At 40.1% G+C, this 41,798-nt stretch carries 36 protein-coding genes; 21 read left to right on the top strand and 15 right to left on the bottom strand.

Going from position 1 to position 41,798, the window contains the following annotated elements; translation table 11 throughout:
* Window positions 1-314 precede the first annotated feature (314 nt).
* The 3 genes from H5087_RS18810 to H5087_RS18800 form a co-directional block, all read right to left on the bottom strand.
* Complete coding sequence (locus tag H5087_RS18810; protein ID WP_182673025.1) at window positions 315-3,242, bottom strand: TonB-dependent receptor; 2,928 nt, start codon at window positions 3,240-3,242, stop codon at window positions 315-317.
* A gap of 413 nt (window positions 3,243-3,655) precedes the next feature.
* Window positions 3,656-4,354, bottom strand: coding sequence for a metallophosphoesterase (locus H5087_RS18805; protein WP_182673024.1), 699 nt, complete (start codon window positions 4,352-4,354; stop codon window positions 3,656-3,658).
* 220 nt (window positions 4,355-4,574) lie between these two features.
* Window positions 4,575-4,817 (bottom strand): YfhL family 4Fe-4S dicluster ferredoxin, encoded by a 243-nt coding sequence (locus tag H5087_RS18800; protein WP_182673023.1) that lies wholly within the window; start codon window positions 4,815-4,817, stop codon window positions 4,575-4,577.
* A gap of 231 nt (window positions 4,818-5,048) precedes the next feature.
* Here H5087_RS18800 and H5087_RS20260 point away from each other — a divergent pair, with 231 nt between their 5' ends.
* Together H5087_RS20260 and H5087_RS20255 are read left to right on the top strand one after the other, a co-directional pair.
* Window positions 5,049-5,495, top strand: coding sequence for a LysR family transcriptional regulator (locus H5087_RS20260; protein WP_259397797.1), 447 nt, complete (start codon window positions 5,049-5,051; stop codon window positions 5,493-5,495).
* Between the two features lie 73 nt (window positions 5,496-5,568).
* On the top strand, window positions 5,569-5,934 hold the full coding sequence (locus tag H5087_RS20255) for a LysR substrate-binding domain-containing protein (RefSeq protein ID WP_259397796.1): 366 nt from the start codon (window positions 5,569-5,571) through the stop codon (window positions 5,932-5,934).
* A 34-nt stretch (window positions 5,935-5,968) separates the two neighbouring features.
* Here the strand turns inward: H5087_RS20255 and H5087_RS18790 are convergent, their stop codons facing one another.
* On the bottom strand, window positions 5,969-6,841 hold the full coding sequence (locus H5087_RS18790; RefSeq protein WP_182673022.1) for an EamA family transporter: 873 nt from the start codon (window positions 6,839-6,841) through the stop codon (window positions 5,969-5,971).
* 224 nt (window positions 6,842-7,065) lie between these two features.
* Window positions 7,066-8,451 (bottom strand): tRNA 5-hydroxyuridine modification protein YegQ, encoded by a 1,386-nt coding sequence (gene yegQ / locus H5087_RS18785; protein WP_182673021.1) that lies wholly within the window; start codon window positions 8,449-8,451, stop codon window positions 7,066-7,068.
* 275 nt (window positions 8,452-8,726) lie between these two features.
* Between yegQ and ndk the strand changes: the two genes are divergently transcribed.
* The 9 genes from ndk (at window position 8,727) to der (ending at window position 19,195) form a co-directional block, all read left to right on the top strand.
* Complete coding sequence (gene ndk, locus H5087_RS18780; protein WP_002961288.1) at window positions 8,727-9,158, top strand: nucleoside-diphosphate kinase; 432 nt, start codon at window positions 8,727-8,729, stop codon at window positions 9,156-9,158.
* 170 nt (window positions 9,159-9,328) lie between these two features.
* On the top strand, window positions 9,329-10,459 hold the full coding sequence (locus H5087_RS18775; protein WP_002961289.1) for a bifunctional tRNA (adenosine(37)-C2)-methyltransferase TrmG/ribosomal RNA large subunit methyltransferase RlmN: 1,131 nt from the start codon (window positions 9,329-9,331) through the stop codon (window positions 10,457-10,459).
* A gap of 126 nt (window positions 10,460-10,585) precedes the next feature.
* Window positions 10,586-12,421: a type IV pilus biogenesis/stability protein PilW gene (pilW, locus tag H5087_RS18770; RefSeq protein ID WP_182673020.1), complete on the top strand. Its 1,836-nt coding sequence runs from the start codon at window positions 10,586-10,588 to the stop codon at window positions 12,419-12,421.
* The gene (locus tag H5087_RS18765) at window positions 12,418-13,284 is read left to right on the top strand and encodes a RodZ domain-containing protein (protein WP_002961292.1); all 867 of its coding nucleotides are present in this window, start codon (window positions 12,418-12,420) and stop codon (window positions 13,282-13,284) included. The genes pilW and H5087_RS18765 overlap by 4 nt, the downstream gene beginning before the upstream one ends.
* A 5-nt stretch (window positions 13,285-13,289) precedes the next feature.
* Window positions 13,290-14,408: a flavodoxin-dependent (E)-4-hydroxy-3-methylbut-2-enyl-diphosphate synthase gene (ispG, locus tag H5087_RS18760; RefSeq protein ID WP_002961295.1), complete on the top strand. Its 1,119-nt coding sequence runs from the start codon at window positions 13,290-13,292 to the stop codon at window positions 14,406-14,408.
* Window positions 14,409-14,544: 136 nt separating this feature from the next.
* Entirely contained in the window at window positions 14,545-15,825 is a 1,281-nt protein-coding gene (hisS, locus tag H5087_RS18755) for a histidine--tRNA ligase (protein WP_182673019.1), read from the top strand.
* 19 nt (window positions 15,826-15,844) lie between these two features.
* Complete coding sequence (locus H5087_RS18750) at window positions 15,845-16,465, top strand: tetratricopeptide repeat protein (protein WP_002961300.1); 621 nt, start codon at window positions 15,845-15,847, stop codon at window positions 16,463-16,465.
* Window positions 16,466-16,475: 10 nt separating this feature from the next.
* Window positions 16,476-17,654 (top strand): outer membrane protein assembly factor BamB, encoded by a 1,179-nt coding sequence (bamB, locus tag H5087_RS18745; protein ID WP_002961301.1) that lies wholly within the window; start codon window positions 16,476-16,478, stop codon window positions 17,652-17,654.
* Between the two features lie 74 nt (window positions 17,655-17,728).
* Window positions 17,729-19,195 (top strand): ribosome biogenesis GTPase Der, encoded by a 1,467-nt coding sequence (gene der / locus H5087_RS18740; protein ID WP_024597862.1) that lies wholly within the window; start codon window positions 17,729-17,731, stop codon window positions 19,193-19,195.
* Between the two features lie 60 nt (window positions 19,196-19,255).
* Here der and H5087_RS18735 read toward each other — a convergent pair whose 3' ends face one another.
* Both H5087_RS18735 and H5087_RS18730 read right to left on the bottom strand, forming a co-directional pair.
* On the bottom strand, window positions 19,256-19,759 hold the full coding sequence (locus tag H5087_RS18735; protein WP_182673018.1) for a zf-TFIIB domain-containing protein: 504 nt from the start codon (window positions 19,757-19,759) through the stop codon (window positions 19,256-19,258).
* Window positions 19,760-19,800: 41 nt separating this feature from the next.
* Window positions 19,801-20,388 (bottom strand): DUF4202 domain-containing protein, encoded by a 588-nt coding sequence (locus H5087_RS18730; protein WP_024595261.1) that lies wholly within the window; start codon window positions 20,386-20,388, stop codon window positions 19,801-19,803.
* A 227-nt stretch (window positions 20,389-20,615) separates the two neighbouring features.
* Between H5087_RS18730 and H5087_RS18725 the strand changes: the two genes are divergently transcribed.
* Window positions 20,616-22,343, top strand: a complete 1,728-nt coding sequence (locus tag H5087_RS18725; protein WP_182673017.1) for a DUF885 family protein — start codon at window positions 20,616-20,618, stop codon at window positions 22,341-22,343.
* Window positions 22,344-22,462: 119 nt separating this feature from the next.
* Entirely contained in the window at window positions 22,463-23,770 is a 1,308-nt protein-coding gene (locus tag H5087_RS18720; protein WP_182673016.1) for a DASH family cryptochrome, read from the top strand.
* A gap of 29 nt (window positions 23,771-23,799) precedes the next feature.
* On the opposite strand, the gene H5087_RS18715 is transcribed toward H5087_RS18720, so the two are convergent.
* A complete protein-coding gene (locus H5087_RS18715) occupies window positions 23,800-24,864 on the bottom strand; it encodes a YeiH family protein (protein ID WP_182673015.1) in 1,065 nt (354 codons plus the stop codon).
* 121 nt (window positions 24,865-24,985) lie between these two features.
* Here H5087_RS18715 and H5087_RS18710 point away from each other — a divergent pair, with 121 nt between their 5' ends.
* Window positions 24,986-25,864: a LysR family transcriptional regulator gene (locus H5087_RS18710; protein WP_182673014.1), complete on the top strand. Its 879-nt coding sequence runs from the start codon at window positions 24,986-24,988 to the stop codon at window positions 25,862-25,864.
* Between the two features lie 123 nt (window positions 25,865-25,987).
* Here H5087_RS18710 and H5087_RS18705 read toward each other — a convergent pair whose 3' ends face one another.
* The 4 genes from H5087_RS18705 to H5087_RS18690 form a co-directional block, all read right to left on the bottom strand.
* On the bottom strand, window positions 25,988-26,425 hold the full coding sequence (locus tag H5087_RS18705; protein ID WP_259397795.1) for a hypothetical protein: 438 nt from the start codon (window positions 26,423-26,425) through the stop codon (window positions 25,988-25,990).
* A gap of 462 nt (window positions 26,426-26,887) precedes the next feature.
* Window positions 26,888-27,346 (bottom strand): thioredoxin family protein, encoded by a 459-nt coding sequence (locus tag H5087_RS18700; protein ID WP_182673012.1) that lies wholly within the window; start codon window positions 27,344-27,346, stop codon window positions 26,888-26,890.
* Window positions 27,347-27,440: 94 nt separating this feature from the next.
* The gene (locus H5087_RS18695; RefSeq protein ID WP_182673011.1) at window positions 27,441-29,408 is read right to left on the bottom strand and encodes a hypothetical protein; all 1,968 of its coding nucleotides are present in this window, start codon (window positions 29,406-29,408) and stop codon (window positions 27,441-27,443) included.
* A 221-nt stretch (window positions 29,409-29,629) separates the two neighbouring features.
* Window positions 29,630-30,556 (bottom strand): LysR family transcriptional regulator, encoded by a 927-nt coding sequence (locus tag H5087_RS18690; protein ID WP_182673010.1) that lies wholly within the window; start codon window positions 30,554-30,556, stop codon window positions 29,630-29,632.
* Between the two features lie 169 nt (window positions 30,557-30,725).
* Between H5087_RS18690 and H5087_RS18685 the strand changes: the two genes are divergently transcribed.
* From H5087_RS18685 to H5087_RS18675, 3 genes are all read left to right on the top strand, one after another.
* Window positions 30,726-31,403: a glutathione S-transferase family protein gene (locus H5087_RS18685; protein ID WP_182673009.1), complete on the top strand. Its 678-nt coding sequence runs from the start codon at window positions 30,726-30,728 to the stop codon at window positions 31,401-31,403.
* 105 nt (window positions 31,404-31,508) lie between these two features.
* Window positions 31,509-32,636 (top strand): zinc-binding dehydrogenase, encoded by a 1,128-nt coding sequence (locus H5087_RS18680; RefSeq protein ID WP_182673008.1) that lies wholly within the window; start codon window positions 31,509-31,511, stop codon window positions 32,634-32,636.
* A 411-nt stretch (window positions 32,637-33,047) separates the two neighbouring features.
* On the top strand, window positions 33,048-33,533 hold the full coding sequence (locus tag H5087_RS18675) for a hypothetical protein (RefSeq protein ID WP_182673007.1): 486 nt from the start codon (window positions 33,048-33,050) through the stop codon (window positions 33,531-33,533).
* A gap of 36 nt (window positions 33,534-33,569) precedes the next feature.
* Here H5087_RS18675 and H5087_RS18670 read toward each other — a convergent pair whose 3' ends face one another.
* The gene (locus tag H5087_RS18670) at window positions 33,570-34,775 is read right to left on the bottom strand and encodes an anhydro-N-acetylmuramic acid kinase (RefSeq protein ID WP_182673006.1); all 1,206 of its coding nucleotides are present in this window, start codon (window positions 34,773-34,775) and stop codon (window positions 33,570-33,572) included.
* A gap of 149 nt (window positions 34,776-34,924) precedes the next feature.
* Between H5087_RS18670 and H5087_RS18665 the strand changes: the two genes are divergently transcribed.
* From H5087_RS18665 to H5087_RS18650, 4 genes are all read left to right on the top strand, one after another.
* Complete coding sequence (locus H5087_RS18665) at window positions 34,925-35,413, top strand: GNAT family N-acetyltransferase (protein ID WP_182673005.1); 489 nt, start codon at window positions 34,925-34,927, stop codon at window positions 35,411-35,413.
* A gap of 173 nt (window positions 35,414-35,586) precedes the next feature.
* Window positions 35,587-36,615, top strand: a complete 1,029-nt coding sequence (locus H5087_RS18660; protein ID WP_182673004.1) for an NADP-dependent oxidoreductase — start codon at window positions 35,587-35,589, stop codon at window positions 36,613-36,615.
* A gap of 50 nt (window positions 36,616-36,665) precedes the next feature.
* Entirely contained in the window at window positions 36,666-37,283 is a 618-nt protein-coding gene (locus H5087_RS18655; protein WP_002962787.1) for a glutathione S-transferase family protein, read from the top strand.
* 223 nt (window positions 37,284-37,506) lie between these two features.
* Window positions 37,507-39,126: a methyl-accepting chemotaxis protein gene (locus H5087_RS18650; RefSeq protein ID WP_182673003.1), complete on the top strand. Its 1,620-nt coding sequence runs from the start codon at window positions 37,507-37,509 to the stop codon at window positions 39,124-39,126.
* Between the two features lie 72 nt (window positions 39,127-39,198).
* On the opposite strand, the gene H5087_RS18645 is transcribed toward H5087_RS18650, so the two are convergent.
* Window positions 39,199-39,507, bottom strand: a complete 309-nt coding sequence (locus H5087_RS18645; protein ID WP_002962790.1) for a YkgJ family cysteine cluster protein — start codon at window positions 39,505-39,507, stop codon at window positions 39,199-39,201.
* Window positions 39,508-39,552: 45 nt separating this feature from the next.
* Window positions 39,553-41,481, bottom strand: a complete 1,929-nt coding sequence (locus H5087_RS18640) for an ATP-dependent DNA helicase RecQ (RefSeq protein WP_182673002.1) — start codon at window positions 41,479-41,481, stop codon at window positions 39,553-39,555.
* Window positions 41,482-41,798 lie beyond the last annotated feature (317 nt).

The following is a 41,798-nucleotide window of genomic DNA, read 5'->3' as shown; positions in this document are numbered from 1 at the left end:
TTGTCAATACTTAAATTTAAACTTTCTAAAAAGATTCAATCTAAGTTTTACTTAACACCCTGAGTTGTTCGTGCCTCGCTATGCGTTGCTGTTTCCCGTCTCAGTGGGGTCGCATTATAGGGAGAACAGATTTTTACGCAAGCGTTTTATTGACAAAACTTTAAATAAAGCACTGTTCGCTGAGAATTTGAGCTAAACGCATTAAAAACACAACATAACTAGCACTTTATTAACATTTAACGCCTATTAAAGTGTTTGTTATGGCCTGCGCTATCAAAAAATACTGTCTACAGACCAGCTATTAAGTCATTTATCTAAAAGCTATAGTTAAAGCCCGCGTAAAAACGACGACCTGAGTAGCTAGTATTGAGTAATCGCGCATCGGTGTCATTTCCTAAACGCGTTACTGATTCAGATTTAGTTAAATTAATAACCGCTGCGGTAAGGCTAAGCCCGTCGTATAAATTTACAGATGCATTTACATCGATTTGTTCGTAAGGGTCTTGGTATACATTTAATCCGCTATTTAAACCGAGTACTGTTTCGCCGCGCTTATTATAAGAAGCACGTACATTAAAATAACCTCCTTCATAATAAACAGAGGTGTTGTACTGATACTTTGCACTACCTATTAAAGCCGACTGACCAAATTCTTCACCATTAATTGTTACATCTGCTTTATTGGTTTTGTTATAAGTGTAATTTGCGTAAAAGCCAAAACCACTATCAAAGGCATGCTGAATAAATACTTCCGCGCCTTTTGATACTGCATCGGTGCCATTACCTACAGTGCTGTAAGGGGCTATATTAATAGTCCCTGCATCCACTATATTATTTTTACCAGCAAAGTTTTGCTCTACGTCGATCACCAGTGGCACAACAAAGTTATCTACTTTTTTATGAAAAAGTGCCAGCCCAACAGCTGAACCTTCGCCATAATAATACTCAATAGATAAATCGGCTTGAATTGATTCAAATGCTTTCAAATTTTTATTTCCGCCACTACCGCTAAAACCAGGAAGCTCGTTAAATGCGGCTCTATCTTCTGCCCATTCATCTGATACAAATGTAATGCGCTGCTGCGCACCTAAATCACTATAGTCAGGACGAGATATTACTTTAGCTATTGCCCCACGAATAACTAAATCGTCAGTTGCATCCCACGCTATATTAAAGCTTGGTAATATTTGAGTGTCTTTATTTTGCTGAGAGACTAATTGATAGTCTTCTACAAAACGAGCGTCACCTGTTACTGGCTCACCTGTTTCATCATTTGTGTGATCTAATTGGTAGGTATATAAGTCAGTAGATGAAGTAAGTGTTTTTGTTTGCACAACACGCACACCCAAATTACCTCTTACTTCACTAAATTCAAAATCACCTTGTATATAAAAAGCCGATATTTTTTCTTCTATATCGTAAACAAAATTATCTTCAATGCGCGTATAAGGTACATAACTAGCAGTGACCATATCGCGGTATTTATTCCAGTCGATACTTGGCATTTGGTTTATATCAAAACCACCTGCAATATTATTCTCACTAGTAAATACATTTTGAGCTAATGGCATTCCACCATTCCATTGGTAGCTATCAAAACGGGTAATACCTTGCTCACTTACTTCCCCTGCAGCAATATCAAAATTTGGATCTAAAAAGAAGGTGTTGCCGGTTTCACGGTGAAGAATTGAGTTGCGGTACTTAACACCGGTTCTAATTGTTTTTAAAAAGCCCCAATCAACATAAAAATCCACATCAGCTTGGTAGTAATCTTCTTCTAGCTTACTGCGTACAAAGCTTGAGTTTGAAGAGCCCGCATCACGACCGCCTCCAACTCCATTTTGTAAATTAACTAATGTATTAGGGTCGATATTAAGTGACACATTATTTTGATTGAGCGACCAGCCAGCCGTTTGAGCTGCGTTTTGAATAGTGGCTGCGTTTTCGCCCGCGTTAGAACTTTTATACGCCGCTTCCCAGCTTTCTTCTGGGCCGCCCTCTGATTGTGTATTACCAATTACAAAGCGCGCTTTAAAATTATCACCTTCATAGGTTAAATTAAAATCAAAGGTATCGGAGGTAGATTCCTCACGTACGTAGCTGCCACGCATCCACGGAAATTGCATATCATTTTCGACGCCACTTGCCATTGCATCGTATTGCATACCAGTAACAATAGTGCCCGACTCATCAAGGTTTACATCCGTTAAAAAATTAGGATTTAAAGACCACTCTGGTATATCAATCACAGATTCTGTTCTGTCTTGCCCAAGTGTAAAACCAAAATAATTAAAGCCAAGCTCTAAACGATTTGTTGGTCGCCACTGTGAACTAAATTGAATCCCTTCGCGCTCACGTTTTTCGTTAAGAACAGAACCTCGAACAACTTGCGGAAACCAAACGCCATCGTAACTGTTACCGTTTGCATCATTAATAGTATCCCAACCGTTATTGTTATCAACTGTATTACCATGTATATCTGTTGCTTGCCCAGTGCCAGTATAGCGCCATACATTAGCATTAGTACCGCCCGAAAGCGTTCTGTTTGTCCGTTCCTGATAGGTATAGCCAACTAATACACCAAAGTTTTCGTTGCCATTTTTCCATGAATATAAACCCGTAAACTGCGGTTCGTACTCTTTTGTAACATCAGCGTAAGTACTCTCGATATTAAAGACACCCGAGTTTGCATCCATATTTAAAGGTTTTCGGCTGTGCATTAATACAGTGCCACCAACCCCACCTTCATCTAAGCGTGCCTCTGGCGATTTATAAACCTCGACGCTTTCAATCATTGAAGACGGTAACAAAGCATAATCAAACGAACGCGAAGGCTCCCCCGGAGAAGATGCTATAAAATTACCATTAAGCTGTGTAAAAGTAAGTTCTGACGATAAACCACGAATACTGACAGATGAACCTTCCCCGCCATCACGCTCAATTACCACACCTGGAACACGTTGCAATGAGTCAGCCACATTTTTATCAGGGAACTTTCCAATGTCTTCAGCGGTAATTGCATCAACTACTGAGCCAGACATACGCTTAACATCTAAATTTTCGGCCATGCTGGAACGTATTCCGCGCACTTCTATTACTTCCATCTCTTTTTTATTTATTGCATTTAGAGCTTCTTGATCTGCATAGGCGTAACCTGAACCAAGCGCTGAAAGTACAGATAAATAAAGTGATGATTTAGAAAGTTTTGAAAAAGGGAGAGAAAAATGGCGTGTTAATAACATGAGAGAGGCTGTTCCATTTAAACTTGCTTTGCACAAGCTAAAGCAAATAGTTAATCCTTTTACGTAATTATGTTACGTAATGGCAAATTTGCGCCAATTCTACACAGCCAAACTTAACCGTTTGTTAACCATCAATATTAAACTAAATAAACATCTCATATAACTGTATTAATACCTATTGAATGAAACTTAAAATCCAACCCACACATCAAAACCACTCTTAATTAACAAGCTAAGAGAGGCTTTGTTGAATTTAATAGCTTAATAAAATAATTACGGTGCATAAATCATCATAAAGTGTATACAAAAATACGAAGGGGATAATTAGATGTGGTAGTCAGCAGTTTATACTTTAAAAAGCAAAACTGCCGGATGATATTTGAAAGAAGTAACAATTGCTAAATAGCGCTTGGTTAATCAAGCGTAGCAATAACCTCTGAAAGCTCTAAGAGTGTAGGCTTTCCACCATAATAATTTGTATCTATATGATAACTATTACCAACCCAAAAAGGCGCTTTAGTTGAGTTATGTCCATGTATTGAAAAGTCGACTCCATGACTTTTAACTACCTTATTTTGTTTAACTACTTCGCGATCCCACAATAAAGATTGCACGATTAGCGATTTATCATCAGGGTAATTCTCCCAATCCCACGATTGTGCAAATGTATGAGACAACCCTATTATATAACCACGATACTCAAGTACTATTGAAAGCGGTTTAGTTAGTAACTCATCGCACATGACACTGAGCTTTTCACTTGATACCGACTTGTGCCAATTACCACCATTATCAGTCCATAAATTAAAAGCCGCTTTATCATTACTTAATAATGATTCCAACATTAAATGCTCATGATTACCTAATATCATACATGCCCTAATGGCTTGTAAGTATGTAAATAAGTCATATGTTTTATCCCCGCGATCAACAAAATCGCCAAGGCAAAACAAAGTATCTCTTTCAGGGTCAAAATTTACGTTATTAAGTGCGTTTTTTAAGGCCGGTAAATCACCATCAAGATCGCCAATTACAAATACTCGGCACTCATCATTAATAAATATGGCTTGTTTTGAAGATACAGCCTGAATAGCGTTAATACCTATATCCAAAATAGACTCCTATAGAATGCAATCTAAAACTTAGATTAATACTTGAGTTTATAAAGCCTTAAGGTAACACAATATAGTTGATAATTAATGAAGGTAATAAGATTTGATTGAAACTAAAAATGGATGGCAGAGGACCTTAGCTACAACCTAAATAAGTAATGTAAGTAGTGTTTTTAGCTTAAATTAAAAGCGGCTTAGCAAAATACCTGACCAGCTATTTTCAGGTTAACCGCACAAATTTTTCTGCTAGTTCGTCCAAGGTTTCACGCTTATTCGGATCGGGCTTTATGCAGTCAATAGGGCAAACACTTACGCAAGTAGGTTTATCATAATGCCCTACACACTCAGTACATTTACTAGCATCTATTTGGTATATTTTAGCGCCCATATAAATAGCCTCATTAGGACATTCTGGGTCACACATATCGCAGTTAATGCATTTACTATTTATGAGTAGAGCCACTTATAAGCCTCGTTCATTAAAGTCCATATAAAACAAGCAATGAAAAAATAGAGCATTCACTGCTGTATTTTAAATAATATGATTAACAGCGTTAAATTATGCATTTTATTAGCTTTTTCTTTGTTGATCTTTATCAATAAAAACCTCGGTCTTCTCTACTTTTAATCTCGAATGAAATTTTAAAGTGCCGCTGTTAATATTGTCTACCTCCTAAATAATAAAGTAGTTCTAATGGCAGCTAGTTATTCTCTTGATGATTTACGTTACTTTTGCACCATAGTAAAACTAGGTAGCTTTAAAAAAGCATCCATAAACCTTGGTATGTCACTATCAACTTTAAGCCGTAGAATACGTTTATTAGAGCAAGCTCTGCAATTAACGTTACTAAATCGAGATGCTCATCGGGTAACACTTACGCATACTGGCGAATTATATTACGACCGCTATCGTAAGTTATTTGACGAAGTAGAGTGTATTGAGCAAGCACTTTGTGATGAGAAAGACCAACCTAAAGGGAAAATTAGGATCTCTGCACCCATTTACATGGGTAAACACTTTTTAAGTGCTATTTTTTGTGAATTTTTACTGCAATATCCCGATATTCAATTAGATTTACGCTTTTCAAATAATCTTATTGATATTGAAAAAGAAGGGATTGATATCGCGTTTAGAGTATGAAACCCAGCCATTGATAACTGGGTTATTAGAGAACTTAAGCTTACTCATAACCTGCTGTGTGCTCACCAAAATTATGCTCATCACTCATCCGGATCAATTAGAAGAACACCCAAAAGTTACGTGCGTTGGGTTAGTTCCGTGGCAGTTAAAAAATCAGCAAACGAGTGAAGAATACAGTTTTAATCCAAACACGCATGTCCTATTAGAAGTTGATGAAATTCAAATGATGAAACAAGCCGTTGAGTCTGGTGTAGGCATTAGCTATATCCCTGATTATATAGCATTACCATTTATTAAAGCCGGAAAGCTTAAACGTATTCTTCCTGAGTGGCAAAGTGAAGGGCAGCCATTTTCTATGCTTTATTGCGACAGAAAACAAGTACCTTATCGGGTACGACTATTAATAGAGCATACATTGCAACACTTCAACGAAAAGTAGCAATGTATGCTTTTACAAAGAAAGCTTTAAACGTTTAAAAACTAAGCCTAAGTACAATTACACCTAAAAATGCTGTTGTTAATCCTATCACTTCTTGGCGTGTAAAAGACTCTTTTAGGATGATGCGTGAGTACAATAAAATAATTAAAATGTTCATCCCTGAAATTGCCGAAACTAGCCCTGCATTACCAATTGCAAAAGCCGATATTATTGCCACCATACCTGCCACGTTTGTTAATCCAATCAGTAACCCGCATGAAAATGTTTTACTCGCAGACCAATACCCTTGAGAAGTGCCTTGCTCTGCTAGCATTTTTTTACGCTTTACTAACCAACTAACAGCAAAAAGAAAACTACCAAAACCAAACATAGACGTTAGCGTTGCAAACGTATCGGCCTCAAGAAGTGTTGATTGCTTACCCATTAAATCATTAAATGCAAAGGCAAGTGCAGCGAGTAATCCCCATTGCGCACCTTGTAGGTTGTTCAACGAAATATCGCTTGAATAACGAATGATATAAAGGCCACCAAAAATAATGAAAAAGCCAATTAATTGAATTGTTGTTAAGGTCTCCTGCCACAATAAAAAAGCAAATAAAAGGACAAACAAAGGCGTTAATCCCGATAAAATACTAATTAAAGACGCTTTACCAACCGAAAACCCCTTATGCAACAATCCATTAGCAGCAAAAGAGCCAAAACCTAACGCTAGCCCAACCGTAATGTCTGCCCAGCCATACCATGTATGTTCAAATACCACTGTACCTAGCGCATTAATAACAAATCCTACAAAAAATACGCCGAATAATAGTAAGTTACGGTTAATCTTTTTCTGCGACGTCCATTGATACAACACTCCTCGAGCACCAAAAAAAACGGTTGCGAGTAATGCAAAAATTATCCACATACAAAAATGGTTCCTTTAAAAAGTAATGGGGTAACAGTGAGGAGCGATTTAACAACACGTGTTAAGTACGAATATCCATTATATTCGCTTTTAAAATTTTATAAATAAGCATTAATGATAAGATAAATTCCATAAATGGTATTTAAAAAATAGCAGATGAAGATATAACTGCTCAGCGTCACTCTATTTAATAAAATAGCTTTGAGCAGTTATTAGAGTGGATCCTAACTGACCTCTTTGAATGGATTACGGGTATCTTGGTGCGCATCTAAATTACGCATTAATATTGCACACTCTAAATTAATACCCTCATCTAGCGGAATTTTTACAATATGCCCAGAGCCTTTCGCATCGCTAATACTTTTGCCTCTTTTGTTTTCCATATATTCAAGCGTAAAAGTAATGTTACCTTGTGGTGTCATAAGCTCTAAAGAGTGACCAGTACAAAATTTATTTTTAACGTCTATTTCAACTAATCCATTTTCGCAGCGCCCAAGTACTTCACCCACAAATTGCTGCTTAGTTGATACAGAGTGACCGTATTCATAGTTTTGATAATCTTGGTGGGCATGGCGTTTTAAAAAGCCTTCGGTATAACCACGATGCGCCAAGTTTTCTAATGTTTTAAATAAGCTAGTATCAAATGGTTTACCCACAGCGGCATCATCTATTGCTTTACGATAAGCTTGTGCAGTGCGCGCCACATAATAAAATGACTTAGTACGCCCTTCTATTTTTAAACTATGTACCCCCATTTTTGTTAACTGCTCTACGTATTGCACAGCGCGTAAATCTTTGGAATTCATAATATACGTGCCGTGTTCATCCTCAAACGCAGGCATATACTCACCAGGGCGACCTTGTTCCTCTAGAATAAATACATCGTTGCTTGGCGCGCCTTCACCCAATGTAGGAATCACCTGTTTGGGGTCAATTTTATGTACCATTTCGCCAGTTTCGTTCTCAACACCAGGTTTTACATCGTAATCCCAGCGACATGCATTAGTACATGTGCCTTGATTTGGATCGCGCTTATTTATGTAACCAGAGAGCAAACAACGCCCCGAATACGCCATACACAGTGCGCCATGAACAAATACTTCAAGTTCGGTGTCTGGGCAGAGTGTGCGTATTTCGGTTATTTCTTCGAGCGACAGCTCTCTTGATAAAATAACCCGTTCGATCCCCTGCTTTGCCCAAAATTGTACACTCGCGTAATTTACCGCATTTGCCTGTACTGATAAGTGGATTGGCATCGCAGGCCATTTTTCACGAACTAGCATAATTAAACCAGGGTCTGACATAATCAGCGCATCGGGCTTCATCGCAATAACTGGCTCTATATCACGTAAATACGATTTAACTTTAGCGTTATGCGGCGCAATATTAGACACCACATAAAACTTTTTATTTTGCGCATGCGCTTCACTAATACCTATTTGCAGGGTCTCTAGGTCAAATTCATTATTGCGCACACGCAAACTATAACGAGGCTGCCCCGCATAAACCGCATCTGCGCCATAAGCAAACGCGTAGCGCATGTTTTTTAAACTGCCTGCGGGGCATAATAATTCAGGAATAAAAGGCATTGAAGAAATAACGGGTAACATGTGCGCTCCATACATCGAACTGGGTTTAAACCAGTTGCATGAGTTTTACCAATTTGATTGAAAAATTAAGCATTAATCCAGTGAAATTGGTGTTATTGAAAAATACATAAACACAAGCGCAGCAGTATAAATATGGCTAATAATTTAAATTTGATCGAGATCATAAAACAGCAATCAAACTGGTTTTTAATAAAATTAGGATTTTTCACTTAAAACGCGTATAATTCGCGCCCGTTAATATTCACACTTTTACTTAAAATTATTGGAGCATAAAGATGGCTTTAGAGCGTACTTTCTCAATCGTAAAACCTGATGCAGTTGCTAAAAACCACATTGGCGCTATCTACAACCGTTTCGAAACTGCTGGCCTTAAAATCGTTGCAGCTAAAATGGTTCACCTTTCACAAGAGAAAGCTGAAGGTTTCTACGCAGAACATAGCGAACGTCCTTTCTTTGGCGCTTTAGTATCTTTCATGACATCTGGTCCAGTAATGGTTACAGTTCTTGAAGGCGAAAACGCTGTTCTTAAAAACCGTGAAATCATGGGTGCTACTAACCCTGCTGAAGCACTAGCTGGCACTTTACGTGCAGACTACGCTGATAGCATCGACGAAAACGCTGTTCACGGTTCTGATGCTGTTGAATCTGCTGCTCGCGAAATCGCGTACTTCTTCGCTGACGAAGAGCTTTGTTCACGTACTCGTTAATTCGAATTCGTTAACAAAATGAAAAGGGCTTTCGGGCCCTTTTTTAGTCATTACGCAAAGTATCCATAAGTGCATTTTTTGATATTTTACTTAATGATTAAAGTGAGTGAATTGTGTACAATTCGTCCTCGTAAATTTTTATCTCCACCGTCACCGATTGAGGTTGTTTCATGACCGAGCAAAAAAAGATTAACTTATTAGATTTAAACCGAGATGCAATGCGCGAGCTATTTGCATCGTTCGGTGAAAAGCCGTTTCGTAGTGACCAGGTGATGAAATGGATTTATCATTTTGGCGTAGATAACTTCGACGAAATGACTAACGTAAATAAAAAGCTTAAAGAAAAGCTTAAAGCTGAGTGCGAAATTGTAGCGCCAGAAATAACAGTTCGCCAACAAGCAAGCGACGGCACTATTAAGTACGCGCTTATTCTTGAAGGCGGCCAAGAAGTAGAAGCCGTTTGGATCCCTGAAAAAGAGCGCGCTACGTTATGTGTATCATCACAAGTGGGTTGTGCGCTTGAATGTACTTTTTGTTCTACTGCTCAACAAGGCTTTAACCGTAACTTAAAAGTATCTGAAATTATTGGCCAAGTTTGGCGTGTAGCTAAAGATATAGGCCTTGATGGTCATAGCGAAAAGCGCCCAGTGACTAATGTTGTAATGATGGGTATGGGCGAGCCTTTACTTAATCTTAAAAACGTAGTGCCAGCAATGGAACTAATGATGGACGATTGGGGCTTTGGTTTATCTAAGCGCCGCGTAACATTAAGTACTTCAGGCGTTGTACCTGCTCTTGATTTACTAAAAGAAAAAATTGACGTAGCACTGGCTATATCACTTCACGCACCAGATAACGCACTGCGTGATATTTTAGTACCTGTTAATAAAAAGTACCCTATTGAAGAGTTTTTAGCGGCGTGTCGTCGTTATATCGACGGTTCAAAAGCTAATAAAGACGTAACTGTTGAATACGTTATGCTTAATGGCATTAACGACAGCACTGACCAAGCGCATGCATTAGTACAAACGTTAAAAGGCACACCGTCTAAGGTAAACCTTATTCCGTTTAACCCGTTCCCGGGTAACGAGTATACACGCTCAAGTAATAGCCGTATCGACCGCTTTTCAAAAGTACTACAAGCTGCAGGTGTAACCTGTATTGTGCGCCGTACTCGCGGTGATGATATTGACGCCGCTTGCGGTCAGTTAGTCGGTGACGTAGTTGATCGTACTAAACGTTTAGCTAAAAAGAAAATCCGTGACGATAACGCGATTGCCGTTAATATCCACCAAGCATAATCTGTAACAGCCTTATATGAATAAACCATATAAGGCTGTTAAGTTGTTTATTTTTAAATAAATGATGCAAGAGTAAAGCTTTTAGGTAAGATAGGCGACATGGACTAAAAATAAAGAGATAAGGTAATGCGATCTATACTTGCTATAACACTATCAACACTTGCCCTAAGTGGCTGTGTGAGCGAAAGTAGTTATAACGGCAGTAATAAACCCGTCGTCGAAAATAAAGTTAATAATACTGGCGCAGCACGAACACGAATTGCTTTAGCCCTACAGTATTTAAAAACGGGTAATAATTCTCAAGCCAAATACAATTTAGAACGTGCAGCAGCATTTGCTCCTGACCTACCTGAAGTACACTACTCTCTTGCTTATTACTACCAACAAGTGGGCGAAAACCCGCTAGCAGATAAAGCCTACCAAAAAGCACTTGAAATCAAGCCAGACGATCCTAACACCCTCAATAACTACGGTGTGTTTTTATGTGGTATTGATGAATACGATCGTGCAACTGATCAATTTTTAAAAGCCATTGAAGTACCAAGTTATATTCGTGTTGCCGAAAGCTACGAAAATTTAGCCTTGTGTGCTATTGAATTTGATGACTTTGAAAATGCAGAAAGCTACTTTCAACAGGCACTTAATCACAGCTCTCAGCGTACATCTACATTAATTAGCTTAGCCGCACTGTATTACGCAAAAAGTGACTTATACAAAGCCAGTGAACTTTTAAAACGCTATGAAAGTACGGGTCGAGTATCTTCTCGTGCATTAATGCTTAGCTATCTTGTAAAAAACCGAATGGGCAGAATTGAAGAAGCTGAAAAAATTTCAAACACTATTTTGCAAACTTACTCTACCAGCAACGAAGCCTATGCGTTAAAAGAGAAAAGAACACGTTTTAATGAGTTTGAAATACTGCGAGAAAAATACCGTAAAGCGCAGTTAAAAGAACTAAAAAATGACGCAAGCGGCGCGCACGTTAGTTCAAAACCAAAAATAAAAGTTATAAGAAAGAAGCGTTCGTCAGAGGACGGTTCAACAAGCTTGGTAACAAACAACGAGCAAAAAACAGATAAAAAGCTCGCAACAGCAAATAACCAAGATGTAAATCCAGTTATAGCAAGAGAAGAGCAAGCTCAAGCATTGCCAAATACGCTCAGTACGCAAGCCGACGAAGCAACCGTAATAGCAAAACAAGTAACAACCCAAAAAGAAGAAACTACTGTAGTCGCGCCTAGCAACCCTACCGATACTTCGGCTGTTATGCTTGCACTTACTACTGAGCATGACTCAGCAGATTCTATAGTAGCAGCGCCTGAAAAAGCGCAACCCGTTTTAGAACCTAAAAAAGAAGTTATAGCGACAAAAAAACCGGCTAAAGCCGATGACGAGGTAACAATAATCTCGTTTGGCGCACCTAAAACAGGCCAGTTTAATTCGCAGCAAACTAGTAACTACAGCAACTCTGCACCTGCAGTTACAAATCAAAAAAATAGTAGCGACGTGGTATTCTACGAAGCGACTAAAAACACAAGCGTTTTTGAAAACAGCAACTATCAAAATAATGCTGATATTGAATTTAAAAGCTACGAAGCAGTGCAAAAAACAGAGCTTCCAATGCTTAATCCTAAAGTATCGCCTTTACGCGTGCCATTTCATGTAATTGCTGTTGGCGAAAACCTATTTAGCATTTCGGTGCGATACAATGTTAAACTACAAAAACTCCTGCAATGGAATGGTTTAAAAGAGTCGGATCGGGTAATGAATGGAAGTAAAATATACCTAAACGATCCTAATATTTATTACGAAATTAAAGCTGGTGATTCCCTTTACGATATAGCTACCCAGCGGCATGTATTAATTGATGAATTAATGCGATGGAATAAATTAAGTCCTGATATAGCATTAAAACCAGGGCACAGACTTTTACTAGTGGATCCAGACTCATACACATTATGAATGAAGAAAATACGCAAACACAGAGCGAACAGCCAACTGTAGGCCAAATACTAAAAAATCATAGAGAGCAAGCAAACGTTAGCATCGCAACTATCGCTGCACCGTTAAAGCTATCTGAACTTCAAATTAAACGCCTTGAAAATGATGAATTTGCGTTACTAGGCCCTATCACTTTTGTTAAAGGCTATATAAAAAATTATTGCCGTGAATTAAAAGTCGATAGCGCACCTATATTAGCAATGATGCCGGCTCCACCAGAGCCGACCAAGCCCGCTAATATGCAAAGCTTTTCGCGCCGAACAGAAAAAGAAGCAAGCGACAGCCGTTTAATGTTTTTTAGTTATTTAATTTTAGCAATTGTCATTGGCTCATCTGCTTTATGGTTTTGGCAAAACGCCACCCCCATTGAAGAGCAAACCAGTAAAATAAACGTTGCCAACTCAATAATGAGTGAACGACAAGCAGCTCAACCCAGTATTTTACAGCAACAGCAACAAGCCGAAATTAACGACGAATCACTATTAGAATCAAAAGATACGCTTGAAACATCAACAAGCTCAGAAGCTGTTACAGAAACGGCTCCTATTACATCTAACAACGAAAGCCAAGAAGATGCTAGCAGTACAATTGTTATGAACTTTAACGGCGAAAGTTGGGTTGAAATTTACGATGGCGAAGGCGAAAAAATAGCATTCGGCGTTAAAAAAGCAGGCTACATTATGACCGTAAGCGGAACGCCTCCTTTTTCAGTTGTGCTTGGTAAGCATGACGCTGTAGACATTACTTTAAACGGCGAACCTGTAGATGTTTCTGCATTTCCTAAAAACCGTTTAGCCAAATTTACATTACCACTAGCAGAGTAGTCGCTATGTTTTCAGAATCCCCAATTAAACGCAGAAAATCCACCCGTATCAATGTAGGTAACGTCCCTATTGGTGACGGCGCCCCTATTGCTGTGCAATCAATGACCAACACCGACACCATGGATGTTGATGCAACCGTTGCACAAATTCAGGCAATACAAGATGCCGGTGCCGACATAGTGCGTGTATCAGTACCGACTATGGACGCAGCTGAAGCGTTTAAAAGTATTAAAGAACAAGTGACTATTCCGCTAGTAGCCGATATTCACTTTGATTACCGTATAGCCTTAAAAGTGGCAAAGTACGGCGTAGATTGTCTGCGCATAAACCCAGGTAATATAGGTAGTGAAGAGCGTATAAGAGCTGTGGTCGATTCGGCTCGCGAGCATAACATTCCTATTCGTATTGGTGTAAATGGCGGCTCACTTGAGCGCGATTTACAAGAAAAATACGGCGAGCCTACACCTGAAGCCTTATTAGAATCAGCAATGCGCCATGTAGATATATTACGCCGCCTTGATTTTGACCAATTTAAAATATCGGTAAAAGCATCAGACGTATTTTTAGCGGTAGGCGCCTATCGCTTGCTCGCTAAAGAAATAGACCAACCACTGCATTTAGGTATTACCGAAGCGGGCGGCATGCGCTCAGGCTCGGTTAAATCAGCCGTAGGTTTAGGTATGCTACTTGCCGAAGGTATTGGCGATACACTGCGAGTGTCGCTTGCAGCTGACCCTGTTCAAGAAATTAAAGTAGGTTTTGATATTTTAAAATCGCTGCGCATACGTTCGCGCGGTATTAATTTTATTGCCTGCCCTAGCTGTTCTCGTCAAGAATTTGATGTAGTAAGCACCATGAACCAGCTAGAAGAGCGCCTTGAAGATATTATTGAGCCTGTATCGGTTTCGGTAATTGGCTGTGTTGTAAACGGCCCAGGTGAAGCACTCGTTAGTGATATAGGCCTTGCCGGTGCAAACCGTCGCTCAGGTTTATACATTAATGGTGAGCGCCAAAAAGCGCGTATTGACAACAACAACATTGTTGACCAGCTCGAAGGCTACGTGCGCGACTTTATTGCTCAAAAAGAGCAGCAAACACCTATCGATATTAAAATAGTCGAATAAATACCGTATAAAGCGCCAAACAGCGGTGTTTGGCGTTTACCTTTATGACCAGAACGCTATAATAGCGGGTCAATTTTTAGCATTCTTGTTGTGTAAGCATTTTTTATTACACATAAACAGCATTTAGGATTTATCAGTGGCAAAACAAATTCAGGCAGTTCGCGGTATGAACGATTGTCTGCCAGGCGATACACAAGTTTGGCAGAAAGTAGAAAGCATTTTACGCGAGACAGTAGCATCGTTCGGTTATCAAGAAATTCGTTTTCCTATTGTAGAATCAACCGACTTATTTAAACGCTCTATTGGTGAAGTTACCGATATAGTAGAAAAAGAAATGTACACCTTTGCCGATCGCAATGGCGACTTATTAACACTTCGCCCAGAAGGCACCGCAGTATGCGTACGTGCTGGCAACCAAAATGGCTTACTATATAACCAAGAACAACGCCTTTGGTACATGGGTCCAATGTTTCGTCACGAGCGTCCGCAAAAAGGTCGTTACCGTCAGTTTCACCAATTTGGTTTAGAAACATTTGGTATTGCCACAGCCGACATAGACGCAGAAGTTATTTTATTAACAGCGCAACTATGGGAAGCCTTTGGTATTACAGAGCACGTTCGTCTAGAGCTAAATTCATTAGGGTCTAACGAAGCGCGTGCAGATTACCGTGATGCGTTAGTAGCCTACCTTGAGCAACACATTGATGTGCTTGATGAAGACTCAAAACGACGTATGTATTCAAACCCACTACGCGTACTTGATAGCAAAAACCCAGACGTACAAGCAATTTTAACTGATGCGCCTAAACTATCTGAAAACTTAGACGCTGAATCAAAAGAACATTTTGAAAATTTATGTGAACGTTTAGACGCTGCTGGCGTCTCATATACGGTTAATGAAAAGTTAGTACGTGGTTTAGACTACTACAACCGCACCGTATTTGAATGGGTAACCGACAGCTTAGGCGCACAAGGCACTGTATGTGCTGGTGGTCGTTACGACGGCTTAGTAGAACAACTTGGCGGCAAAGCAACGCCAGCAGTTGGTTTTGCAATGGGTCTAGAGCGCTTAGTGTTATTACTACAAGCGCTTGAGAGTGTAGGTGACATTCGTCGTAATGCTGATGTATATTTAGCAGCAATGGGCGACAAAGCAAGCATTCAAGCTCCTGCAATTGCAGCGCAACTACGTAAAGACGTACCAGGTTTACGCGTTATGGTGCATGCGGGCGGCGGCAACTTTAAAAAACAATTAAAACGTGCTGATAAAAGCGATGCACTTGTTGCAGTGATTATTGGTGAAGATGAATTAGAAAAAGGCGTTGTGACCATCAAGTATTTGCGCGAGCGTAAAGAACAAGTCACATTAGAATTAGAACAAGCTAAAGCGCTATTAGCTGAGCTTATTAACGGCTAAGCGAACATTAGAGGTAAGAATGGATATTTATTCAACAGAAGAACAACAAGCAGAAGCCATTAAACGCTTTTTCCGTGAAAACGGCATTTCACTTGCACTAGGCATACTTGTTGGCCTTGGTGGCTTATATGGCTGGAAAGCATATAACCAAAATCAAATTACTACCGCTGAAAAAGCATCAGATTCATATACAGCGCTTGTTGAAAGTGATGATGTATTATCTTCAGCTGATGCGTTTATTAGCGAAAATAAAGATACAAACTACGCAACACTTGCTGCATTTGTTGCTGCAAAAGACGCTGTAGAAGCAAAAAAATTAGACGTAGCAAGCGAAAAGCTAAGCTGGATAGTGTCTAATACTGAAAATACAGAATTAAAAGCAATTGCGATTACACGTTTAGCGCGAATTCAAATTGCACAAACTAACTATGACGATGCATTAACTACATTAAATGCACCATTACCTGAAGCATTCAATGCAAACGTTGCCGAGCTTAAAGGCGACATTTACACACAGCAAGGTAACAAAGATCAAGCACGTACTGCATACCAAGCAGCAATAGATGCGGGTGGATTAACAAGTAACCCACTATTACAAATTAAGTTAGATGACCTAGCAGTAACTAGCCCAGCGGCATAAGGTTTTAGGTATGAAAAAATTTACAACAGCAGCCCTTGCCCTATGTATGGCAACACTGATGGGTTGTTCATCAAGTGATGATGAAGATGAACTAGTACTTCCTGAAATTGTAAACCAATTTGAAACTGACGTTGTTTGGCAAGAATCTGTAGGTGATGGCGTAGAGCATTACTTTTCTCGTTTAACACCAGCTGTTTACAAAGATACTGTATATGTTGCTAGCCGCGAAGGCCAAGTAGAAGCGCTTTCGCTTACTAACGGCGATACCAAGTGGGAAACCGATGTACGCCAAGATTTATCGTTTTGGCCATGGGCTGACAATGGTAATGCAAAATTATCAGGTGGTATTTTGCAAGCCTATGGTAAAATTTATATAGGTTCTGAACACGGCTTTATTATTGCTCTTGATCGCGAAACCGGTGAAGAAGTTTGGCGTAAAAATGTACCAGGCGAATCACTGTCTAAACCGACAGCAGGCGATGGCTTAATATTTGTAAATTTAGGCTCTGGTAAATTGTTAGCCCTTCACCCAGATACGGGCGAAGAACGTTGGAGTTTTGAACAAGAAGTTCCACCACTAACATTACGCGGACAAAGCTCGCCAACTGTTGCTAACGGTGGTGTATTAGTAGGCCTTGAAACAGGCAAGCTAAGCGTTTTAATTTCAGACAGTGGTTACTCAGCATGGAGCGCAGAAATTGCGGTTGCTAAAGGCGCATCAGAATTTGAACGCCTAGTTGACGTAGACACTCAACCACTTATTAGCGGTCCATACGCTTACGCTATAGCTTATAACGGCAACTTAGCTGCTGTAGATATTCGCTCTGGCAACGTAGTGTGGAAACGTGAGTACAGCAGCTACCGCGAAATTGCGATGGATGCACAAACAATTTATTTAGTAGATAGCGATGGTGTTATTTACGCATTAGATAAAAATTCAGGTATTGAACGTTGGAGCCAACCCGCTCTACGTGGTTGGTACCTAACAGGCCCTGCAGTTGCAGGTAGCCACTTAGCTTTAGGCGACCAAGAAGGTAACCTACATTGGCTAAATAAAGAAACTGGCGAGCTAGTATCTCGAGAAGACTTTGACAGCTCAGGCTTTTTTGTTGAGCCAGTTGTTGCCGACGATAAGCTAATTTTATACACCCGTGATGGTGAAGTTAGTATGGTAAAAATACCAAACTAAGTTACTAATAGTCATATGGTTTTTTTAAGGCTTCGCACTGCGAAGCCTTTTGTTGTTTTTTAAAGAGGTAGTTTATGCTTCCCGTGATCGCTCTAGTTGGGCGACCCAATGTGGGCAAGTCCACATTATTTAACCGTTTAACACGTACTCGTGATGCACTCGTAGCCGATTTTCCAGGTTTAACACGAGATAGAAAATATGGCCAAGCTAGTTACGATGGCTATGAATTTATCGTGGTAGACACGGGCGGTATTGATGGCTCAGAAGAAGGCATCGAAATCGAAATGGCAGATCAATCTCTGCTAGCCATTGAAGAAGCCGACATTGTTCTGTTTTTAGTAGATGCTCGTGTAGGTATGACCGTAGCTGACCAAGCCATTGCTAATCACTTGCGTAAACAAGAGAAAAAGTGCTTTGTTGTTGCCAATAAAACCGACGGCATTGATGCAGATTCAAACTGTGCTGAATTTTACCAATTATCATTAGGTGAAATACATCACATTGCAGCTGCACATGGCCGTGGTATTACCCTATTACTTGAACAAACACTTCAGCCGCTTATTGCTGAACTAGCTGCTCAAGATGAAGAAGTAACAGGTGATGACGAAGAACTAATCGACCTTTACGAAGAAGGCGAAGGTGATGATACCGATCATCAAGCGTTTGCTGACAAACCTGTAAAGCTTGCTATTATTGGTCGCCCTAACGTTGGTAAGTCAACACTTACAAACCGTATATTGGGTGAAGATCGTGTAATTGTATATGATATGCCAGGTACAACGCGCGATTCTATTTATATTCCAATGACGCGTAACGACAAAGAGTATGTGTTAATTGACACAGCCGGTGTTCGTAAGCGTAAAAAAGTAAGTGACGTAGTTGAAAAGTTCTCAGTAATTAAAACACTACAAGCAATCGAAGATTGTAACGTGGTTTTACTTGTTGTGGATGCGCGCGATGGTATTTCTGATCAAGACTTAAGCTTATTAGGTTTTGCGCTTAACTCAGGTCGTTCGCTGGTTATTGCCGTTAATAAATGGGATGGCCTTGACGACTACGTAAAAGATCGTATTAAAACAGAGCTTGATCGCCGTTTAGGCTTTATTGACTTTGCACGCTTACACTTTATATCTGCACTTCACGGTACAGGTGTTGGTCATTTGTTTGAATCGGTTGATGAAGCGTACGAGTCAGCAACTAAGCGTATTAGCACCGCAATGCTTCGCCGTATTATGGACATGGCTCAAGCCGATCACCAGCCGCCACTTGTTCGTGGTCGTCGTGTTAAGCTTAAATATGCGCATGCCGGTGGTTATAACCCGCCACGTATTGTAATTCATGGTAACCAAGTTCACGATTTACCAGATAGCTACAAACGCTACCTGATGAACTATTACCGTAAAGCACTTAAAATTATGGGCACCCCAATCAAAATTGAATTTAGAGAAGGTGATAACCCATTTGCAGGGCGTACGAATAAAGTAACGCTTTCGCAAAAACGTAAAATACGTGCCTTTGCAAAAGAAAACCGTAATAAATAAACTGCATAAGCGTTAATCTATTACAGAAAAACGGCGTACTTTTTAGTACGCCGTTTTTTATTACTGAAAATTAAGTAATGCTAATTGCACCAGCCGTTCAACTGTGGTGTCTTGAACATTTTTAGGCGCTTTGGGGTAATACTTTGATTTTGGCGGCTTAATAGTTATAAACCCATGATTGGTTGCCATTTCGTGGGCTAACAGCTTTCGCTCTCGGGGGGTTAAATGGTTTTCGTGTATTTTTGCCAGCTCGCCGCTATCAAGCCATATGCCTGCACAACCTGGGCATTCGTCTATTTCAACCACTTTGAGCGGCGAAAAATACCGGCGCATCATCACAATACTTGGGCATTTAGGGCAATTTACTCGCGATGAGACTTCGCCCTCACCTTCGGTATAATTACTCAAATACTTAAGTAATACCTGACCATGCTTTAGCTCTGGCGAGCTAAATTTAAAAATTTGGCTGTTATCAAAAAATACGCCGCCTTGCGCTGACGTAAAAACAGTAATGCCGCCAACAAGTAAAGGTTCAAGAGAGGTATTTGTACGTGGGCATAACATTCTAAAAATCCTTTTTATTTTAATACTTAACTTACACTACTTTACTCAAGTGCTTTATGAATAAGCCCAACAAGCGGCCCCGGCAATGTAATATTACCTGCAAGTACAAACTCATGGGCTTCATCTGACATTTTTTGCCATGTACGGCGAATAATACCAATCCATTTTTCTTCATTGTAATCTGGTTTTGCATTGGCAAACCCAAGCATATAATGTTCAATAAATACAAGGCTTGCTACATCTTCTACTAATTGGCTGTCTGGGTTACGTTTAATATTTTTTTTAGCGACCGCATCGTACACTCGGTTTTGCTCAGCTTCACCGTAACCAGCTTGCTTCATAAGCGCAACCACGCTGCTAGCATGAAATATATAAAGTGCACTGCGCCACTGATGATAGCCCTGTTTGTTCATTTCAAAATCACTACGTGGCGACTTCCAACGCTGAATATGCTGTGCACGCACTGCAATTTGCATGAGTTCATCGGCATCTGGTTTAAAACGAGTTAACATTTCGCTCATGCGCAAGGCGTATAAACTTTCTTTTGGAAAGCTTTGTCCATTGTGCTGCTCAGTATTTGGGTCTTGGTTGTTTGCTTCATCAATTAAGGTAATTACTTTATTAAACATGACGGTCATTTTTTATAATAAGTTTTAGTCATTCTAAACGCTGATAAAACAATAAACTAGTACGCCAATCAGTTACGCAGTGAAATTTGTTCAATCAAAAAGTAAAACCAAAAGGTACTAGTTATAAAAGTAAGCGCATTGATTAAGTTAACTTGGTACTATATTGAGCACAAATTAAAATAAAAAAGCGCGATAAATAATAACAAACTCGCCAATAACGGATGACTATGTTTAAAAAAAGTATTCTAGCTATATGCTTAGCGGTTGCATCGCTACCAAGCTTAGCCGACAGTAACACTGATTTAAAAACCATTATTGATAACCACTGGCAAAACGCTAAAGCTGAAAAAATATTTTTTCGTACCGATCCAGATGGCTGGAAGCCAAACGGTACATTGCCAAATTGGAGCGAGCAAGCCATTGCAAAGCGCCAAGCTTATAACAACAGCGTACTAAAAAGCTTAGCCAGCATTGACCCAAAAACGCTCAACAACGAGCAGCTAATGAACTACCGCTTATTTAAATATGAGCGAGAAACAGAGCAGCAAAGCTACCTTTATCAAGATAAGTATTTTCCGGTTAATTTTTTAAGTGGCTGGCATACTTATTTTGCCGAAGCCCCCGCTAACATGGCATTTTTAACACCCGACGATTACAACGCATTTTTAATCAGCCTTGCCGACTACCCTCGATTTAATCAGCAAAATATTGATTTAATGAAAGAAGGTATAAAAACAGGCTTTACTCATTACTGCAAAACCTTTGAAAATTACAGCCAAAGCATTAGCGCGCATATTGTTAAACAACCTGAAAACAGTGCCCTTTACGAGCCCTTTACACGTATACCAAACACGTTTACAGCAGAGCAAAAAGCCACATACCAAAATAAAGCAAAGGCCTTAATCAGCTCAAAAGTAGTCCCTGCTTATCAGCATTTTTACGACTTTTTTGAAAACGATTACATGCCTAACTGTAGAGCACAGCCGGGTATTGCAAGCGTTAAAGGCGGGCTTGATTACTACAAATACACAGTTAATTACTACACCACAACCAATGCCACACCAAAGCAAATACACGAACTAGGCCTTAAAGAAGTTGCGCGTATTAAAGCGCAAATGCAAAACATTATTGATAAAGTAGGTTTTGATGGCACATACAGCGATTTTTTAGAATTTTTAGCGACCGATAAGCAATTTTACGCAACAGACGCGCAAGACCTGCTAGAAAAAACCGCTTTTATAACGCAAAAAATGTATGGCAAATTGCCAACCTACTTTAATCATTTACCGCGTAATACCTTTGCTATTAAAGGCTCAGCGAGTCGTGGCGCGTTTTATATGCCACCTGCTGATAACCGCTCCCCTGGCACTTATTTTTTAGCCTCAACACCTAAACTACAGCCTTTATATAATTTAGAAGCACTTAGCTTACATGAGGCAATACCAGGGCATCATTTACAAAACGCTATTGCTATGGAGTTAAATGTACCCGAATTTAGACGCACACTTAGCCACTCTGCATTTGGCGAAGGTTGGGCACTATACACAGAGCGCTTAGGTAAAGAAGCCGACTTTTATCAAAGCCCGTACAGCGACTTTGGTCGTTTAGGCTACGAAATGTGGCGTGCAGTAAGACTTGTTGTTGATACCGGCATTCATGCCTTTGGTTGGAGCCGCCAAAAGGCTATTGACTACTTGGCAGATCACACTGCTTTGCCACAAAGTGCGGTGGAGGATCAAATAGATCGTTATATATCATGGCCAGGCCAAGCGCTTTCGTACAAAATGGGCGAAATAAAAATACGCGAACTGCGTGCAAAAGCGGAAAAAGAACTAGGTGCTAAGTTCGATATTCGCAGCTTTCACGACACCGTAATCGGTCAAGGCTCGCTGCCTATGGAAGTATTAGAAGACGTAATAAACGATTGGATAGCAAAACAAAAATCGGCTATTTAACATTCAAGGAGGCGGTATTATTTGCCGCCTCTTTTTAAAACCCTCTTAAACACCTCAAAACTAATCTCTACCCGCTTTTGCTTCGTAAAGCTAATGATTACAAAAACCTGAGCAAACCTATGAGCAAACGCATTTTATATTGGCTACAAAACGATTTACGAATAGATGACAACCCTATTTTAAGCGAACTTGCTACTGAGCAATGCGCGCTCGATATTGTATTTGTTATAAACCCGCACTGGTTTAAAAATAATAACTATCAACAAAAGCCGTATGGCGTGCATAAACAGCAGTTTTTAATGCAAAGCTTGTATGAACTCCAACAAGCACTTATTGAGCGCGGGCAAACACTGCATGTACTTGAAGGCGAACCTGTATCGCTTTTGAAAGCGCGTATTAATGAGCAAAATATTGACGAAGTTGTATACAGCGAGCAATTTGGCCTGTACGAGCAACGCCAAATAAACTTACTCAAAGCACATTGCCCTAATACTAAATTTGCAGGGTCGCAGCAAGACACGCTCTTTAAACAAAGTGACCTACCGTTTGATTTAAGCGAATTACCTAAACACTTTACCCCGTTTCGTAAAAAGGTAGAGGCCGCCACTAGCCCCATTTCACTTTCAACATTACCAAACGGTTTGCTCCCTCAGCCAATAACCTTGTGCGCTAAAAAACCTTTAGAGCGTATAGCAAATAATGGCGTAATGCATGGCGGGTTTAAAAGTGCGCAAACACATTTAAAGCAATACTTTTCAGGTTTACTACCAAGTACTTATAAAATAACTCGAAACGAGCTTGATGGCTTTAATAACACCACAAAATTTAGTACCTGGCTTGCTTTTGGGTGTGTAAGTGCGCGGCAAGTTTATAAAGCAGTTGAGGCGTACGAACATAGTCAAATAACAAACGAGTCTACTTACTGGATTAAATTTGAATTGCTATGGCGAGAGTATTTTAAATGGCATGCACTTAAGGCAGGTAAAAGCCTGTTTAGCTTTAAAGGCCAAAAGCAAACAAAACCCCTTACTACATTTATGCCAAACCGCTTTGCTACGTGGTGTAATGGCTCAACACCCTACCCATTAGTCAATGCCATTATGAATGAGCTTAACGCTACGGGTTATATATCAAATAGAGCAAGGCAAATTGCAGCCAGCTGCTTAGTCAACGAGCTTGGCCTTGATTGGCGCTATGGCGCAGCATATTTTGAACAACAATTGATTGATTACGATGTAGCCGCTAATTGGGGTAATTGGCAATATATAGCAGGTGTAGGCGTAGATCCGCGTGGTGGTAGGCACTTTAATATTGAAAAACAAACATTACAGTTTGACCCGCACACTGTTTACACTAATAAATGGCAAGGTAATAAAAATGCAAATACACAACTCGATAACTTAAATGAAGTTGATTGGCCAATTTAAGCCGCCAATCAACCTTTACCAAGTAACGTTTAAAACAGCTCAGCAATGCCTATATTAATAACGTAACCACCCAATGTTAAAAACAAAAATAAACACAGCGCCAGTAACAGCGGTTTAATACCCGCTTGGCGAATTGCCCCTACATGTGTACGCAGCCCAAGTGCGACCATGGCAATGGTGAGGAATATATTATCAAACCAAACAACTGCGCTTGTAGCCACTTGAGGAATAACTGATAGCGAATGTACACCACTTGCCACAATAAATAACACCGCAAACCAAGGGATTGTAATACCCGCTTTTTGCTCGCCGCCAGGCGCGTTTATATTTGCATGCTTTTTACTTTGCCAAAACGATAAGCACACTAAAAATGGCGCAAGCATCATCACCCTTAGCATTTTTTCTATAACGGCGGTATCTGCAGCATTGGCGCTTACAGCAGTGCCCGCTGCAACCACTTGCGCTACTTCATGAATAGTTGAGCCTACAAAAATACCGTAAGCGTGTTCACTCAGCTCCATGTAATCAAACATAATTGGGTAGGCGAACATGCTTAACGTGCCAAACACCACCACCGTTGCCACCGCTACCGATACTTTATGCGCCTGCGCTTTTATAACCGGCTCAGTTGCCATAACCGCAGCGGCACCACAAATAGAACTACCTGCGCCAATTAATATTACTGTTTGCTCATCAAGCTTAAATACTCGTTTGCCAAGCTGTATTGCTAATATAAACGTACCACTGAGCATAACAATATCGGTTAATAAGCCTTCCCAACCTACGCCCGCTACTTGCGCAAAGGTAATTCTAAACCCAAACAACACAACCCCCGCTTTAAGCAATATACTTTTAGCGTAATCAACACCTATATCGGTTTGCGTAGCAATACGCGAAAACACACTGTTACCCACAATAATGCCAAGCACTATACCAATAGTTAAAGAGCTAAATTGCGCACTTTGCATTATGGGTAACTTACTTAATGCAACAGATGCTCCCGCCAAAACAACCACCAGCAGCATACCTAACCACCAGCGCGCATCGCCGTATTGCTTAGTATTAATACCCAAATCTTTAATAGCGCTAAGCATAATATTCTCTCAATTGAACAACGTTAAACTGTTGACTTCATTTTAAGAAAGCGCAAAATATAACTCCAATACATTAAAATCATGATTCGATAACTTAAAGTTATGTTATTTGAGAGGCATAATGAACTTGCATGCACTTCGGGTGTTTTATACGGTAGCAAAGCTTGGTAGTTTTTCAGGCGCAGCCGAGGCGCTTTTTATAAGCCAACCCGCTGTATCTAAAGCGCTAAAAGAGCTTGAGCACCAATTAAATATTCAACTTATAGAGCGTGCATCTAAAGGCAAAAAACTTACCTTAAGCGAGGGCGGCCAAGCCTTGTATGATCATGCACGTAGCATTTTTGCTATTGAAAAGGCAGCCATTGAAGATATCAAATCACGCACAGGGCTTAAGCGCGGCACACTCGTTATAGGCACCAGTACAACCATTGCCAGCTATTGGCTACCGCCCTATTTAGCCAATTTTTGCGCACAATACCCCCATATAAAAGTAGAAGTACAAGTTGCTAATACTGCGCAAATTGAGCACGCCCTACTTGAATGCACTATCGATTTAGCACTGGTTGAAGGCACACCAACCGAGCCGCATATAATAAGTAAGCACTGGCAAAACGATTTAATGAGTGTTGTTATACCGAGCAACTTTAAGCCCACGAAAGACCTAAAAACATGGTTAAACAATCAATTTTGGCTACTGCGCGAGCCGGGCTCAGGTACTTTAGAAATGTCGGTAAAGTTATTAGCCCAACATGGCGTACAAGCAGAGCAAAGTATGCAATTAGGCAGCAACGAAGCCATAGCAAGGGCTGTCGCTCAAGGAATGGGCGTGGCTTTATTGCCAAATGTAGTTACTGAGGATTTAGTGCAGCTAGGTAAATTAACACGCCTGAGCCAAAAAAATAACGAGCAACTCTCTCGGCCACTTTATCAACTGCATTATAAAGACAGACCGTCTTCACACGCTGCGCAAGCGTTCGAAAAAAGCCTGTTTAGTGAATAATGCTCGCAATCTGTAAGTAGTAAGGCACCAGTAGCAAACTTACATAAAGTTTAATCTTTGAAGTCAAAATTTGAGCCCTTTAGTCTTTCTAATGCCTATTAGCTAAGTTAAAACTCACTTGTGTTACGTGATACACCTTTCATGCTTTACTATTAAATTAAAATAATTTTTAAACATGTGTTCAGAGCTGGTATCCCTAAAATCCACATCAAAATAGTAGCCGTCTTCTAAAACTTTCAAACTCTCTAAATCATTGCAAATGCGCTCAAGAATCAAATGTTTATATTTTGGAGTTATATTTTTGATTTCATCCAGAGTGAGCCCTTCGGCATCAAAATTCACAACAACTCTTAAACTGGTACCTGAATAACCATGCCTTACAAAACTAATTCGGCTATCAATGGATGAAAAAAAGGTGCTGAAGTGATTTTTATCTTCCTCGTATTTCCATTGAGAAGCATCCCCCCAAATCAACACAAAAATAGCACCAAAAACAGCTGCAGCTACATACAATTTGTTGGCATTTATCATAAACCACAATTGAACTTTTTCAGTTCGCATTAATTTCATAAGTCACATAACTTTAAAGTAAAAGACTAAATCAGTCGGATAAAATAAAAGACTAATAATCAAAACCAAAGTCTTGCTCATTCACATGTGTGGGTAATATAACCAAGGTTAAGAAAAATACCTTGATGCTACACCAATGCCGATAAGTAAAATAATTAATAAAACCCAATATCTTTTTGAACCATCTAAATTTTCACCGCAGACTGGGCAAGATGATGACGCGATTGGAGTCCCGTTAATATTTGTCGTTTTAACAATTGGGGAGGTAATTCCTGATTTACACTTTTTGCACTTCATAAATATCCATATTAATTATAAATAAAATCGCGGGTTGATGCTCACAAAACGCTTACTTAATTGACGTTAAATGACAGGCTATAATTAGCAACAAATCACAGAAAACCAACCTTTATACATCCTTTTAATTGAATTGCCATAACATAAGAATAGACCTTACAAACCCTGAGTTAAGTCTTGCGCTAACGTACCCGTTGGCTTTTCAATTACGCGTACCAACTCTTTGCCATTTTGTTTAACAATAAACGTTGGTGTGTATTGTAAGTCGTGAGCCTGTGCAATGCCTGCATCGTCTTGCTTGTTGTAACCTACTGCCACATAGTCAATGCTTGCAAGTGTAACTTTAGATTCATCTAGCAACTTAATGAGCTTTGGCACTTCGCGCTCGCTGTCGTGGCACCACGTTCCAAATAATACAATAAGCTCTTTGCCTTCAAGCTTTTGCGTTAGGGCGATATCTTGCGCTGTTGGTGTATACGCCTTGTATTCCTCGTTAAACTTGTCGTAGTCGCTTAGCAGTACTTGCGTACTTATCTCGCCCGAAAATGGTGCTGTAGCAGCGCAGCTTACAAGCGGCATGCTTAAAGCGCACAGTAAAATTAATTGTTTAAACATGAGGTACTCTTTAATTGGGTATTTAATTAAGTATTAAATTAGGTATTAAACGACTATACCCAATATTGAGCGTGGAGTGAACAGCTCTCAGGCGTTACTTTTTATCCATAAAAAAGTTAACTTGCGATAAGTTAGTTAAATATTCTCGCCTTACGTTTTTATTCTCAGCTAGCTTGTCTAAGTCACCAATCAAGGTAACTAGTTTATTATGAGAATGGCTGCTTGTTTTTTTAAACTCGTCTTGTTTTTCGTCACTCTCAACACGCTCTTTTTTATTCATGTTGTAGCTGTTTTCGTTTTCTTCAAGCCAAATATCGTCAATTAAGCGAATGTTGCTTTTACTAACGGTTTGTTCTTGCATCGCCATTTGCAGCTCGTATTGATTGGTTTGCGGATTAAACTCAAACATTTTTGTATCAACATCAACCTCGTGAGACTGATCGAGCCCCACAAGTTCTTTATTTTTAACGGCGGTGTTTACGTTATAACTCTCTTCTTTGTTGTAGTAATCAGGGCGACTGTATTGATAATCAAAGTGGCTGCTTACATTTTTACTTTGCGTTACACCGCTAAGATCCCCTAATTGGGCTTGTTCAGTTACTTGGCTTAGCTCAATAGTACTTTTAGGCTGATAGTCGCCGTTATCCAGCGCATATGAAAAAGTGGCATCAAAATCAGCGAGCTTAGAAATACTCGCACCCAATGTATTTGGGGCTTTATTACCAAGCCCTTGGTAACGGGCATCGTTTGTAATCATGTTATCAACTAAATCGGCAACCATAGCGCGCCCGTCATTAAATTGCTGATCTGCAAGCGACTCTAAATTGCTATAACGCTCAGCAGCCGACGACATACTCGCAAAAGCGCCTTTAAACAATGCAAAACCTTGCTGCATTGCCTCGTCGCCTTTGCGCCCAAATGCCGACTCTTTATCATCTTCAGTACTGTTTACTCGGCTATCTTCTAGGCTTTGATCGAGCGACGCTAAATACTGCTGCATTTGCTGCGTGTCTTTAGCGCCAATGGTTGACATATCGAGTGCAAAATCAATGTCGTTTTGCCCACCTACTGCTTTAAACACAAGTGCTTGCTGATTTGATGCTTCATCAATGGAATAACTTAAATCAAGCGTATTCTGGGCAGTATCAAGCGCATCATTTTGCGTTGTTGAAAACGACACATTAAAACCGGCTAACTGCTCACTATTAAAGCCCGCTAAAAAATCTAAGCTCATGTCTGTTTGGTTTGGCACTATAAGAGGGTTGAATGAATTTTCACTCACTTTAAAAAATTCATCGGCCATTTCGCCAACACCCGCCATAACCTGCGTTAAAGCGCCATGTTCAGCCTCAGATAAATTGCCATTAACTTCGTAACTTATGCCAAAGCCATCTATCGCTTCACCGGTTTCTTCGTCATAACCTTGCGATGAGTTAAAGGTAATGTTTATAACATCACCCTCTTTAGTTTTTACCGAGAGCTCAAACAGGTAGTTATCGTCATCCTCGTATTTTGCGCGATTAAGGCTTTCCATGTATGGATTAAGTGAGCGCTCTACACGTTGCTGGCTTGAGGCTAAAAACGTTTTTTGCTCATGCCCAAGCTGACCTAAACTCGATAAAATATCGCTGGTATTAGCATAAGCACCCTGAATATTTTTAACCGACGTATTTAATCGCTCAATTAATTGGGTGCTGTTTTCGTTTTTTAATAACCCCTCATGCTGAGAGCTTATTACGGTGCGCAGGGCGAGTTCTTCATTGGAGGGTTTATAGTTATTAAGGCTTGGTGTGCTCGATATTGTAAATAGTGAGGTTAATTGCTGCTGTAAAACATCCTCAACTTTTTGATTACTGGCTAGTGCTTCATCAAGAGTTTTATTATTTAACTGGCTTAATAACCCACCGGTTATTTTTGGCGCGTTAGTTTGTAAATAATTAATAGCTTGAAGGTCGCTGCTGGTGTGTAGCGAAGGACTCACAGAGCTTTGGTTAGCGTTATTAACTGATTGGGTAAGTAAAGTGCTTAAATTAGCGTGGCTGCCAAGTGCATTATTAACCATGATTATCCTTAATCGCTAAACCCTATTAAGTAATCTATCGGGCGCTTAGTTAAAAGCTTTAGCCTAAAGGCGCATTTTTACCTATTATTTATACAAATAATTTATTAATAAGTTAAACAAACATAAATATATATCTGGTAAAAATAAACCGGATAAACGCAGGTCGGATAAGCGCAGCGCCACCCGACACTCAATTAATCTACCCACCTTACTCTTAAGGGCTATTTTGTTTGCTTATTACCTTCACCTGTTTCTTTTATTCTTTGTACTAAAAAATCGACCGCCGCTTTTACCTTTGGCACTAAATAGCGCTGCTTTTGATACAACAAATAAACCGCCATAGTCGCATTTTGGCTTATAGCTAATTCATGCTCAAACTTAAGCTCTTGCAACTGGCCAGACTCAAGGTATGAGTCGAGCGCCCATCGAGTTGACATTAAAATGCCCTCGCCATTACACGCTTTTTTAGCCAGCCACGATCCGTTATTTGAAATAGCGACCGCAGGCCCAGAAACGTCGTGCCATTGATCATCTACTTTACATAACCAAGGCGTTGGCCCCGCTGGCGTTTTAAAATAAAGGCCACTGTGGCCCTTTAATTCCATAACATTAGTGGGCATACCGTATTTTTGTAAATAGCAGGGTGACGCAACAGGAATAAAGCCGTTATCCATTAGTTTTATTGCTAGCACGCGTTCATTTGGCGCATAGCCACCGCGAATCGCAATATCAACATCGTCACGCCCAAGTGTCGACAGCTCATCACTTAAGCTAACATCTAATATAATTTCGGGGTATAGCGCGCTAAATTCATCAAGCAGAGGCAGTAATATTTTGTCACCAAAACTCACCATTGAGCTTATACATAATCGCCCCATTGGTGTTCTTTGATAACTGCGCACAGTTTCATGGCTTTGCTCTAGCTGATTTAATATTTGCTGAACATCGTTATAGTAAATTTGCCCAACTTCGGTCAATTTAACTATGCGGGTCGAACGCTTTAAAAGCGTAGCCCCCAGGCTTTTTTCTAAATCAGCAACTCGCCGCGACAACGACGAAGGCGGCACATCAAAAGCTTTTGCGGCTTTGGTAAAACTGCCCGTTTCAACCACTTTGATAAAATACCGTATGGCTTTTAGTTGATCCAAGTTGCCTCTCCATTAAATAAAATGCTTTATTGTCTTAAAGACAAAAGTGATTCGCATTTTCCCCTATATATAAGCAAATTAAAACAAGTAATAATGTACTCAACCTAAAGACAGGGACTTAAATTGCATTTTTTGGCAATGAGTATCTTCACGTTAATGATGGTGACTTATGATTACTTTGCACGGTTTTGCTGCTAGCAACTATTACAACCTAGTTAAACATGTACTTTTACACAAACAACTGCCATTTAAAGAACACCTTGTTTACGGCGGTAGTGAAGAGTTACTAGCAATCAGCCCTGCAGGCAAAGTGCCTGCAATCACAACAGCTAACGGCCTTAATATTTCTGAGTCGAGTGTTATTTGCGACTTTATTGAAGAGTCGTACCCACAAACCCCGCTATACCCTGAAGATGCAGGTGAGCGCGCAGTTGTACGTCAAATTATGAAAATGGCAGAGCTTTATTTTGAACTGCCAAGCAGACGGTTTATCCCTTATGTATTTTCAGGCGCTGAAGTACCTGACACAACTAAAGCCGAAGTACGCCAAGTATTAACTCGTGGTGTAACCGCTTTGGGTAGCGTGTGTAAGTTTTCACCTTGGATTGCAGGCGAGCAATTTACAATGGCAGACATTTACGTTTATTACGTAAACACCATTGTTAGTGCCTTTGGCTCAAGCCAGCTTGATTGGGATGTACTTGCACAAGTACCCGGCATGAAAGAGTGGAACGAATCAATGAGCCAATTAGCCATTACCCAAAGCATAGAGGCCGATCGGCAATCAAATATGGCTGAATTTATGCAAAAAGTGAAAGCGCAAATTCAAGCAGCAAACGCTAAATAACGCGTAGCTATAAAAGTATCTATTCTAATTTTTAATTACTAACACAGATCGCCAATACAATAATGTAATTGGCTTAACAAATTTAATTCTTTGCAGGAAAAACCTATGACAGATAAAAATATCCAACTTACTTCAACTATCAGCGAAGACAATAAACTTACACTTGCCTTAAAAAACATCGAGATGCCAAAGCCAAATACCGATGAAGTAGTTATTCGTATTGAAGCTGCACCATTAAATCCATCAGACTTAGGCGTTTTATTCAGCGCAGCTGATATGTCTACTGCAAAGCAATCGGGGACTAATGAAGACCCAGTAATTACTGCCGATGTTCCTGCTCAATTTATGCCATCACTTAAAACCCGTGTTGGAAAAGCAACGCCCGTAGGTAATGAAGGCGCAGGCACCGTAGTAGCAGCAGGCTCATCACCAGCCGCACAAGCATTAATGGGTAAAACCGTTGCAGTAATTGGCGGCGGTACGTATCGTCAATTTATATGTGCCAATGTACAAAGTTGCCTAGAGCTAAAAGAATGGACTACCGCTAAAGAAGGTGCATCATCTTTTGTTAACCCACTTACCGCACTAGCAATGGTAGAAACCATGCGCGCTGAAGGCCATAAAGCCATTATTCACGCCGCAGCGGCTTCTAACCTTGGCCAAATGCTAAACCGTATTTGTATTGCCGATGGCGTTGATTTAATTAATATTGTTCGCAAACCAGAACAAGAAAAATTACTGCGCGATATGGGTGCAAAATATATTGTTAACTCAAGCAGCGACACTTTTCTTGCTGACCTAACTGCTGCAATAATCGAAACTGGTGCAACTATAGCGTTTGACCCTATTGGTGGCGGCCAACTAACAAGTGACATTCTTAACTGTATGGAAGTTGCAGCTGCGCGCGATATGAAAGAGCACACAATTTATGGCTCTGATACATTCAAACAAGTGTACATTTATGGCGCACTAGACCGCGGGCCTATTACACTTAATCGTAACTTTGGCTTTGCTTGGGCTGTAAGCGGGTTCTTGTTATTTAATGCTTTAGGTAAATTAGGCACAGATACAGTAATGAAAATGCGCAAACGCGTTGCTGATGAAATCACCACTACATTTGCGAGCAACTACACACACGAAGTGTCATTAGCTGAGGTATTACATTTACAGTCAATTGCCGCTTATTCTAAACAAGCTACCGGCGAGAAGTACTTAATTAAACCTCAAGCTTAATTAAATATTCCTCGTTAAAATTAAAGACCACAGCGCTTAGCACTGTGGTTTTTAAATATAAAAGCAGATGCTAATTAGGTAACTGCTTTTTTGTCATAATAAAAACTTAAAAATATAATGAATGCGCAATAGGCTCACTAATTGTTATTGAATTTATAATTTTTAATACATTCAAGCCATCAATGAAATTTTGGTGTAAATGAATATCTAAATTACTTAACGCATTTAAGAACGTACCTTTAGAAATATCACCTGGAATCACCTTCTAGCATTATAAAATTTCAACAAAAATCCTCTTTGATCAAACCACTCAATAATTGTACTAATTAATGCAATTAGTCATAAATCTGTAACTTTGATCCGCGATAATCTCTATCCGATAAATGAATAGACTCAAGAAGATTAAGTAAGATGAGTACACCCTTAGTGCAACTAACATTTGCACTGCAATCATTTGATGATTCTATGTCTGCGGCGATGAGCCACGCTATGGAATATGAAAAGCTATCGCTAAAAGCCAATGCTGCGCATAACATTACGCTGCAGTGTGTGTTGCCTGATGGCGCAAATGAGAGCGATGTTATTTCACTAAGTGCAACGCAGCCCAGTGCGCGTGGGGCGCAGTATTTTACTGAAAAAACGCTGAGCAATGCAGACCTTGAATCTGGTACTGTAAACCTTACTTTAAGTAACATTACACAAAGCCAATGTTTTGTAGTGCAAATGATGCTGCACGGAAAAAACACGACCTTAAAAGAAAGCCAACAACTCGATGTGTACATTAAAGCATTTGAGCAAGGCTACATTCCTGAGCACATAAAAACTGAACATGCTAAGCCTCAAGGCGTTCGTAGCTACTTTGCGAGTATGGGGTCTACGTTTTTATCACTGTTTTAGTACTGACAGCACTTGAATTACGCGACTTATAAGTTATTAGTCTGCAAAACTTACTTTACCCATAGTAACTCCCGCAATACCTTGTGCGGTATTACTTAGGTGTTGCTGCTCTCCGGCTAGACATTCGTTTGCTAAAATAGCAAATAACACAGCCTCTTTTGCATCAGGGTTTATACCTAAATCGTCAGTATTTTTAAAAGCCTTAATACGTGGGCAAAGCGTTGTAAGTTGCGCCATTAGTAACGGGTTGTGAATACCCCCACCACTTGCATACACCACACAATTTTGTGCGCGCTCCGCACACTCGTTTAATGCATTTGCTATAGCTGTTGCAGTAAAGGTATTTAAGGTGGCCATTACATCTTCATGACTTAAATGGTGTGTATTTGTAAGCTGCTGTGCGGCGTTTAAATACGCTAAGTTAAATACCTCTGGCCCTGTAGTTTTAGGCATTGGGAGTTTAAAAAATGCGTTATTACATAATGCATTTAATAATGGTGTATTTACCTTGCCTGCTTTAGCTATTTTTGCGCCATCGTCATAATGCATATCTTTAAAATGTTGCTGTACGTAGGCATCCATAATGGTATTACCGGGGCCAATGTCGGAGCTAAACACACCGTTTGCATCACCATTTTTGGGTAAAAACGTTAAGTTAGCTATGCCGCCCATATTTAGCAAAATACGGTTCTCAACAAGGCTTGAAAAAAATAAGTAATCGCCATACACAGCCAGTGGTGCGCCCTCGCCTCCTGCAGCTATGTGTTTTTGCCTAAAATCACCAATGGTTGTAATACCCGTAGTAACGGCTATTTGGTCGCTATCGCCAATTTGTAAGGTGCCATTAGTAAAGCTTTTGTGGTTATGCTGCGACTGCGGGCAGTGGTAAATGGTTTGCCCGTGACTTGCTATTACGTCAATACTTGCTGGGTTTATATTCCACTTAGCTAAGCACTGATTAACCATATTGCCATGGAGTTTACCTACCCACGGGTGCAGTAAAGTTACAAGCTCTAAATCGCACTCTCGTTTGGCAAATACCTGCTTTATTTTAGTTTTATAATCGTCGTTGTAGTCGACGGTGGTAAAATTTAAAACCTCAATGTGAGTACTTAAGCCCGCGCCCGTTACTTTACACAGTGCAACATCAAGCCCATCCAACGAGGTGCCGCTCATTAAACCAATAATTAAACGGCTTGGTTTTTGGGCGCTGTTATAAAGTGCTTTAATGTGAGGGTGCATAATGGCATCTAAAATAAGTGTAATATTTTGCTTATATTAGAGGACTTTAAAACAAAGTAATAGCCGTAAATCGTTTAATTTAGGTTCTGATTGTTTAACTCTTAAATGATTGTTAAGTTAGTGTGCATACTAAAAATTTATGAAAAAATATGATCACCCTCAGAGAGTTTAAAGCCCAAGACGCGCCTTTTATTATAAACACCCTAAATGATGAACAGGTGACGCGTTATTTATCGTCAAAAATTCCGTTTCCGTATACGCAAGCCGATGCAAACTGGTGGATAAACCAAGGCTCAAAAAACGGCATTATTAAGGCCATTGTTGTAAATGGGCAATTTGCGGGCTGTATTGGTATAACTCCCAGCGAATTTGAATACAGCCACAGTGGCGAAATTGGTTATTGGCTTAATAAAGCCTATTGGGGGCAAGGTATTATTACTCGCGCTATTGAACTTATATGCAATGAAGCGTTTGCAAGCTCACACTTAAACAGAATTTTTGGTGCCGTGTTTGCTGGTAATACCGGCTCAATGAAAGCACTTATTAAAAGTGGTTTTGAGCAAGAGGCTGTGCTTAAACAGGCTATTTATAAAAACGGCGTATTTTACAATAGCCATATTTTTAGCAAGCTAAAATAAACCATTTAGAATAAATACTCTGCAAAGCTTGAATTACCAGTACCTCGCCCAAAGCTAATGTATTGAGGTAAAAATATATATTTACACTGCTTAGCGCGCATTATTGTTTAGGTTAGATATTAATTTAACGCATAAACATTCGCTAAGTACATTCACTTTAAGAGGAGATTTTTATGTCTGCAACTAGTCGTCAACTTACTTTAGCATCACGCCCTAATGGCGCCCCGAACGAAAAAAACTTTGAACTTAAAACGGTAGAGCTTCCTGCATTAAAAGATGGCGAAGTTTTACTACGTACTATTTACCTATCGCTAGACCCGTACATGCGTGGTCGTATGAGCGATGCTAAGTCGTACGCAGATCCAGTTAATATTGGCGATGTAATGGTTGGCGCAACTGTGTGCCAAGTAGAAGAGTCTAAAAACGATAAGTTTAGCGAAGGCGAGTGGGTACTTGCCTACACAGGTTGGCAAGACTACGCCATTACCGACGGCGAAGGCTTAATGCAGTTAGGTAAAGAGCCTGCAAACCCTTCATACGCATTAGGTATTATGGGTATGCCTGGCTTTACTGCTTACATGGGTTTACTTGATATTGGCCAGCCTAAAGAAGGCGAAACGGTAGTTGTTGCAGCAGCAACAGGCCCAGTAGGTGCAACGGTTGGTCAAATAGCTAAAATTAAAGGCTGTAAAGTAGTCGGTGTTGCTGGTGGTAGCGAAAAATGTGCACACGCCGTTGAAAAACTAGGGTTTGATGCCTGTATTGATCACAAAGCTGATGACTTTGCAGACCAACTAGAAAAAGCGTGTGATAACGGCATAGATGTTTATTACGAAAATGTGGGCGGTAAAGTATTCGACGCCGTATTACCATTACTAAATACAGCAGCGCGCGTACCATTGTGTGGTTTAGTATCGCAATATAACGCAACTAGCTTACCAGAAGGCCCAGACCGTTTAGGTATGCTAATGGGTCAATTGCTTACTAAGCGTATTAAAATGCAAGGCTTTATCATTTTTGATGATTACGGCGACCGTTACGACGAGTTTGCACAAGACATGCAAAAATGGCTACAAGACGGAAAAATTCAATACCGGGAGCACATGGTAGAAGGCATCGAAAATACAGTAGACGCGTTCAACGATATGATATCCGGTAAAAACTTTGGTAAAACTGTGGTTAAAATTAATAACCCACTTTAATTTTATACGGCTTGTAAGGCAAAGCCCTTACAAGCCACAAAAGGACTGACATGATTAAACTACACCATTTAAATAAATCCCGCTCTAAACGTATAATTTGGCTTTTAGAAGAGCTAGATGTTGACTACGAAATTGTGGCTTATCAGCGTAATAAAGACACCTTCCTAGCACCTGACGAACTAAAGCATATTCATCAACTTGGTAAGTCACCGGTAATTGAAGATGGCGGTTTAATTATTGCTGAATCAGGCGCTATTACCGACTACCTTATTTCTAAATACGGCAACGGCAAATTTGCTCCAAAAGTAGATACCGCTGAATATGTTGACTACCAGCAATGGCTGCACTTTGCAGAAAGCTCAGCAATTTTACCGCTTTTACTTAAAATGTTTGTACTAAAAGACGGCGCTAAAACGCAGTTTTTAGAAGGCTATGCCGACGCTGAAACAGCCAAAGTAATTAGCTACTTTAACGACCGCCTAGAAGGTAAACGTTATTTAGTGGGCGATACCCTAACGGGCGCTGACTTTATGATGTCGTTTATTGTTGAAATAGTTAAAAACTCAGGTCAATTAGCGCACTTTAAAAACCTTGTTAAATACGACGAGCAATTACAAAGTCATGAGAAGTTTCATACAGCTAATGAGCTAGAAGCAAAGTACGACTAAACCTTTATATAATATTTTATATAACACTAGGGGCATTTAGCCCCTTTTTTAATGCCTGTAAAATATGCCCCGCCAAAGTTACGCTTGTAAACTAAATTAACAACCACCCGCCTTATTGCTAATAAAACTTTAATTAATAAGGCATAATGCTGCTATTGTTTAAGTATTTTCACTAATAATACAAGCTGCTCTTGCGCGTATTGACTCACACCTGGGATCAACCATGACAATAAACATGCGTTTAGCGACCGGTTTTGGCGTAATTTTATCAATGATGATTATTTTAACCATTATTGGCATTTCGCGCGTTAGCCTCATTAATAATAATATTACCCACATGACCGACGTAAACTCGGTAAAACAACGTTACGCAATTAACTTTAGAGGCAGCGTACACGACAGAGCAATAGCCGTGCGCGACGTAGTGCTAATTACCGAGCAAAGCAGTTTAAGTACCGTGTTAAACAACATACAAGAGCTAGATGCTTTTTATCAAACATCTAGCCGTGCTATGGCTAAGCTAATGGGTAATATGAATAGTGAAGAGCGCGCTTTAATTAATAAAATAAACCAAATAGAGCAGCGCACTCAGCCTTTTATTCAAGGTGTTATAAACGCTAAAAACGCAGGAAACCTAAACGAAGCTAAACGTATTTTATTAACCGATGCGCGCCCTGCGTTTACCCAGTGGCTAAATGTTATAAACCAATTTATAAACCTGCAAGAGCAAGCAAATCAAACCACTACTATTGATACTCTCGATATTGCCAGTTCATTTGAAATTTGGATGATTTCGCTCACCGCGCTTGCAATTTTAATAGGTGCAAGCGTTGCGTATGTTATTAGCCAACTGATCAGAAAGTCAGTAGGTGGCGAACCACAAGAAGCCGCCGAAGTAATTGCCCTTATTGCCCAAGGCGATTTAAGAGGTGATGTTCAGTCGTGTTGCCCAAATAGCATGATGGCTTCTGTAGGGGTTATGCAATCTAAATTAAAAACCATTGTAGATAGCATTATTAACTCATCTGAAGAGCTTTCTACTCACTCTGCAAGCGTAGCGTCTGGCTCGCAGCAAGCACTTAGTGCCGCTGACGCACAAGTAACCTATACAAACTCGGCAGTAAGCAGCTTAGAAGAAATGAGCCGCAGTATTAATGCTGTTGCAGGCTCTGTTAAACAAACAGAAGATAACTCAAAAATAACCGCACAATTATCGCAGCAAGGTAGTATTGCAGTGCAAAAAGTAGCGGCGGAAATTGAGCAAATTTCAGTAACCGTAAAAGCCACCGTTACCCAAGTAAACGTGCTGCAAGAGCATGTAAAACACATTGGCGATATTTTAAGTGTGATCCGCAGTATTTCTGATCAAACAAACTTGCTTGCACTAAATGCGGCAATAGAAGCTGCAAGAGCTGGCGAAACAGGCCGAGGGTTTGCTGTTGTTGCTGACGAGGTAAGGCAACTTGCCCAGCGTACTGGTGATGCAACAGGCGACATTGAAAAGATGATTTTGCAAGTACAAGAAAACACGCAAGCGTCGGTAACAGCTATGGAAACCACAGTACCGCAAGTAGAAAATGGCCTAACGCTTACCCATGAGGCAAACGAGTTACTGCATCAAATACAGCAACAAGCTAACGACTCATTAAGTAACGTGCTTGAAATTGTTGAATCAACATCAAACCAAGTAGCCACCGTGGCGCAAATTAGTACCGGCGTTGAAGAAATTGCCAGTATGTCTAAAGAAACCAGCATGTCGCTTAACAGTAACGCACAAGAAGCTGTTGCATTAGCTGACCTTTCAAACACGCTTAAAAAGTATATTAGCTACTTTAAAGTTTAATTTTTTATAGTAAGTAATAAACAAAGGGGCTTTTAAGCCCCTTTGTTGTTTATGTACTTTAATAATAGCGGACTATATACCCGCTAAATCGCGCTCGGTAATACACTCGTCTGAGGCCATTTCAAACTCGCGGCAAACTAATGGGCGGTTTTCGTAAATAGAGCACATAAGTGTATTGCGGTCGAGTGCTTGGCACCAACCGTCGTCAGCGCGTTTCATTACTTCGCTGCCCCATTTATCGTATTCAATGTAGTTAAAAGGCACGCCGGTGTCGGTTACTATGCGCACTTCTAATTGGCAACAACAGGCTTGGCAGTTAGCACACGTAACAGGCTCTGGGGTAGTAGAAATATTTTCAACAGGAATGACAATATGAGGCATAGTGGCTTACTTTTTTGAATAAGCCACTAGGATACAGTAACTAATTTAACGCGCTAGTAGTTTTGCTTTTATATCGCTGTAACGCATCTGCTCGCACAGTGCAAAACCACTCAATTGGCGCACTTTATTACGCGCAAATAATGGCACACTCATCCCCGCTAAAAAGCGGCATTGGGTTTCAATACCCACATTATGATTACCTTTATCTGCCATATGCGCTAAAAACTCATCCACCTTTTGATAAATAAGCTGCTCCTCAATATAGGCAGGCTCTATAGAGTATTCAAGCTTAACCGCATGGCCTCTACACACACTACAATGCCCACATTGCTGTGGTGCGTTTTGATCGTCAAAATAGCGCGCTAAGTTATAGCTTAAGCAACTTTGTAGCTCAAAAAAGCGTACCAGTGCAGCAATACGTTTAATTTCGGCTTGTTCTTTATCACTAAAGTAGTCATGTAGTTGCTGGGCAAGTTCTGGGTTATTTATAACCTCGCTATGCACTTTGTATACTTGGGTAATACGTTTGGTTTCGAGCGTTATTAGGTTTTTTTCGGCTAGGTAATCAAGGGCTGCCACTACGCGTTTTCGATCAACCTGCGCGGCTTGCGTAAGGGAGTCAAAATTTAGCGTGCCCCATATTTTTTTAAAATCGGCATGGCTAAATATTTGTGTTAAAAATGCTTGGCGTTGTTCGTCAAACTGGCTTAGTAGCTCGTTTTTATCAACTAAAAATTTATATTTAAAATCAGCGTAGTAGGCATATTGCGGCGTTATAGCGCCTTGCATTTCAAGCTGTACGAGTAAGGTTTTAAGTGCCAGTTGCCTAATATTACTTTCGCTCGATAAGCTGTATTCTTGCATTTCCCATTGCTGGTGGCTTTGGCGAATATCGTTAATTACGTATTCAATACCGCTAAGCTCTGGGGTGTCGCCATATACAAAGTTTTCTACCGTATTTAGGCCGTCTAGGTTAGCAAGCGTGTAGCAGTTTGATGGATTGCCATCGCGCCCTGCTCGGCCAATTTCTTGGCTGTAGTTTTCTATCGATTTTGGTAAATCGTAATGTATAACAAAACGAATATCTGACTTATCAACGCCCATACCAAAGGCTATGGTTGCCACCACTACGTTAATTTTACCCGCCATAAAGTCATCTTGAATTTGCCAGCGTAGCGTATCTTCAAGCCCCGCATGATACGCCACCGCGTGCACACCTTGTGCACTTAGCACATTAGCAACTTGCTCAGCGCTTTGCTGTAGCGTTACATACACAATACCTGGGCCATTTTGCGCGCGCACAATGTTGGTAAGCTCGGTATTTTTATCGGCGGTTTTAACGCTCAACACACTTAAATCTAAATTGGCGCGATAAAAGCCCGTTTGCACAATACACTCAGGCGATATAGCAAATCGCTCTGCCATATCGCGTTTAACTTTTTTAGTCGCCGTTGCCGTAAGCAGCAATACTAAAGGAATATTAAGCTCTTCGCGGTAACGCGGTAGTTTAAGGTAGTCGGGTCTAAAGTTATGGCCCCATTCAGATATACAGTGCGCTTCGTCTACCACTAACATCGAAAGCGCCACCTGGCTTATAAACTCTCTAAAACGCTCGTTTTTAAAGCGCTCAACCGACACCATTAGTACTTTAATTTTTCCATTTCGCACATCATTCATTACGGTGCTGCTTTGCATTTGATCTTGGCTCGAATCAAGGCTAGCCGCGTAAATACCTTTGCTATTTAAAAAGCTAATTTGATCTTTCATCAATGCTAGTAAAGGCGAAACCACTAACGTTAAATTTGGTAAATGCAACGCAGTTAATTGATAACACAACGATTTACCCGAGCCGGTCGGAAATATAGCCAACGACGATTGACCATTTAAAAGCTGCTCTATAGTTTGTTGTTGCCCTGTTCTAAATTGGCTAAAACCAAAGTGCTGCTCAAGTGATTGAATTAGTGGCGTGGTCATAAATGTCCTTTTGATGGCTAAACAATAGTCATGCTTGGTGTAGATGAAATATTTGCATGTATACCCAAACCATCTCAAGATGAGAGTTTCAGTTGGAGTTAAAAGCGATTTAGGCAAGGCATTGATTGCAAATAATAGTGGTTCTATTGTTAAAATCAATAACGCAGTATAAATCGCTTTTAAACCAACCCATTGGGCTGACGAATCCCCAAAACGTGACAGGCACAGCAATTTATGATCTTATGTAAATCACCACAACCCACATAAGTCACAACTGCTATGCCTGAGACATCAGTTTGCCATAAGTACTTTAAACA

Origin of the sequence: Pseudoalteromonas sp. SR43-7 (assembly GCF_014163785.1) — a bacterium.
Classification (GTDB): domain Bacteria; phylum Pseudomonadota; class Gammaproteobacteria; order Enterobacterales; family Alteromonadaceae; genus Pseudoalteromonas; species Pseudoalteromonas distincta.
The sequence above is the reverse complement of the archived record's forward strand: the minus strand, read 5'-3'. Positions and strand labels throughout refer to the sequence as shown.

Coding starts and splice junctions, on each gene's coding strand:
- H5087_RS18810 (WP_182673025.1), bottom strand. CDS start 3,242: ATGTTATTAACACGCCATTTTTCTCTCCCTTTTTCAAAACTTTCTAAA.
- H5087_RS18685 (WP_182673009.1), top strand. CDS start 30,726: ATGATTACTTTGCACGGTTTTGCTGCTAGCAACTATTACAACCTAGTT.
- H5087_RS20260 (WP_259397797.1), top strand. CDS start 5,049: ATGGCAGCTAGTTATTCTCTTGATGATTTACGTTACTTTTGCACCATA.
- H5087_RS18765 (WP_002961292.1), top strand. CDS start 12,418: ATGAATGAAGAAAATACGCAAACACAGAGCGAACAGCCAACTGTAGGC.
- H5087_RS18670 (WP_182673006.1), bottom strand. CDS start 34,775: ATGCACCCTCACATTAAAGCACTTTATAACAGCGCCCAAAAACCAAGC.
- H5087_RS18750 (WP_002961300.1), top strand. CDS start 15,845: ATGGATATTTATTCAACAGAAGAACAACAAGCAGAAGCCATTAAACGC.
- bamB (WP_002961301.1), top strand. CDS start 16,476: ATGAAAAAATTTACAACAGCAGCCCTTGCCCTATGTATGGCAACACTG.
- H5087_RS18775 (WP_002961289.1), top strand. CDS start 9,329: ATGACCGAGCAAAAAAAGATTAACTTATTAGATTTAAACCGAGATGCA.
- H5087_RS18710 (WP_182673014.1), top strand. CDS start 24,986: ATGAACTTGCATGCACTTCGGGTGTTTTATACGGTAGCAAAGCTTGGT.
- ispG (WP_002961295.1), top strand. CDS start 13,290: ATGTTTTCAGAATCCCCAATTAAACGCAGAAAATCCACCCGTATCAAT.
- H5087_RS18730 (WP_024595261.1), bottom strand. CDS start 20,388: ATGTTTAATAAAGTAATTACCTTAATTGATGAAGCAAACAACCAAGAC.
- H5087_RS20255 (WP_259397796.1), top strand. CDS start 5,569: ATGCTCATCACTCATCCGGATCAATTAGAAGAACACCCAAAAGTTACG.
- H5087_RS18715 (WP_182673015.1), bottom strand. CDS start 24,864: ATGCTTAGCGCTATTAAAGATTTGGGTATTAATACTAAGCAATACGGC.
- pilW (WP_182673020.1), top strand. CDS start 10,586: ATGCGATCTATACTTGCTATAACACTATCAACACTTGCCCTAAGTGGC.
- H5087_RS18655 (WP_002962787.1), top strand. CDS start 36,666: ATGATTAAACTACACCATTTAAATAAATCCCGCTCTAAACGTATAATT.
- H5087_RS18675 (WP_182673007.1), top strand. CDS start 33,048: ATGAGTACACCCTTAGTGCAACTAACATTTGCACTGCAATCATTTGAT.
- H5087_RS18665 (WP_182673005.1), top strand. CDS start 34,925: ATGATCACCCTCAGAGAGTTTAAAGCCCAAGACGCGCCTTTTATTATA.
- H5087_RS18790 (WP_182673022.1), bottom strand. CDS start 6,841: ATGTGGATAATTTTTGCATTACTCGCAACCGTTTTTTTTGGTGCTCGA.
- H5087_RS18680 (WP_182673008.1), top strand. CDS start 31,509: ATGACAGATAAAAATATCCAACTTACTTCAACTATCAGCGAAGACAAT.
- yegQ (WP_182673021.1), bottom strand. CDS start 8,451: ATGTTACCCGTTATTTCTTCAATGCCTTTTATTCCTGAATTATTATGC.
- H5087_RS18645 (WP_002962790.1), bottom strand. CDS start 39,507: ATGCCTCATATTGTCATTCCTGTTGAAAATATTTCTACTACCCCAGAG.
- der (WP_024597862.1), top strand. CDS start 17,729: ATGCTTCCCGTGATCGCTCTAGTTGGGCGACCCAATGTGGGCAAGTCC.
- H5087_RS18660 (WP_182673004.1), top strand. CDS start 35,587: ATGTCTGCAACTAGTCGTCAACTTACTTTAGCATCACGCCCTAATGGC.
- H5087_RS18650 (WP_182673003.1), top strand. CDS start 37,507: ATGACAATAAACATGCGTTTAGCGACCGGTTTTGGCGTAATTTTATCA.
- H5087_RS18705 (WP_259397795.1), bottom strand. CDS start 26,425: ATGCGAACTGAAAAAGTTCAATTGTGGTTTATGATAAATGCCAACAAA.
- H5087_RS18640 (WP_182673002.1), bottom strand. CDS start 41,481: ATGACCACGCCACTAATTCAATCACTTGAGCAGCACTTTGGTTTTAGC.
- H5087_RS18735 (WP_182673018.1), bottom strand. CDS start 19,759: ATGTTATGCCCACGTACAAATACCTCTCTTGAACCTTTACTTGTTGGC.
- H5087_RS18695 (WP_182673011.1), bottom strand. CDS start 29,408: ATGGTTAATAATGCACTTGGCAGCCACGCTAATTTAAGCACTTTACTT.
- H5087_RS18700 (WP_182673012.1), bottom strand. CDS start 27,346: ATGTTTAAACAATTAATTTTACTGTGCGCTTTAAGCATGCCGCTTGTA.
- H5087_RS18725 (WP_182673017.1), top strand. CDS start 20,616: ATGTTTAAAAAAAGTATTCTAGCTATATGCTTAGCGGTTGCATCGCTA.
- H5087_RS18720 (WP_182673016.1), top strand. CDS start 22,463: ATGAGCAAACGCATTTTATATTGGCTACAAAACGATTTACGAATAGAT.
- ndk (WP_002961288.1), top strand. CDS start 8,727: ATGGCTTTAGAGCGTACTTTCTCAATCGTAAAACCTGATGCAGTTGCT.